The 56,866-nt window shown below is 71.3% G+C and carries 44 protein-coding genes, 1 tRNA gene and 2 pseudogenes (1 of these 47 running past the window's edge); 25 read left to right on the top strand and 22 right to left on the bottom strand.

The genetic code is table 11. The annotated features are described in order from the left end of the window. Positions 1-36: 36 nt before the first annotated feature. Positions 37-645: a lipoprotein gene (locus tag ACGFU6_RS18700; protein ID WP_393612055.1), complete on the bottom strand. Its 609-nt coding sequence runs from the start codon at positions 643-645 to the stop codon at positions 37-39. 147 nt (positions 646-792) lie between these two features. Here ACGFU6_RS18700 and ACGFU6_RS18695 point away from each other — a divergent pair, with 147 nt between their 5' ends. The 5 genes from ACGFU6_RS18695 to ACGFU6_RS18675 all read left to right on the top strand — a co-directional run bounded on the left by ACGFU6_RS18695 (position 793) and on the right by ACGFU6_RS18675 (position 9,646). Next, positions 793-2,616 carry an ABC-F family ATP-binding cassette domain-containing protein gene (locus tag ACGFU6_RS18695; RefSeq protein WP_393612054.1) on the top strand — a complete coding sequence of 608 codons (1,824 nt, stop codon included), beginning with the start codon at positions 793-795 and terminating at the stop codon, positions 2,614-2,616. Positions 2,617-2,787: 171 nt separating this feature from the next. Beyond that, positions 2,788-4,557 (top strand): PQQ-binding-like beta-propeller repeat protein, encoded by a 1,770-nt coding sequence (locus tag ACGFU6_RS18690; RefSeq protein ID WP_393612053.1) that lies wholly within the window; start codon positions 2,788-2,790, stop codon positions 4,555-4,557. A gap of 251 nt (positions 4,558-4,808) precedes the next feature. Continuing rightward, positions 4,809-6,692: a PQQ-binding-like beta-propeller repeat protein gene (locus ACGFU6_RS18685; protein WP_393612051.1), complete on the top strand. Its 1,884-nt coding sequence runs from the start codon at positions 4,809-4,811 to the stop codon at positions 6,690-6,692. A 112-nt stretch (positions 6,693-6,804) separates the two neighbouring features. After that, the gene (locus tag ACGFU6_RS18680; RefSeq protein WP_393612049.1) at positions 6,805-8,703 is read left to right on the top strand and encodes a PQQ-binding-like beta-propeller repeat protein; all 1,899 of its coding nucleotides are present in this window, start codon (positions 6,805-6,807) and stop codon (positions 8,701-8,703) included. A 250-nt stretch (positions 8,704-8,953) separates the two neighbouring features. Next, positions 8,954-9,646, top strand: coding sequence for a LuxR C-terminal-related transcriptional regulator (locus tag ACGFU6_RS18675; RefSeq protein WP_123525557.1), 693 nt, complete (start codon positions 8,954-8,956; stop codon positions 9,644-9,646). A 41-nt stretch (positions 9,647-9,687) separates the two neighbouring features. Here ACGFU6_RS18675 and ACGFU6_RS18670 read toward each other — a convergent pair whose 3' ends face one another. Then, entirely contained in the window at positions 9,688-9,996 is a 309-nt protein-coding gene (locus ACGFU6_RS18670; RefSeq protein ID WP_393612047.1) for a hypothetical protein, read from the bottom strand. Positions 9,997-10,011: 15 nt separating this feature from the next. Beyond that, positions 10,012-11,682, bottom strand: a complete 1,671-nt coding sequence (locus tag ACGFU6_RS18665) for a sodium:solute symporter family protein (protein ID WP_393612045.1) — start codon at positions 11,680-11,682, stop codon at positions 10,012-10,014. A gap of 298 nt (positions 11,683-11,980) precedes the next feature. Here ACGFU6_RS18665 and galT point away from each other — a divergent pair, with 298 nt between their 5' ends. Genes galT through galK form a run of 3 tightly spaced genes read left to right on the top strand, consistent with a single transcriptional unit; the run spans position 11,981 to position 15,203 of the window. After that, positions 11,981-13,024 carry a galactose-1-phosphate uridylyltransferase gene (galT, locus tag ACGFU6_RS18660; RefSeq protein ID WP_393612043.1) on the top strand — a complete coding sequence of 348 codons (1,044 nt, stop codon included), beginning with the start codon at positions 11,981-11,983 and terminating at the stop codon, positions 13,022-13,024. Further along, on the top strand, positions 13,021-14,001 hold the full coding sequence (gene galE, locus ACGFU6_RS18655) for a UDP-glucose 4-epimerase GalE (protein WP_393612042.1): 981 nt from the start codon (positions 13,021-13,023) through the stop codon (positions 13,999-14,001). Before galT ends, galE begins: the two co-directional genes overlap by 4 nt. Next, the gene (gene galK, locus ACGFU6_RS18650; protein WP_393612040.1) at positions 13,998-15,203 is read left to right on the top strand and encodes a galactokinase; all 1,206 of its coding nucleotides are present in this window, start codon (positions 13,998-14,000) and stop codon (positions 15,201-15,203) included. The genes galE and galK overlap by 4 nt, the downstream gene beginning before the upstream one ends. Positions 15,204-15,218: 15 nt before the next feature. Here galK and ACGFU6_RS18645 read toward each other — a convergent pair whose 3' ends face one another. After that, positions 15,219-15,662 carry a GNAT family N-acetyltransferase gene (locus ACGFU6_RS18645; RefSeq protein WP_393612038.1) on the bottom strand — a complete coding sequence of 148 codons (444 nt, stop codon included), beginning with the start codon at positions 15,660-15,662 and terminating at the stop codon, positions 15,219-15,221. Between the two features lie 283 nt (positions 15,663-15,945). Between ACGFU6_RS18645 and ACGFU6_RS18640 the strand changes: the two genes are divergently transcribed. Next, positions 15,946-16,740, top strand: a complete 795-nt coding sequence (locus ACGFU6_RS18640) for a LuxR C-terminal-related transcriptional regulator (protein WP_393612276.1) — start codon at positions 15,946-15,948, stop codon at positions 16,738-16,740. On the opposite strand, the gene ACGFU6_RS18635 is transcribed toward ACGFU6_RS18640, so the two are convergent. Together ACGFU6_RS18635 and ACGFU6_RS18630 are read right to left on the bottom strand one after the other, a co-directional pair. Beyond that, entirely contained in the window at positions 16,714-17,337 is a 624-nt protein-coding gene (locus tag ACGFU6_RS18635) for a sugar O-acetyltransferase (protein ID WP_393612036.1), read from the bottom strand. The genes ACGFU6_RS18640 and ACGFU6_RS18635 overlap by 27 nt on opposite strands. Continuing rightward, positions 17,330-17,653: a hypothetical protein gene (locus ACGFU6_RS18630; RefSeq protein ID WP_393612035.1), complete on the bottom strand. Its 324-nt coding sequence runs from the start codon at positions 17,651-17,653 to the stop codon at positions 17,330-17,332. Before ACGFU6_RS18630 ends, ACGFU6_RS18635 begins: the two co-directional genes overlap by 8 nt. A 255-nt stretch (positions 17,654-17,908) precedes the next feature. Here ACGFU6_RS18630 and ACGFU6_RS18625 point away from each other — a divergent pair, with 255 nt between their 5' ends. Further along, entirely contained in the window at positions 17,909-19,558 is a 1,650-nt protein-coding gene (locus tag ACGFU6_RS18625; protein WP_393612033.1) for a cellulase family glycosylhydrolase, read from the top strand. Between the two features lie 51 nt (positions 19,559-19,609). Here the strand turns inward: ACGFU6_RS18625 and ACGFU6_RS18620 are convergent, their stop codons facing one another. Then, on the bottom strand, positions 19,610-20,107 hold the full coding sequence (locus tag ACGFU6_RS18620; protein ID WP_393612032.1) for a MarR family winged helix-turn-helix transcriptional regulator: 498 nt from the start codon (positions 20,105-20,107) through the stop codon (positions 19,610-19,612). A gap of 104 nt (positions 20,108-20,211) precedes the next feature. On the opposite strand from ACGFU6_RS18620, the gene ACGFU6_RS18615 reads away from it, so the two are divergent. Continuing rightward, positions 20,212-21,012, top strand: a complete 801-nt coding sequence (locus tag ACGFU6_RS18615; protein WP_393612030.1) for a trans-aconitate 2-methyltransferase — start codon at positions 20,212-20,214, stop codon at positions 21,010-21,012. Next, positions 21,009-21,374, top strand: a pseudogene (locus ACGFU6_RS18610) (glyoxalase). Before ACGFU6_RS18615 ends, ACGFU6_RS18610 begins: the two are co-directional and overlap by 4 nt. Before the next feature lie 79 nt (positions 21,375-21,453). On the opposite strand, the gene ACGFU6_RS18605 reads toward ACGFU6_RS18610, so the two are convergent. Beyond that, the gene (locus ACGFU6_RS18605; RefSeq protein ID WP_393612028.1) at positions 21,454-22,140 is read right to left on the bottom strand and encodes a TetR family transcriptional regulator; all 687 of its coding nucleotides are present in this window, start codon (positions 22,138-22,140) and stop codon (positions 21,454-21,456) included. After that, a complete protein-coding gene (locus ACGFU6_RS18600) occupies positions 22,137-23,111 on the bottom strand; it encodes an acyl-CoA desaturase (protein ID WP_393612026.1) in 975 nt (324 codons plus the stop codon). The genes ACGFU6_RS18605 and ACGFU6_RS18600 overlap by 4 nt, the downstream gene beginning before the upstream one ends. Positions 23,112-23,454: 343 nt before the next feature. Here ACGFU6_RS18600 and ppc point away from each other — a divergent pair, with 343 nt between their 5' ends. Further along, the gene (ppc, locus tag ACGFU6_RS18595; RefSeq protein ID WP_393612025.1) at positions 23,455-26,184 is read left to right on the top strand and encodes a phosphoenolpyruvate carboxylase; all 2,730 of its coding nucleotides are present in this window, start codon (positions 23,455-23,457) and stop codon (positions 26,182-26,184) included. A gap of 26 nt (positions 26,185-26,210) precedes the next feature. On the opposite strand, the gene ACGFU6_RS18590 is transcribed toward ppc, so the two are convergent. From ACGFU6_RS18590 to ACGFU6_RS18565, 6 genes are all read right to left on the bottom strand, one after another. After that, a complete protein-coding gene (locus ACGFU6_RS18590) occupies positions 26,211-26,681 on the bottom strand; it encodes a hypothetical protein (protein WP_393612023.1) in 471 nt (156 codons plus the stop codon). A gap of 122 nt (positions 26,682-26,803) precedes the next feature. Beyond that, complete coding sequence (gene pth / locus ACGFU6_RS18585) at positions 26,804-27,397, bottom strand: aminoacyl-tRNA hydrolase (protein ID WP_393612022.1); 594 nt, start codon at positions 27,395-27,397, stop codon at positions 26,804-26,806. A 122-nt stretch (positions 27,398-27,519) separates the two neighbouring features. Further along, entirely contained in the window at positions 27,520-28,110 is a 591-nt protein-coding gene (locus tag ACGFU6_RS18580) for a 50S ribosomal protein L25/general stress protein Ctc (protein WP_393612020.1), read from the bottom strand. A 197-nt stretch (positions 28,111-28,307) separates the two neighbouring features. Beyond that, positions 28,308-29,282: a ribose-phosphate diphosphokinase gene (locus tag ACGFU6_RS18575; protein ID WP_024490433.1), complete on the bottom strand. Its 975-nt coding sequence runs from the start codon at positions 29,280-29,282 to the stop codon at positions 28,308-28,310. Between the two features lie 120 nt (positions 29,283-29,402). Continuing rightward, positions 29,403-30,851, bottom strand: a complete 1,449-nt coding sequence (gene glmU, locus ACGFU6_RS18570) for a bifunctional UDP-N-acetylglucosamine diphosphorylase/glucosamine-1-phosphate N-acetyltransferase GlmU (RefSeq protein ID WP_393612018.1) — start codon at positions 30,849-30,851, stop codon at positions 29,403-29,405. Positions 30,852-30,959: 108 nt separating this feature from the next. Then, positions 30,960-31,031: transfer RNA gene (locus ACGFU6_RS18565), tRNA-Gln, on the bottom strand. Positions 31,032-31,246: 215 nt separating this feature from the next. On the opposite strand from ACGFU6_RS18565, the gene ACGFU6_RS18560 reads away from it, so the two are divergent. Beyond that, complete coding sequence (locus tag ACGFU6_RS18560; protein WP_393612016.1) at positions 31,247-32,584, top strand: sensor histidine kinase; 1,338 nt, start codon at positions 31,247-31,249, stop codon at positions 32,582-32,584. A gap of 43 nt (positions 32,585-32,627) precedes the next feature. Here ACGFU6_RS18560 and ACGFU6_RS18555 read toward each other — a convergent pair whose 3' ends face one another. Together ACGFU6_RS18555 and ACGFU6_RS18550 are read right to left on the bottom strand one after the other, a co-directional pair. Then, positions 32,628-33,161 carry an SUKH-3 domain-containing protein gene (locus ACGFU6_RS18555; protein WP_393612014.1) on the bottom strand — a complete coding sequence of 178 codons (534 nt, stop codon included), beginning with the start codon at positions 33,159-33,161 and terminating at the stop codon, positions 32,628-32,630. A gap of 10 nt (positions 33,162-33,171) precedes the next feature. Next, a complete protein-coding gene (locus ACGFU6_RS18550) occupies positions 33,172-33,705 on the bottom strand; it encodes a YwqJ-related putative deaminase (RefSeq protein WP_393612013.1) in 534 nt (177 codons plus the stop codon). A gap of 304 nt (positions 33,706-34,009) precedes the next feature. Between ACGFU6_RS18550 and ACGFU6_RS18545 the strand changes: the two genes are divergently transcribed. The 3 genes from ACGFU6_RS18545 to ACGFU6_RS18535 all read left to right on the top strand — a co-directional run bounded on the left by ACGFU6_RS18545 (position 34,010) and on the right by ACGFU6_RS18535 (position 38,577). Further along, complete coding sequence (locus ACGFU6_RS18545; protein WP_393612011.1) at positions 34,010-34,987, top strand: SMI1/KNR4 family protein; 978 nt, start codon at positions 34,010-34,012, stop codon at positions 34,985-34,987. A gap of 5 nt (positions 34,988-34,992) precedes the next feature. After that, positions 34,993-37,473, top strand: coding sequence for an SUKH-4 family immunity protein (locus ACGFU6_RS18540; protein ID WP_393612009.1), 2,481 nt, complete (start codon positions 34,993-34,995; stop codon positions 37,471-37,473). A gap of 210 nt (positions 37,474-37,683) precedes the next feature. Further along, on the top strand, positions 37,684-38,577 hold the full coding sequence (locus tag ACGFU6_RS18535) for a cellulose-binding protein (RefSeq protein WP_393612007.1): 894 nt from the start codon (positions 37,684-37,686) through the stop codon (positions 38,575-38,577). Between the two features lie 39 nt (positions 38,578-38,616). On the opposite strand, the gene ACGFU6_RS18530 is transcribed toward ACGFU6_RS18535, so the two are convergent. Continuing rightward, positions 38,617-39,072 carry a MarR family winged helix-turn-helix transcriptional regulator gene (locus ACGFU6_RS18530; protein WP_393612005.1) on the bottom strand — a complete coding sequence of 152 codons (456 nt, stop codon included), beginning with the start codon at positions 39,070-39,072 and terminating at the stop codon, positions 38,617-38,619. Between the two features lie 296 nt (positions 39,073-39,368). On the opposite strand from ACGFU6_RS18530, the gene ACGFU6_RS18525 reads away from it, so the two are divergent. Then, the gene (locus tag ACGFU6_RS18525; protein WP_393612003.1) at positions 39,369-40,823 is read left to right on the top strand and encodes an MFS transporter; all 1,455 of its coding nucleotides are present in this window, start codon (positions 39,369-39,371) and stop codon (positions 40,821-40,823) included. 61 nt (positions 40,824-40,884) lie between these two features. Here ACGFU6_RS18525 and ACGFU6_RS18520 read toward each other — a convergent pair. Next, positions 40,885-42,363: pseudogene (locus ACGFU6_RS18520) on the bottom strand (MFS transporter). A gap of 509 nt (positions 42,364-42,872) precedes the next feature. Here ACGFU6_RS18520 and ACGFU6_RS18515 point away from each other — a divergent pair. From ACGFU6_RS18515 to mfd, 3 genes are all read left to right on the top strand, one after another. Beyond that, on the top strand, positions 42,873-43,661 hold the full coding sequence (locus tag ACGFU6_RS18515; protein WP_393612002.1) for an ABC transporter ATP-binding protein: 789 nt from the start codon (positions 42,873-42,875) through the stop codon (positions 43,659-43,661). Beyond that, positions 43,658-46,237: an ABC transporter permease gene (locus tag ACGFU6_RS18510; protein ID WP_393612000.1), complete on the top strand. Its 2,580-nt coding sequence runs from the start codon at positions 43,658-43,660 to the stop codon at positions 46,235-46,237. The genes ACGFU6_RS18515 and ACGFU6_RS18510 overlap by 4 nt, the downstream gene beginning before the upstream one ends. A gap of 329 nt (positions 46,238-46,566) precedes the next feature. Further along, positions 46,567-50,100 carry a transcription-repair coupling factor gene (mfd, locus tag ACGFU6_RS18505; RefSeq protein WP_393611999.1) on the top strand — a complete coding sequence of 1,178 codons (3,534 nt, stop codon included), beginning with the start codon at positions 46,567-46,569 and terminating at the stop codon, positions 50,098-50,100. Between the two features lie 39 nt (positions 50,101-50,139). Here mfd and ACGFU6_RS18500 read toward each other — a convergent pair whose 3' ends face one another. Next, positions 50,140-51,588 carry an ATP-binding protein gene (locus ACGFU6_RS18500; RefSeq protein ID WP_393611997.1) on the bottom strand — a complete coding sequence of 483 codons (1,449 nt, stop codon included), beginning with the start codon at positions 51,586-51,588 and terminating at the stop codon, positions 50,140-50,142. Between the two features lie 130 nt (positions 51,589-51,718). Between ACGFU6_RS18500 and ACGFU6_RS18495 the strand changes: the two genes are divergently transcribed. From ACGFU6_RS18495 to ACGFU6_RS18485, 3 genes are read left to right on the top strand one after another with little or no spacing between them, the layout of a single operon-like run. After that, a complete protein-coding gene (locus ACGFU6_RS18495) occupies positions 51,719-52,435 on the top strand; it encodes an ArsR/SmtB family transcription factor (protein ID WP_393611995.1) in 717 nt (238 codons plus the stop codon). Continuing rightward, positions 52,432-53,757 (top strand): MFS transporter, encoded by a 1,326-nt coding sequence (locus tag ACGFU6_RS18490; protein WP_393611993.1) that lies wholly within the window; start codon positions 52,432-52,434, stop codon positions 53,755-53,757. Before ACGFU6_RS18495 ends, ACGFU6_RS18490 begins: the two co-directional genes overlap by 4 nt. A 42-nt stretch (positions 53,758-53,799) precedes the next feature. Further along, positions 53,800-54,342, top strand: coding sequence for a GntR family transcriptional regulator (locus ACGFU6_RS18485; RefSeq protein WP_393611991.1), 543 nt, complete (start codon positions 53,800-53,802; stop codon positions 54,340-54,342). Between the two features lie 95 nt (positions 54,343-54,437). Here the strand turns inward: ACGFU6_RS18485 and ACGFU6_RS18480 are convergent, their stop codons facing one another. Both ACGFU6_RS18480 and ACGFU6_RS18475 read right to left on the bottom strand, forming a co-directional pair. Beyond that, positions 54,438-55,742 (bottom strand): SGNH/GDSL hydrolase family protein, encoded by a 1,305-nt coding sequence (locus ACGFU6_RS18480; RefSeq protein WP_393611989.1) that lies wholly within the window; start codon positions 55,740-55,742, stop codon positions 54,438-54,440. Positions 55,743-55,861: 119 nt separating this feature from the next. After that, complete coding sequence (locus tag ACGFU6_RS18475) at positions 55,862-56,437, bottom strand: TetR/AcrR family transcriptional regulator (RefSeq protein WP_393611988.1); 576 nt, start codon at positions 56,435-56,437, stop codon at positions 55,862-55,864. A gap of 101 nt (positions 56,438-56,538) precedes the next feature. Between ACGFU6_RS18475 and ACGFU6_RS18470 the strand changes: the two genes are divergently transcribed. Beyond that, a protein-coding gene (locus tag ACGFU6_RS18470; RefSeq protein WP_393611986.1) for a hypothetical protein crosses the window boundary here: on the top strand, positions 56,539-56,866 show its beginning. It continues 539 nt past the right edge of the window; the window shows 328 of its 867 coding nt (coding positions 1-328); its start codon is at positions 56,539-56,541; its stop codon lies beyond the right edge, outside the window.

The raw sequence follows: 56,866 nt of genomic DNA, 5'->3' as shown, positions 1-56,866 counted from the left end.
CGGGATGTCCGAGGGGCAACGACGATCCGGCCCCGTTCAGCCGAGCCGCACGCTCCGCTTCGCCAGTTCGAACGCCGGCAGCATCCCCGCGTGCTCCTGCGCGTCCAGCCCGCCCAGGTGCACCACCACCGGCCCGTCCGGGGTGGCGACGGCGAAGGCGCGGGCCGGGCGGGACTCGTCCATGACCTTGCTGTGGACGGTGTAGCCGGCCTCCGCCACGGACAGCTTCCCGGCGGTGGACGTGGAGTACGTGATCTTCGAGGCGTTCTCGTCGGCCTTCACGAAGCCTTCCAGCGCCTGGCGCGGGGTGCCGGACTTGCCGTCGCCCTGCCACACCCGCAGGAAGCCGATGTGCCCGGCCGGCTTCGCGTCGATCTCGCAGACCATGCTCACCGGGCCCTGGGTGGCCAGCCCGGCCAGCTCCGATTCCGGGTCGACGGGCTCGACGGCCTTCGCCTTCCAGCGCTCCGCCAGGTCGAAGGCCACGGGCAGCTCGCACCCCGACCCCGGACCGCCGACCGTGCCGCCCTTCGCGGCCGCCTTCGCCGCCCCAGTGGCGTCCCCGCCGGACTCCGACGAGCAGCCGGCCAGCGCGACCGCTGCCAGCAGGACGGGCGCCAGCCCGCGAACCGTACGACTTGTCATGACGTTCCCCACCCCAGTACCCATACAGCCCGCCCCCCGGGCCCTGATCATTGCGGGCAAGGTACCCCACGGGGGTGACCGTACGGAGGCCCGCACCGTGGCGACTACGCTGAAGGTTCAGTGTTCTCCCTTCGAGCTGGAGCGTTTGTGGCCGTCAACCTCGTCAATGTCGAGCAGGTCAGCAAGGTGTACGGCACCCGTGCGCTGCTCGACGGTGTGTCCCTCGGTGTGTCCGAGGGGGACCGGATCGGTGTCGTCGGTCGTAACGGAGACGGCAAGACGACTCTCATCCGGATGCTCGCCAAACTGGAGGACGCCGACACCGGACGCGTCACCCACAACGGCGGGCTGCGCCTCGGTGTCCTGACCCAGCACGACTCACTCGACCCGAAGGCGACGATCCGCCACGAGGTCATCGGCGATCTGGCCGACCACGAGTGGGCGGGCAGCGCCAAGATCCGCGACGTGCTCACCGGGCTGTTCGGCGGCCTGGACCTGCCGGGCTTCGAGCACGGCCTGGACACCGTCATCGCCCCGCTCTCCGGCGGTGAGCGCCGCCGCATCGCGCTCGCCAAGCTGCTCATCGCGGAACAGGACCTGATCGTCCTCGACGAGCCGACCAACCACCTCGACGTCGAGGGCATCTCCTGGCTGGCCGGCCATCTGCGCGCCCGCCGCTCCGCACTCGTCTGCGTCACCCACGACCGCTGGTTCCTCGACCAGGTCTGCACGCGCATGTGGGACGTCCAGCGCGGCAGCGTCCACGAGTACGAGGGCGGCTACAGCGACTACGTCTTCGCCCGTGCCGAACGGGAACGGATCGCCGCCACCGAGGAGGGCAAGCGGCAGAACCTGATGCGCAAGGAGCTGGCCTGGCTGCGCCGGGGCGCCCCCGCCCGTACCTCCAAGCCGCGCTACCGCATCGAGGCGGCCAACGAGCTGATCGCGGACGTGCCGCCGCCCCGTGACACCAGCGCGCTGATGAAGTTCGCCAACGCCAGGCTCGGCAAGACCGTCTTCGACCTGGAGGACGTGACCGTCCAGGCCGGGCCCAAGACACTGCTCACCCACCTCACCTGGCAGCTCGGCCCCGGCGACCGGATCGGCCTGGTCGGGGTCAACGGCGCGGGCAAGACCTCGCTGCTGCGGGCCCTGGCCGAGGCCGCCCGCACCCAGGGCGAGGAACAGCCCGCAGCCGGGAAGGTCATCGTCGGCAAGACCGTCAAGCTGGCCTACCTCTCCCAGGAGGTCGCCGAGCTGAACCCGAACCTGCGGGTGCTCGAAGCGGTGCAGCAGGTGCGCGACCGGGTCGACCTCGGCAAGGGCCGGGAGATGACCGCGGGGCAGCTCTGCGAGCAGTTCGGCTTCACGAAGGAGAAGCAGTGGACCCCGGTCGGCGACCTGTCGGGCGGTGAGCGGCGCCGGCTGCAGATCCTGCGGCTGCTGATGGACGAGCCCAACGTCCTCTTCCTCGACGAGCCCACCAACGACCTCGACATCGAGACCCTGACCCAGCTGGAGGACCTGCTCGACGGCTGGCCCGGGTCGATGATCGTGATCTCCCACGACCGGTTCTTCATCGAGCGCACCACGGACCGGGTGCTGGCGCTGCTCGGCGACCGCTCGCTGCGGATGCTGCCGCGCGGCATCGACGAGTACCTGGAGCGCAGGCGGCAGATGGCGGCGGCCGGCATCCCGGCCGCGGTGGCGCCCACGACGTCCTCGCAGCCCGCCGCCGCTCCGGCGCCGGGCGTTTCGCCGCAGGAGGCGCGTGCGGCGAAGAAGGAACTGCAGAAGGTGGAGCGGCAGCTCGACAAGATGTCGACCCGCGAGACGACGCTGCACGCGCAGATCGCCGACAACGCGACGGACTTCGAGAAGGTGGCGAAGCTGGACGCCGAGTTGCGTGAACTGGTCGCGGAGCGCGATGTGCTGGAGATGCGCTGGCTGGAACTGGCCGAGGACGCCTGACCGTTGAGCCGCACCGCCGCACCGCCGCACGACCCGTGCGGCTGGTGCGGCCGATGTGTCGATGGTGGCCTGTGGGGCGCGTGGGGCAGATGGTAGAAAGAGATCTTGCCCGCGCGCGGTAGCCGGACCGTGCCACACCGCAGGTGACACCAGGAACAGGGGGACGGGCCGATGAGCCAGCCGCCCGGACAGCAGCCGCCGCAGGGTGAGTTCGGGGCCCCTTACGGCCCGCCGCCCGAGTCGTTCCCGCCCCCGGGCCAAGGCACGGCGCAGCCGTCCGGCCCCTACACACCACCCGCGCAGCCCGGCCCGTACACACCACCCGCGCAGCCCGCGCCGGGTTACGGGTACCCGCCGCAGCCCGCGCCCGGATACGGGTACCCGACGCAGCCCGGCCCGCACGCGCAGCCCACCCAGCCCGGTTACGGCATCCCGGCGCAGCAGCCACCGCCGCAGCCGCCGCGGCCCGGCGGGTCCGGCGGCGGGCGTTTCCGCGGCGGGACCCGGACGATCGTCGGCGCCGTGCTCGCGGTGGCGCTGCTGGCCGGCGGCGGCATCTGGTTCGCGCTCGACGGGGACGCCGGGAGCGGGAAGCCCACGGCCGGACCGGCGCACAGCTCGGGGCAGCCGGACACCTCCCCGTCCCCCTCGCCGACCGTGAGCAAGGGCGGGGACGAGGACCTGATCAGCCCCGCCGAGGAGACGGCCGCCGTCAACGCGAAGCGCAAGCCGGGCGAGGCGAAGATGCTCTGGCTCCAGAAGGGCGGCGTCGATCTGCCCCAGGGCGGCGAGGACGTGTACGGCCCCTGGTTCTCCGGCGACACCGTCGTCACCGCGATGTACCGCACTGTCACCGGGTACGACATCAACGACGGCTCGCGCAAGTGGAGCCTGCGGCTCAGCACCACCGCGTGTGCCGCGCCCTCGCAGCCCACCGACGACGGCAGAATCGTCCTGGGCGTCAAGCGCACCACCGCCGGCGACTCGGAGTGCAACGGCCTCCAGATGGTCGACCTGGACACGGGGAAGGCCGGCTGGCACAAGACGTACGTCCGCCAGGGCATCTGGGACGGGCTCTCCGACCTCAGGATGTCCACCAACGGCGACACCGTGACCGTGGGGCGCACCTCCAGGAGCGACGCCTTCCGGGTCAGCGACGGGAAGGCGGTGTTCGGCAAACTGCCCGGCAACTGCCAGCCGTTCGGGTTCGCAAGCGGTGAGGTGGCCATCGCGGCGGCCAGTTGCCAGACCGCCGCCGACGACCACAAGGAACACCAGGTGCAGCGGATCGACCCCGCGACCGGCAAGCGGCTGTGGACGTACAAGGTCAAGAAGGGCTGGCAGGTCGAGCAGATCTACTCCGCCGACCCCATCGTCATCTCGCTCAAGCAGCCGGATAAGTGGGGCATCCTCGTCCTCAACGCCGACGGCACCTACCGCACCCAGCTCTCCGGCGGGCCGGGCGACTACCAGGTCGCGTGCGACAAGGCCCTGATCGTCAAGGGCCCCAACCTCGACAACTGCCTCGGGGTGGCCGCCGACGCGGACACCTTCTACATGGCGACCAAGGCCGTCGACCTCAAGGCCGGTGACGGCAACAAGGTCGCCGCCTTCGACCTGGCCACCGGCAAGCACAAGTGGTCGGTCCGGTCCCCGGCCCAGCAGCCCCTGACCCCGCTGCGGACGGAGGGCGGCAAGCTGCTGATGTACCTCGGCGCCGCCAGGAACAAGGGCGGCGGCATCGCCTCCGTGCCGAGTACCGGGGGCAGTTGGGGCATGGTGCTGCGGCACCCGGTGTCGGGCGCGCCCACCGAGCGCGGGTTCTCCCTCTCGCGCATCACCTACGTGGGCGGACGCTCCTACCTCACCCAGGCGAGGATCAGCGGCATCGAGGACGGGGACGAGATCGAGGAGCGGTCGATGGCCGCCTTCGGGAGCTGACGGGCCGTAGGCGTAACGGCAGCATCACGGCCCGGTTCTCCCTTGGGAACAGGGGTGGACCGAACCGGGGCCCGTGCCGGGGCGGGTGGTAGAAAGAAGCCCCGCTCGACTGTCGTAACACTGCGGGATCCATGCCCGATTCGCTCCATTTCGCTGGAGATTCAGGGGGTCTTGTCCGACTCCCCTGAGCCCAGGCGAAATCGCGGGGGAGTCCGGAACGGGCACCGGACCGCACGAAGGGGGACGCGCTGATGACCCAGCCGCCCAGCCAGCAACCGCCGCAGGGAGGCTTCGGCGCTCCGAAGGAGCCGCCGCACGGGGTCCCGCAGCCGCCCCAGGGCCCGCCGCAGACCCCGCCGCCCCCCGCGCAGCCGCCCCAGGCACCGGCCGCCCCGCCGGGCCCGCCGGCCGCGCAGCCGGGTTACGGCTACCCGCAGCAGCCGGGCCAGCCGCAGCAGCCCCCGTACGGTCAGCAGCCCGGTCCCTACGGTCAGCAGCCGCCGCAGCAGCCCGGCCCGTACGGCCAGCAGCAGCCGGGCCCCTACGCCCAGCAGCCCGGTCCCTACGGCCAGCCGCAGCAGCCCGGTCCCTACGGTCAGCAGCAGCCCGGGTACGGCTACCCGCAGCAGCAGTACCCCACCGCACCGCTTCCCGGGGGCCCGGGGGGTCCCGGCGGCCGCAGCCCCTTCAAGGGGAAGCCCGCGATGATCATCGGTGCCTCGGTCGCCGTGCTGCTGGTGGCCGTCGGCGGTGTCTACCTGGCCACGAGCGGCGGCGACGACGACAAGAAGCCCGTCGCGAAGGAGAGCACCAGCGACCCGAAGCCGTCCGTCTCGCCCTCCGTGGACGAGGGCGACGGCAACGGGACGGGCCGTGAGGGCAACGACGACCTGAACGCCGGGCGCAAGGCCGGCGAGGCCAAGGTCCTCTGGCTCCAGAAGAACGACGTCGACCTCCCGCGCAACGGCGCCGACGTGTACGGCCCCTGGATAGTCGGCGACACCATCGTCAAGGGCATGTACCGCACCGTCTCCGGCTACTCGGTGGCCGACGGCAAGGAGAAGTGGTCGCTGAAGCTGGGCACGGACATCTGCTCCGCACCGGCGCAGACCACCACCGACGGCAAGATCGTCATCGGGGTGAAGGACGGCACCACCAGCAAGGCGAACTGCGCGGACCTCCAGCTGATCGACCTCAACACCGGCAAGGCCGGCTGGAAGAAGTCGATCAAGAGCAGTGGACTGTTCGACATGTTGTCGGACATCTCCCTCGCGATCAGCGGCGACACCGTGACGGTCGGCCGCACCGGCGCCTCCAACGCCTTCCGGGTGAGCGACGGCAAGGCGCTGTTCGGCAAGCGCTCCGGCAACTGCCAGCCGTTCTCCTTCGCGGGCGGCGCCAAGCTGATCGCCGCGACCAACTGCCGCACCGAGGACGTCGAGAACCCGCAGCAGGAGGTCGAGGAGATCGACCCGGTCACCGGGAAGCCCAAGTGGACGTACAAGCCCGCGCGCGGCTGGGAGATCGACCGGTTCTACTCGGTGAGCCCGCTCATCGTCTCGCTGACCAAGGGCAGCGGCGACGCCAAGAAGTGGAGTGTCCTCGCGCTCAAGGAGAACGGCTCGCTCCGCTCCCAGGTCATCAGTGACAAGGGCGACTCGTTCGCGACCAACTGCGGCGGCACCTTCGCCATCTTCGGCAAGTCCGTCGACGGCTGCGCGGGCGTCGCCACCGACCCCAACACGCTCTACATGGCGACGCAGGACGACACCAGCGGCACCGCCCGGACCAACAAGGTCGTCGCGTTCAACCTGAACACCGGCAAGACCAAGTGGAAGGCGAACGCCCCGGCCGAGCAGACGATGCAGCCGATGCGCATGGAGGGTGGCAACCTGCTGCTCTACGTCGACGCCGGCTACGGCAAGGGCGGCGGGATCGCCAGCCTGGCACCGGCCGGCGGCACCCCGCAGATGGTGCTGCAGCACCCGGACTCCACCTCGGAGATCGAGAGCTCCTTCTACAACGAGAAGGTCCTCTACGCGGGCGGCCGTTCGTTCGTCACGAGCGGGCGGGTCAGCGCCAGCAACGACAAGGAAGAGCTGGAGACGAAGACCATGATGGCCTTCGGCAAGTAGCGGCTCACCGCGGCACCCGCAGGAACCCGCCGGCCGAGGACGGCAGCAGAACCGTCCTCGGCCGGCTCAGGCCCCCCGACTGACTCTCCTTCTCCCAGAGGTACCCAACGCCATGACACAGCCGCCCCAGCCGCCGCCCAACGAACCGCCGCAGGGCGGGTTCGGCGCACCGCAGGACCCGCCGCCCGGCGGTTTCGGCGCACCGACGCCGCCGCCCGCCGACCCGTTCGGCAAGCCGCCGGCCGCCCCGCCGGCCACCCCGCCCCCGGGCGGGTACGGCACCCCGCCGCCCGCCGGCCCGCCCCAGCAGCAGCCGGGCTACGGCTACCCGCAGACGCCCCCGCCCGGCCAGCCGCAGCAGCAGCCCGGCTACGGCTTCCCGCAGGGCCAGCCGCAGCAGCCCGGTTACGGGTTTCCGCCCGGCCAGCCCCAGCAGCAGCCCGGCTACGGCTACCCGCAGCAGGGCCGGCCCCCGCAGGGCTACGGGTACCCGACCGCCCCGATGCAGCAGCCGGGTCAGCCGCCGCAGAACGGGAACGGGCCGAAGAAGTTCTCCACCCAGGCACAGATCATCGTCGCCGCGGTGGTCGCCGTGGTGCTGATCGTCGGCGGCGGCGTCTGGTACGCCTCCAGCGGTGGCGACGGCGACGGCAAGAAGGACGAGGCGTCCACCTCCGCCGGCACCGACGGCGAGAACAAGGGCGGCGACGGCAAGGACCTCGGCGGCGGCAGCGGCCAGGAGAAGGTCCCGGCGAACACCAGGAGCACGGTCGCCTTCCAGCTGCCGCAGCCCAAGGTCACCGACGTCACCACGGTCGACGGGTCCTGGCTGACGGACAAGGCGTACGTGAAGACGGGCGTCAACGAGATCATCGGCTACGACCCGGCCAAGGGCACCAAGCTCTGGTCGATCCCGCTGCCCGGCCAGCTCTGCGCCGCCTCCCGGCACATGAGCAAGGACTTCAAGACGGCCGTCGCCTTCGAGGGGGCCAAGCGCACCGCCGCGAAGAAGTACCAGAGCTGCGACCACGTGGGCGCCCTGGACCTCAGCACCGGCAAGCTCATGTGGAGCAAGTCGGTCACCGCCGCCACCGGCGGTGACGAACCCGTCCGCTTCGCCGAGATCACCCTCAGCGGCACCACGGTCGCCGCGGCCGGCACCGACGGCGGCGCCGCCTTCGACCTGAACACCGGCGCCGAGCGCTGGAAGCCCAAGGTGAGCACCGACCGCTGCTACGACAGCGGGTACGGCGGCGGCGACGCGCTCGCCGTGGTCCGCAGGTGCGGCGCGTACGACGACCCCCAGCTCACCATCCAGGCGCTGAACCCGACCTCGGGCGCCCCGCTCTCCTCGTACAAGATGCCGCCCGGTGTCGAGTACGCGAGCATCGTCTCCACCAAGCCCCTGGTGGTCGCGGCCGACGTCGGCGACACCGCGGGTGACGGCAGCGGGATCTCCGACTTCTTCTCGATCGACGCCGCCACCGGCAAGCTGCTGGCCCGGATTCCGGCCGACGGGGAGAAGTACGCGGCCAGCTGCCGCTCCACCGAGGTCGAGAGCTGCCAGCAGGTCGCGGTCGGCAACAACCGCGTCTACGTGCCCACCGAGGAGCACGACGGCAGCAACGACTCCGCCGGCGACACCAACGAGATCGTCTCCTTCGACCTGGCCACCGGCAAGCAGACCGGCGACCGCGCCGACGCGGGCGACGACTACACGCTGTTCCCGGTCCGCATGGACGGCGGCAACATCATCGCCTACAAGGAGCCCCCCTACGACAAGGGTGGCCAGATCGTCTCCATCGACGGCAGCACCTTCAAGCAGACCGTGCTGATGGAGAACCCGAGCGACGAGACGATCCGGGACGCGGAGACCAGCTTCTCCCCGGAGTACGCCGAATACCGTTACAGCGGTGGGCGGTTGTTCATCTCCGAGACGATGATCAGCAAGCCGCGAGAGAGCTCGCTGGACGACAAGGAGTACCTCGTCGTCGCGTTCGGCGCGAACTGACCTGACGTCAGCAGGAACCCCCGGCCCTGCCGGTCGCTCAGTCGACCGGCAGGGCCGGCCGCTTTTGCGCAGTCAGGTTATGACCCTCAAGTGGGCCGGAACGGAACACGATTGGGCAATCCATGGCCATTCCACGGGCCTTCTGCGGCTAAGACGCACGCGGCGTCGAACATCCGTGTAACTTGCCGGGTCTAGTGCGCGGCACTAGAAGGCCAGGGGGCCCGGCGCCAGTGCTACGGGGGTTTGCTCGATGAGCGTGCGGCTGATGGTGGTCGATGACCACCGACTGCTCGCCGAGGCGCTCGCCTCGGCGCTCAAACTACGCGGTCACCGGGTGCTCGCCGCCGCCGCGCCCACCTCGGGAGCGGCGGACCTGGTGGTCGGCCGGGCTCCGGAGGTCTGCCTGTACGGCACCGCGGCACCCGCCGCACCGGGCGCCTTCGACCCGATCGTGCGGATCAGGCGCGAGCGCCCGCAGATCGCCGTGGTGGTGCTCGGTCCGGTGCCCAGCCCGCTGGGCATCGCGGCCGCCTTCGCGGCGGGCGCCGCCGGCTACGTCCGCCACGACGAGCGCATCGAGGGCGTCGAGCGGGCCATCGTCAAGGCGCGGGCCGGCGAGGCGGCGGTCGCGCCGCAACTGCTCCAGGGCGCCTTCGCGGAGCTGCTCAACCCGGCGGTCCAGCCGGACGACGAGGGGCAGCGGCTCCTCCAGCTGCTCACCCCGCGCGAGGTCGAGGTCCTGGTCCGGGTCGCGGAGGGCGAGGGCACCCGGCTGATCGCGGCCGGGATGCGGATCGCGCCGAGCACCGCCCGTACCCATGTGCAGCGGGTCCTGATGAAGCTGGGTGTCGGCTCCCGGCTGGAGGCGGCCGCGCTGGCCGCCCGTACCGGGCTGCTGGACCGGGCCGCCGGTACGCGGGAGGGGCCGGACCCCGTCGGCTGACGGTGTCCGGCCCCTCCCGGCGGTGACTGCGCGGCGGCGGATCAGCTGCCGGGCGTGCCCGTGGTGTCCTGGGCCGCGTCCGACGGCGGGACGGGTGCCTGGACCGGCCGCAGCTTCAGCCAGACCAGGAAGAACAGCCCGAGCGCCAGCATGGCCAGGCCGGTCCACAGGTTGATGTGGACGCCCTCGGCCTTCTTCAGGTCAGCGTCGGACGGGCTGATTCCCGCGATGGTGACGATGACTCCGTAGACCACGAAGAGACCGCCGATGATCGTCCGGATGTCGAAGAGGCGGGCCGCCGTGGCCGACTTCTTCTCCAGCTCGGAGACTTCCTTGTGCATTTCGGACATGGTGAGTTACTCCGATCAGAACGAGTAGGGGACGTAGCACAGGGCGGCGAGCACGATCGCGCCCCAGCCCAGCAGGGCCGGCTTGCGGTACCAGGCGTCGTCGCCCTCCGCGGGCGCCTCCTGGAGGCCGGGCGACTCGGTTCCGTATACGAGACCGGCCAGTTCGGCCTCCGGCTTGGGGGCGGTGAACAGCGTGACGACGATCATCACGACCGCACCGGCGACGAACCCGACGATCGCGGAGACGAAGTTGGCGCCCTGGTCGCTCGGGATGTCGATGATGCCCTGCTTGTAGATGACGAAGTAGTTGACCATCGCGGCCGTGGTGCCCGCCAGCAGGCCCCAGACACCGGACTTCATCGAGGCGCGCTTCCAGAACATCCCGATGATGAAGACCACGAAGAGCGGGACGTTGAAGAAGGAGAACAGCGTCTGGAGGTAGCTCATGATGTTGGAGAAGCTGGCGGCGATGAACGCGGTGCCGATGGAGGCCAGCACCCCGACGACCGTGATCCCCCGGCCGAAGCGCAGGTAGTACGCGTCCGACTGGTCCTTCTTCACGTACCGCGCCCAGATGTCCGTGGTGAACACGGTGTTGAACGAGGAGACGTTGGCGGCCATGCCCGCCATGAACGCGGCCAGCAGGCCGGTCACCGCGATGCCGAGGACACCGTTGGGCAGCAGCTCCCGCATCAGCAGCGGGATCGCGTCGTTGTACGTGGTGCCTGAGCCCGCGGTGCCGATGTTCGGCACGATCACGGCGGCGACCAGACCGGGGATCATCACGAGGAAGACGATGAACATCTTCGGGAACGCGGCGATCAGCGGGGTGCGCTGAGCGGCCGAGAGGTTCTTCGCGGACAGCGCGCGCTGCACCTCGGCGAAGTTCGTCGTCCAGTAGCCGAACGAGAGCACGAAGCCCAGGCCGAGGACGATCGTCAGCCAGTTGGCACCGAGCGGGTTGGCGTCACCGATGCCGGTGCCGCCCCAGGCGCTCATGAAGTTCGAGCCGTGACTGGAGGTCAGCGAGTCGCTCAGCCCGTCCCAGCCGCCGACGCGCTTGAGACCCAGGATGGTCAGCGGGATCAGCGCGGCGAGGATGACGAAGAACTGCAGTACCTCGTTGTAGATGGCGGAGGAGAGCCCGCCGATGGTGATGTAGATCAGGACGAAGAGGCCCGCGACGACGATCGCGACCCACTGCGGCCAGCCCAGGAGGGCCTCCACCACGATCGACAGGGCGTACAGGTTGACGCCCGCGATCAGGACCGCCGAGAAGGCGAAGAGTATGGAGCTCAGCAGGTGTGCCGACTTGTCGAAGCGGTGGAGCAGGAACTCCGGTACGGAGCGGACCTTGGACTTGTAGTAGAAGGGCATCATCACGAGGCCCAGGAAGACCATGGCCGGGATGGCGCCGATCCAGTACCAGTGGACGACCGCGACGCCGTACTGAGCGCCGGTCGCCGCCATGCCGAGGATCTCGGTGGCGCCGAGGTTGGCCGCCACGAAGGCCAGACCGGTCACCCATGCGGGCAGTGACCGTCCGGAGAGGAAGAAGTCGAGGCTCGTCTTCACGCTCGCGCGAGCGGCGAAGCCGATGCCGAGAACGACGACGAAGTAGATCGCCAGGATCGTGTAATCGAGCCCGTTCGTGGGGAGCCGGAGCCCGGATGCCAGAGAGTGCATGGGGGGAACTCGCTTCGTTGCGTGTACTGAACCCGAAGGAAACTACGCCCTTGTGTTCAGAAAATGAACAGTTCCATTGAGGTTCTTTGTTTGATTGTGATCGTATGGCCCGGAAACCTGGCCTTAATCCACGGGAACCCCACAGGAACGGGGCGGAACCCGGCGGGAATCGCGCGTAAGCCGCGCGAAGGCCGCGCGAGACCCAGATCACATCCGGCCGCACTCGGCGGGTGCCGACTCATTGACGTGTCTGTTGATTTGTGGTTCATTGTGTTGGGTTATGTTTGGGAGGAGTCTGGTGAAGAAGACGGTTACGACGCTCGCCGACGGCCGGGAGCTGCTCTATTTCGACAGCCGCGACGACGTGGTCCGGGACGCCGTCGACCGGCGGCCGCTCGACGCCGTCGCGACTTCCTCCGAGATCCGCCGGGACCCCCTGCTGGGGGACAGCGTCGCCGTCGCCTCGCACCGTCAGGGCCGCCCGTACCACCCGCCGGCCGACGAGTGCCCGCTCTGCCCCTCCCAGGAGGGACGGCTCAGCGAGATCCCCGACGACCACTACGACGTCGTCGTCTTCGAGAACCGCTTCCCCTCGCTCGCCGGTGACTCCGGCCGCTGCGAGGTCGTCTGCTTCACCTCCGACCACGATTCGTCGTTCGCCGGTCTCAGCGAGGAACAGGCCGGACTGGTGCTGGAGGCCTGGACCGACCGCACCGCCGAGTTCGCCGGGCTCGACCAGGTCGAGCAGGTGTTCTGCTTCGAGAACCGGGGCGCCGAGATCGGCGTCACGCTCGGCCACCCGCACGGGCAGATCTACGGCTACCCGTTCGTCACCCCGCGCACCGAGCTGATGCTCCGCTCGATGGAGAAGCACCGCGCGGAGACCGGCGGCAACCTCTTCGACGACCTCGTCGCCCGGGAGCTGGCCGACGGCGACCGGATCGTGATCTCCGGCGAGCACTGGGTCGCCTTCGTGCCGTACGCGGCCCACTGGCCCTACGAGGTCCACCTCTACCCGCTGCGCCGCGTCCCCGACCTGCGGGAGCTCGATGACGCCGAGCGCACAGAGTTCGCACAGATCTATCTGGAACTCTTGAGGCGGTTCGACCGGATATTCGGCCCCGGCCGGCCTCCGACGCCCTACATCTCGGCCTGGCACCAGGCACCTTTCGGCATCCCCGACCGGGAGGAGTTCGCGCTCCACCTCGAGCTCTTCACCGTGCGACGGACCACCAGCAAGCTGAAGTTCCTCGCGGGTTCCGAATCCGGCATGAGTGTGTTCATCAACGATGTGCCGCCGGAGGCCGCGGCCGCGCGACTGCGAGAGGTAGCGAGCGAGTGAGCAAGACCCCCAAGAAGTACCTGGTGACCGGCGGCGCGGGATACGTGGGCAGCGTGGTCGCCCAGCACCTGCTGGAGGCCGGGCACACGGTCACCGTCCTCGACGACCTCTCCACCGGATTCCGCGCGGGCGTCCCGGCCGGCGCCGAGTTCGTCGAGGGCCGCGTCCAGGACGCCGCGAAGTGGCTTGACCCCTCCTACGACGGGGTGCTGCACTTCGCCGCGTACTCCCAGGTCGGCGAGTCCGTCACCGACCCGGAGAAGTACTGGGTCAACAACGTCGGCGGCTCCACCGCCCTGCTCGCCGCCATGCGCGGGGCCGGGGTGCGCACCCTGGTCTTCTCCTCCACCGCCGCCACCTACGGCGAGCCGGTCTCCAGCCCCATCACGGAGGCCGACCCCACGGCCCCGACCAGCCCCTACGGCGCCACCAAGCTCGCCGTCGACCACATGATCACCGGCGAGGCGGCCGCCCACGGGCTCGCCGCCGTCTCGCTGCGCTACTTCAACGTGGCCGGGGCGTACGGCAGCTGCGGCGAACGGCACAGCCCCGAGTCCCACCTGATCCCGCTGGTCCTCCAGGTCGCCCTCGGGCAGCGCGAGTCGATCTCCGTGTACGGCGACGACTACCCCACCCCCGACGGCACCTGCGTCCGCGACTACATCCACGTCGCCGACCTGGCCGACGCGCACCTGCTCGCCCTCGACGCCGCCACCGCGGGCGAGCACCTGATCTGCAACCTCGGCAACGGCAACGGCTTCTCGGTCCGCGAGGTCATCGAGACGGTCCGCGAGGTCACCGGCCACCCGGTCCCCGAGACCGCGGCCCCGCGCCGCGGCGGCGACCCGGCCGTCCTCGTCGCCTCCGCCGCCACCGCCAGGGAGCGCCTCGGCTGGCAGCCGGCCCGCGCCGACCTGGCCGGAATCGTCTCCGACGCCTGGACGTTCGCCCGCCGAGAGGAGCCCACCGCACCATGACCGACACCGCTGAGCCCACCGTCGCCACCGAGCCGGCCGAGTCATCCGCCGAGCTCACCGCCTCCTTCACCGAGCTGTACGGGACCGCCCCCGAGGGGATCTGGGCCGCCCCCGGCCGGGTCAACCTGATCGGTGAGTACACCGACTTCAACGACGGCTTCGTGATGCCGCTCGCCCTGCCGCACGCCGCGCGGGCCGCCGTCGCCCGGCGCACCGACGGTGTGCTGCGGCTGCACTCCACCGATGTGCCGGGCGGCGTCGTCCAGCTCCGCGTCGACGAGCTGGCCCCGCATTCCGGCCACGGCTGGGCCGCCTACCCGGCCGGCGTGCTCTGGGCGCTGCGCGAGGCCGGCCACCCGGTCACCGGCGCCGACATCCAGCTGACCTCCACCGTCCCCACCGGCGCCGGGCTCTCCTCGTCCGCCGCCCTCGAAGTGGTCACCGCCCTCGCCCTGAACGACCTCTTCGGGCTCGGGCTCAGCCACGCCGAGCTGGCGGTGCTGGCCCAGCGCGCGGAGAACGCCTTCGTCGGCGTCCCCTGCGGCGTCATGGACCAGATGGCCTCGGCCTGCTGCACCGAGGGCCACGCCCTGCACCTGGACGCCCGCGACCTCACCCAGCGCCAGGTCCCCTTCGACCTGGCCGCCCACGGCCTCCAGCTCCTCGTCGTCGACACCCGCGTCAAGCACGCGCTCGGCGACGGCGCCTACGCGGAACGCCGCGCGGCCTGCGAGGAGGGCGCCCGGCTGCTCGGGATCAGCACGCTGCGCGAGCTCCCCTACGAGGGGCTGGGCGCCGGGCTCGGCACACTGGCCGCCGCCGGCGCGGACGAGGCCGTCGTGCGCTGCGTGCGCCACGTGGTCAGCGACAACCAGCGCGTCGAGCAGGTCATCGCACTGCTCGACGCGGGCGACGTCCGCGCCGCCGGTCCGGTCCTCACACAGGGCCACGTCTCGCTCCGGGACGATCTGCGGGTCTCCTGCGTGGAGCTGGACCTGGTGGTCGAGGCGGCGAACGCGGCCGGGGCGCTCGGTGCGCGGATGACCGGCGGCGGCTTCGGCGGCTCGGCGATCGTGCTCCTGGAGGAGGCGCAGGCGGACACCGTCACCAAGTCGGTTCAGGAGGCGTTCACTTCGGCCGGCTACGCGGTCCCTCGGGTCTTCCCCGCCGTCCCTTCGGCGGGCGCCCACCGGATCCTCTGATCCGAACGAAGGGCCCTAGCCGAGCCGCTTGGTGAGGGTGAACTCCGTGATGCCCGGCGGATAGTCCTCGACCCGCCCGGTCACTTCGTAACCCCGCTCCCGGTAGAAGTCCGGGGCCTGGAAGTCCCAGGTCTCCAGCCGGGAGCGGGTGCAGTCCCGGTCGGTGCGGGCCACCCGTTCCGCCTCGGCGAGCAGCCGTGAGCCGAGACCGAGACCCCGGTGCGCCGCGTCGACCCAGAGCAGGTCCACATGGAGCCAGTGCGCCCAGGTCCGCCCGGTCAGCCCGGCCGCGACCTCCCCCCGCTCGTCCAGCGCCCATACCTCCAGTGGGAGTTCGCGCCCTGCGGGACCGCTGCGCAGCGCGCGGATCTCCGCGGAACCGGCCGTGTTGTCCTCACGGAGCCGCCTGCTCAGCAACTGACGACGTTCCCTGTCCACTTCTGTCTCAAAACGGAACATGCACAACACCCTAGGACTGCCTGAGCCCTCACTTCCGCGAATCGCCTCCCGCTCGGGTCGGCCGCCCGTACGCTGAGGCACAGCACCGGTGGGGGCCGGTGCTGATTCAGGGGTACGAGACAGCCGGGTGCGACACCCGGGTGGGGGGTGGCAGTCGGTGCACGGCGGCGGCCGTGGCACCGCGGTCCGGTTCCCCGTTCCGGGTGTCGTACCCGTGCCTGTCCGTCGCTGACGGGGGGCGCACGCTACGGGGTGCCCCAGAACACACAGCATGGGGGTGCCTGTGGTCCGTATCCGGGTTCTCGTGGTCGACGACCACCGCATTTTCGCCGAATCGCTCGCCGCGGCGCTCGCGGCCGAACCCGACGTCGACGTCGCGGCGGCGGGCAGCGGCCCGGCCGCCCTGCGCTGCCTGGAGCGCGCGGCCGCCGAGGGGCGCGGTTACGACGTGATGCTGGTCGACGCCGAGCTCGGCATCCTGGCCCCGGCGGGCGGCCGCAGGGCCACCGGCCCGGTGGCGGTGCCCGCCCAGGCCGCCGGGGGAGACGGGCAGACCGACGGCATCTCGCTGGTCGCCGGGGTCCGCGCGAACCGGCCCTCGGTGCGCACGGTGGTGCTCGCGGAGAAGGACGACCCGCGCCGGGCCGCGCTCGCGCTGCAGGCCGGGGCCTGCGGCTGGGTCGCCAAGGACTGTTCGCTGCAGCGGCTGCTGGCGGTTGTCCGGGGGGTGCTGCGCGACGAGACGCATCTGCCTCCCGCGCTGCTCACCGGGGTGCTGCGGGAGCTGCTTGCGGACCGCAAGCACCGCAGCGAGAGCGAGGAGCTCGTCGAGTCGCTGACCCCGCGCGAGCGCGAGGTGCTGCGTTGCATGGTGGCCGGGCTCGGCCGCAAGGCGGTGGCGGAGCGGCTGTTCCTCTCCCCGCACACGGTGCGTACCCACATGCAGAACGTGCTGGGCAAGCTGGGGGTGCACTCGACGCTGGCCGCGGTCGCGCTGGCGAGACGGGCGGGCGTCGGCCCGGCCGATCCGACGGCGCCCCAGGAGCCCGGTCTAGGACCTGTCCAGCAGATCATGTGACGTTCCGGCCGGTTGCGCATCGGTGGCGAGGTCCGCGTCCGTGATGGGCCGGACCACCCGGCACGGCGTACCGAGCGCGACGCTCATCGCGGGGATGCTGCGGCTGACCACGCTGCCCGCGCCGATGACCGAGCCGTAGCCGATCCGGACACCGGGCAGGGCCACGACGTTGCTGCCGATCCACACCTTGTCCTCGATCACGATCGGCTCGGAGAACCGGCCGAAGTCCGCCCGGCGCGCGGGGTGCAGTGGGTGTCCGGTCGTCGTCAGGGTGACGCTCGGAGCGATCATGACGTCGTTGCCGATACGGATGTCGACGAACGTCAGGTTCACGTTGCCGAAGAAGTTGTCGCCGATGTGTACGTTGCTGCCGAACGCGGCGTGGAACGGGGCCTGAAGGATGGCACGTTCGCCGACGGAGCCGAGGATCTCGCCGAGGAGCCTTCGGCGCCGCTCCTGCTGGCCGGGGGGCGTGTGGTTGTACGCGAAGATCTCGTCCTCGCGGCGGCGGGGGGCCAGGAACGCCGCCTCGGACTCGGTGTAGACGAGCCCCTTGGCGATCCGGGCGCGTATCTCGTCGTGGTCGGCGTCAGTCATGGTGCGGTGTTCCCTTCGTCCGGTGTCCCAGCTCGGTGAGCCGGAGCGCGTACTCCTGGGCGATCGCCCCGTTCGGGGCCGCCGTCCTCGCTTCCTCGTACATCGCCGCCGCCTCCCGCGTACGGCCGAGGCGGCGCAGCGCGTCCGCGCGGACCGCGGCCAGGGCGTGGTAGCCGGCCAGTTCCCTCGGCGTACCGAGCGCGTCGACGGCGTCGAGCTGGGCCTGCGGGCCGTCGCGCCTGCCGAGGGCGACGGCGCGGTTGAGGGCGACGACCGGGTTCGTACGCAGGGCGAGGAGGCGGTCGTACAGGGCCACGATCGCCGCCCAGTCGGTCGCGGCGGCGTCCGGGACCGCTCTCCTTGCTGCCGTTCCGAACGTTTCATGAAGACGACGAACGGCGTCCGCCGAATCCGACAGCCCGACGGGAAGAGTTCTGACGACAGCCCCCGCCAACGCGAGTCGCCCGATCTCTTGACGTGCCCCTGACCGAATGGCTTCATGGATGCGCACCGGTATGGGAGCGCTCCCATACCGGTGGTCCGCTCTCCTCCTCCCTCATCTGGAGCCGCAGTGAGTACAGCGAGACATCCGGCGAAGAGTCCCGCCACCGTCATCCTCACCGTCCTGGCCACCCTGCTCGGTCTCCTCGCGCTCGGCGGCCTCGCCCCGGCGCGGGCCGCCGCCGCGGGTACCGGCCTGCACATCAGCGACGGCCGCCTGGTCGAGGGCAACGGCGACGACTTCATCATGCGCGGGGTCAATCACGCGCACACCTGGTACCCGGGCGAGACCGAGTCGACGGCCGACATCAAGGCGACCGGCGCCAACACCGTCCGGGTCGTGCTCTCCGACGGCTACCGGTGGAGCAAGAACGGGCCCGACGACGTCGCCGCCGTCATCGCCCGGTGCAAGGCGAACCGGCTCATCTGCGTCCTGGAGGTGCACGACACCACCGGGTACGGGGAGGACTCCGCCGCCGGCACGCTGGACCACGCGGCCGACTACTGGATCGGGCTGAAGGACGTCCTGGCCGGCCAGGAGGACTACGTCGTCATCAACATCGGCAACGAGCCCTGGGGCAACACCGATCCCGCCGGCTGGACCGCCCCCACCACCGCCGCGGTCAAGAAACTGCGCGCCGCCGGGTTCGCGCACACGATCATGGTGGACGCGCCGAACTGGGGCCAGGACTGGCAGAACGTCATGCGGGACAACGCACGGGCGGTGTACGACGCCGACCCGACCGGGAATCTGCTCTTCTCGATCCACATGTACAGCGTCTACAACACCGCCCAGAAGGTCACCGACTACCTGAACGCCTTCGTGGACGCCGGACTGCCCCTGGTCATCGGCGAGTTCGGCGGACCGGCCGACCAGTACGGCGACCCGGACGAGGACACCATGATGTCGGAGGCCCAGCGGCTCGGGCTCGGCTGGATCGCCTGGTCGTGGAGCGGCAACACCGACCCGGTCCTCGACCTGGCCATCGGCTTCGACCCGGCGCGGCTCAGCTCCTGGGGCGAGCGCGTCTTCCACGGCGCCGACGGCATCGCGCAGACCTCCCGCGAGGCCGCGGTCTACGGCGGCGCCCCGTCGGACACCGAGGCCCCGACGGCTCCGGGCGTCCCGGCCGCCTCCGCCGTGACCGACACCTCCGCGACCCTGACCTGGGCCGCGTCCTCGGACAACGTCGCCGTCGCCGGCTACGACGTCGTCCGCGTCAACGGCGCCACGGAGACCGCGGCCGCCTCGTCGGCCACCCGGAGCGTCACCCTCACGGGTCTGAGCGCCGACACCGCGTACTCCTTCGCGGTCTACGCGCGGGACGCGGCCGGCAACCGTTCGGCGCGGTCGGCCGCCGTGAGCGTCACCACGGACGTGGGCTCCACCACGCCGGCCGGCACGTGCTCGGTCGGTTACAAGGTGGTCGGCGAGTGGCAGGGCGGCTTCCAGGGCGAGATCACCATCCGCAACACCGGCACCGCCGCCATCGACGGCTGGACGCTCGGCTTCGCCTTCGCCGACGGCCAGACGATCAGCAACATGTGGGGCGGTACGCCCCGGCAGACGGGCGGCTCGGTGAGCGTCACACCGGCCTCGTACACCTCCGGGATCGCCCCGAACGGCACGGTGACCGTGGGCTTCACCGGCAACCGGAGCGGTACGAACGCGGCCCCGGACGGGTTCACCCTCAGCGGCGCGGCCTGCGCGGTCGCGTGACACGGCGCCGGCCGGCGGGGGCTCCCGCCCCGGCCGGCCGGTGCGCGGTTCTCAGCCGGGGATGTTGTCGAAAGGTGCGGTCAACTGGCGTAGCAGACCGGCTAGTTCGCCGCGCTGCTGGCGGGAGAGCTCGCCGAGGATGGCGCGCTCCTGGGCGAGCAGGCCGGCCAGCGACTGGTCGGCCTTGTCGCGGCCCTCGGCGGTGAGCCGGACCAGTACCCCGCGGCGGTCGCTGGGGTCGGGGAGCCGCTCGACGAGGTTCTTCTTGGTCAGCCGGTCGATGCGGTTGGTCATCGTGCCCGAGGTGACCAGGGTCTGGGTGAGCAGCTGGCCGGGGGAGAGCTGGTACGGATCGCCGGCGCGCCGCAGCGACGTGAGGACGTCGAACTCCCACGGCTCCAGGCTGTGCTCGGAGAAGGCGATCCTGCGGGCCCGGTCGAGGTGGCGGGCCAGCCGGGAGACGCGACTGAGGACCTCGAGTGGTTCCACGTCGAGGTCGGGGCGCTCTCGGCGCCATGCAGCGACCAGCCGGTCGACCTCGTCCTCCATGTGGATCAGTGTAGAGGGTCTGTCGACATGAAGTCTCTTGAATTCGAGTCTCTTGAGTACGAGTGTCTTGACATCAAGATACTTTCGGGATGATCCTGGTCCCCATGACCGCACCGATCTGGGATCCGCAGCAGTATCTGCGCCACGCGGACCACCGCACCCGACCCTTCCACGATCTGCTGGCCCGCGTCCCCCCGCTCCCGGGCGCACCCGCCCACCGGATCGCCGACCTCGGCTGCGGAGCCGGCAACGTCACCGCCCTGCTGGCCGAACGCTGGCCCGGGGCCCGGATCACCGGCTACGACAACTCCCCGCAGATGCTGGAGCGGGCCCGCGCCCACGCCACCGGACTGCTGGACTTCGCCGAGGCCGACGCCTCGGTCTGGACCCCCGCCGAGCCGTACGACCTCATCGTCTCCAACGCGCTGCTCCAGTGGGTGCCCCGGCACGCCGACCGCTTCCCGGTCTGGCTGGACGGCCTCGCCCCCGGCGGCACCCTCGCCCTCCAGGTCCCCGGCAACTTCGAACAGCCCAGCCACGTCCTGATGCGCGAACTGGCCGGCTCCCCGCGCTGGCGCTCCCGGCTGGGCGGCCTGCTGCGCCACGCCGACGCCGTGCTGAGCCCGGCCGGCTATCTGGACCGGCTCACCGGCCCCGGCCGCACCGCCGACGTCTGGGAGACCACCTATCTGCACCTGCTGCCCGGCGAGGACGCCGTCCTGGACTGGGTGAAGGGCACCGGCCTGCGCCCCGTCCTCACCGCCCTCGCCGACGACGAGGAGGCGCAGGGGGTCTTCCTCGCCGAGTACCGCGACCTGCTGCGCACCGCGTACCCGGCTGGCCCGCATGGCACCGTCTTCCCGTTCCGCCGCATCTTCGCCGTCACCCACCGGGAGAACCGATGACCGCCGCCCTCGACCACGTCCAGCTCGCCGCCCCGGCCGGCTCGGAGGACCAGCTGCGCGGCTAATACGTGGGTGTCCTCGGGATGACCGAGATCGCCAAGCCCCCGGTGCTGGCCGCCCGCGGCGGCTGCTGGTTCCAGGCGGGCCCGGTCCAGCTCCACCTGGGCATCGAGGCGGACTTCCGCCCGGCCCGCAAGGCCCACCCGGGGCTGCGGGTGACGGGCATCGGGTCGTACGCGGCCCGGCTGGCGGAGCACGGCGCCGAGGTGCGGTGGGACGAGGACCTGCCCGGCCACCGGCGCTTCTTCAGCCACGACCCGGTGGGCAACCGGCTGGAGTTCCTGGAGCCGGTGACCGGCTGAGAGCCCGGGAACGGGCGCGGGGGACGCGGAAGCGCCCCGCCCCCGGGAGGCCGGTGACGGGGGTCCACAGCGTCCGGCGTCAGTTCTTGCGGTGGCCAATCAGCCGAGGCTTCGACTCCAGGTTCTCCAGCCCGTGCCAGGCCAGATTCACCAGATGCGCCGCCACCTCGGCCTTCTTCGGCTTGCGGGCGTTCACCCACCACTGGCCCGTCAGCGCCACCATGCCGACCAGCGCCTGCGCGTACAGCGGAGCCAGCTTCGGATCGAAGCCCCGGGCCTTGAACTCCAGCCCCAGGATGTCCTCCACCTGGGTGGCGATATCGCTGATGAGCGAGGCGAACGTGCCGGTCGACTGGGCGACCGGCGAATCGCGCACCAGGATCCGGAACCCGTCCGTGTAGGTCTCGATGTAGTCCAGCAGCGCGAACGCCGCCTGCTCCAGCAGCTCACGCGGGTGCCCGGCCGTCAGCGCACTGGTCACCATGTCCAGGAGCTGGCGCATCTCCCGGTCCACCACCACCGCGTACAGCCCCTCCTTGCCGCCGAAGTGCTCGTAGACCACCGGCTTGGAGACCCCGGCACGCGCCGCGATCTCCTCCACCGAAGTGCCCTCAAAACCCTTGTCGGCGAAGAGGGTGCGACCGATGTCCAGCAGTTGCTCGCGGCGTTCCTTGCCCGTCATCCGCACCCGGCGGGCCCGCCGGGCGGAGGGTGCGCGGGATTTCTCGCTGCCTGTGCTTCCGTCGGTCGCCACATCGTCAATCATGCCGCGTCGGCCTCCGCCGGGTGGCGCCGGGACTCGATACGGGCGGAGTCGGGCCAGCGCACATCCGTCGCCCAGCCCAGCTTCTCGAACCAGCGGATCAGCCGCGCACTCGAATCGACCTGACCCCTCATCACGCCGTGGCGGGCGCTCGTCGGGTCCGCGTGGTGCAGGTTGTGCCAGGACTCGCCGCAGGAGAGGACCGCCAGCCACCACACGTTGCCGGACTTGTCACGGGACTTGAACGGACGCTTGCCGACCGCGTGGCAGATCGAGTTGATCGACCACGTCACGTGGTGCAGCAGGGCGACACGGACCAGGGAGCCCCAGAAGAACGCCGTCGCCGCCCCCCACCACGACATCGTGACCAGCCCGCCGACCAGCGGCGGGATCGCCAGCGAGGCGATCGTGAAGGACAGGAAGTGCCGGGAGATCCCGCGGATCGCGGGGTCCCTGATCAGGTCGGGGGCGTACTTCTGCTGCGGCGTCCGCTCCTCGTCGAACATCCAGGCGATGTGCGCCCACCACAGCCCCTTCATCAGGGCCGGCAGCGTTTCGCCGAAACGCCACGGGGAGTGCGGATCGCCCTCGGCGTCCGAGTAGCGGTGGTGCTTGCGGTGGTCGGCCACCCAGCGCACCAGGGGACCCTCCACGGCGAGGGAACCGGCCACGGCCAGGGCGATACGGAGCGGACGCTTCGCCTTGAACGAGCCATGGGTGAAATAGCGGTGGAAGCCGATCGTGATGCCGTGGCAGCCGATGAAGTACATCGCCACCAGCAGACCCAGATCGAGCCAGCTGACACCGCGGCCCCAGGCCAGCGGCACCGCCGCGACCACGGCCACGAACGGCACCACGATGAAGAACAGGAGAGCGATCTGCTCGATGGAACGCTTGTTGTCCCCGCCGAGCGTGGCGGAGGAAGGACCGTCGGCCGCCGGAGCGGCCTCGATCACGTCGGGGCTGGTCTTCATGGGGAGTCCCCTGTGGGGTGAGACGCAACGGACAGACTGGGCTACGCATGCGTAACCTACGGCGTCGTAAGTATGGCAGTGCGGAGCCCCGCCACAAGAGGGAGCGGCCGACCCGGCACGGTGTGGCGTCATACGGGGTAGGGGACACACCGCGTACCCCGGAGGCACCCGCCGCCCGCAGCGGACACCTTTCGGGGCGCGAACAGCGCCGAAAGCACGGACACCTATCCTGGAGGGGTCGGACAGCGCGGTCCGCACTCTGCTTTCCCGGGGGTGGCGTGGCACCCGCTGCCAGCCGTGGGCCCCGGATCCCGTGCTCAACCACTGCAAGGAGCCGCACACTGTGAGCAGTGCCGACCAGACCCCTGCCGCCAGCCCCGAGCTGCGCGCCGACGTCCGCCGCCTCGGCGACCTGCTGGGCGAGACCCTCGTACGACAAGAGGGCCAGGAGCTCCTCGACCTCGTCGAACGGGTCCGCGCCCTGACCCGCACCGACGGCGAAGCCGCGGCCGAACTCCTCGGTGACACGGACCTGGAGACCGCCGCGCAGCTCGTGCGCGCCTTCTCCACCTACTTCCACCTCGCCAACGTGACCGAGCAGGTCCACCGCGCCCACGAGATGCGCGACCGGCGCGCCGCCGAGGGCGGGCTCCTCGCCCGCACCGCCGACCGGCTCAAGGACGCCGACCCGGAGCACCTGCGGGCCACCGTCAAGAACCTGAACGTACGGCCCGTCTTCACCGCGCACCCCACCGAGGCCGCGCGGCGCTCCGTGCTCAACAAGCTCCGCCGCATCGCCGCACTGCTGGAGACCCCGGTCATCGAGGCCGACCGGCGCCGCCAGGACATCCGGCTCGCCGAGAACATCGACCTCATCTGGCAGACCGACGAGCTGCGCGTCGTGCGCCCCGAGCCCGCCGACGAAGCCCGCAACGCCATCTACTACCTCGACGAACTCCACGCCAACGCCGTGGGCGACGTCCTGGAGGACCTGGCCGCCGAACTGGAGCGCGTCGGCGTCGAACTGCCCGCCGGCACCCGCCCCCTCACCTTCGGCACCTGGATCGGCGGCGACCGCGACGGCAACCCCAACGTGACGCCCGCCGTCACCTGGGACGTACTGATCCTCCAGCACGAGCACGGCATCACCGACGCCCTCGAACTGGTCGACCAGCTGCGCGGACTGCTCTCCAACTCGATCCGCTACACCGGAGCCACCGACGAGCTCCTCACCTCCCTCCAGTCCGACCTGGAACGCCTCCCCGAGATCAGCCCCCGCTACAAGCGGCTGAACGCCGAGGAGCCCTACCGCCTCAAGGCCACCTGCATCCGGCAGAAGCTCGTCAACACCCGCGAGCGCCTCGCCTCCGGCACCCCGCACCGCCCCGGCTGCGACTACCTCGGCACCGCCGAGCTCATCGCCGACCTGGCCCTGATCCAGACCTCGCTGCGCGAGCACCGCGGCGGCATCGTGGCCGACGGGCGGATGGACCGCACCATCCGCACGCTGTCCGCCTTCGGCCTCCAGCTCGCCACCATGGACGTACGCGAGCACGCCGACGCCCACCACCACGCGCTCGGACAGTTGTTCGACCGCCTGGGGGAGGAGTCCTGGCGCTACGCCGACATGCCGCGCGACTACCGGCAGAAGCTCCTCGCCAGGGAACTCCGCTCCCGCCGGCCGCTCGCCCCGACCCCGGCCCCGCTCGACGCCGCCGGCGAGAAGACCCTCGGCGTCTTCCACACCATCAGCCAGGCCTTCGAGCGCTTCGGCCCCGAAGTCATCGAGTCCTACATCATCTCGATGTGCCAGGGCGCCGACGACGTCTTCGCAGCCGCCGTCCTCGCCCGTGAGGCAGGCCTCCTCGACCTGCACAGCGGCTGGGCCAAGATCGGCATCGTCCCCCTCCTGGAGACCACCGACGAGCTCAAGGCCGCCGACGTCATCCTCGACGAGATGCTCGCCGACCCCTCCTACCGCCGCCTCGTCTCACTGCGCGGCGACGTCCAGGAGGTCATGCTCGGCTACTCCGACTCCTCCAAGTTCGGCGGCATCACCACCTCGCAGTGGGAGATCCACCGCGCCCAGCGCCGCCTGCGCGACGTCGCCCACCGCTACGGCGTACGGCTGCGCCTCTTCCACGGCCGGGGCGGCACCGTCGGCCGAGGCGGCGGCCCCTCGCACGACGCGATCCTCGCGCAGCCCTGGGGCACGCTGGAGGGCGAGATCAAGGTGACCGAGCAGGGCGAGGTCATCTCCGACAAGTACCTCATCCCCGCGCTCGCCCGCGAGAACCTGGAACTGACCGTCGCGGCCACCCTCCAGGCCTCCGCCCTGCACACCGCGCCCCGCCAGTCCGACGAGGCCCTGGCCCGCTGGGACGCGGCCATGGACACCGTCTCCGACGCGGCGCACAACGCCTACCGCAAGCTCGTCGAGGACCCCGACCTGCCCGCGTACTTCCTGGCCTCCACCCCCGTCGACCAGCTCGCCGACCTGCACCTGGGCTCGCGGCCCTCGCGCCGCCCCGGCTCGGGCGTCTCGCTCGACGGCCTGCGCGCCATCCCGTGGGTCTTCGGCTGGACCCAGTCCCGCCAGATCGTCCCCGGCTGGTACGGCGTCGGCTCCGGCCTCAAGGCGCTGCGCGAGGCGGGCCTGGACACCGTCCTGGACGAGATGCACGAACAGTGGCACTTCTTCCAGAACTTCCTCTCCAACGTCGAGATGACCCTGGCCAAGACCGACCTGCGCATCGCCCGCCACTACGTCGACACGCTCGTCCCCGACGAGCTCAAGCACGTGTTCGCCGAGATCGAGGCCGAACACGCGCTCACCGTCAGCGAAGTCCTCAAGATCACCGGCAACACGGAACTGCTCGGCACCAGCCCGGTGCTCCAGCAGACCTTCGCCATCCGTGACGCCTACCTGGACCCGATCTCCTACCTCCAGGTGTCCCTGCTGGCCCGCCAGCGCCAGGCCGTCGAACGCGGCGAGGAGCCCGACCCGCTGCTCGCCCGCGCCCTGCTGCTCACCGTCAACGGGGTGGCCGCCGGACTGCGCAACACCGGCTGATCACAGCCGCCGCGGGTGCGGTCCCGTCAGAGGGCGAAGAACGTCGCCACCAGCAGGACCGCACCCGCGATCCCGGCACCCCACGCGATCCGGGGCAGCCGCATTCCGCCGCCGATCACCAGCGCCGCGAGCACCAGGGCGCCGCCCAGCGGTACCCACGCGTGCAGGAAACCCGGCGTGCCGGTCCGCACGACCTCGAAGGTGCCCGGCTTCACGACGACGGGGAAGTGGTCACCCTTCTTCGCCGCCACGGACTTGTCGACCGACACCCGGGAACGCCCGGACCCGCCGTCGGTGGGCACATACGGCCCCGTGCAGACCTCGCTGCCGCACCCGGTGACCGTCATCGTGCCGTGCTCACGTCCCTTGGCCAGCACGATGTGCTGCGCCGAGTCCCACGAGGACAGCACACCCGCCACCAGCAGCAGCAGGACGACACAGCCGAGCGCGGCGGTGCGGCCGTGGTGCAGGGCACGTTGGGAGGAGCTGCGCTTCATGGGGGCCGATCCTTGGCCAGCGCCCCACGCCCGGTCAAGCCGTGGCTGAAAACAGCATGGTTACCGGCAGGTATGTCGGGATTCGCGGCCGCCGGAACCCAGCGCCTGACCCAGCGGACGGCTCAGGAGTTGTACGTGCTCTGCGCGCGCTCCAGGCCCTCCGCCAGCAGACACTCCACCGAATCCGCCGCCCGGTCCACCAGGAAACCCAGCTCCTTGCGCTCCGTGGACGAGAAGTCCTTCAGCACGAAGTCGGCGACCTGCATCCGGCCCGGCGGGCGCCCGATTCCGAACCGGATCCGGTGGTAGTCGGGGCCCATCGACTTCGTCATCGACTTCAGCCCGTTGTGGCCGTTGTCGCCACCGCCCAGCTTCAGCCGCAGCGATCCGTAGTCGATGTCCAGCTCGTCATGGACCGCCACGACATGGTCGAGCGGCACCTTGTAGAAGTCGCGCAGCGCCGTCACCGGACCACCGGACAGGTTCATGTACGACATCGGCTTCGCCAGCACCACCCGGCGGCTCAGCGGTCCCGGCGGACCCATCCGGCCCTCCAGCACCTGCGCCTGGGCCTTCGGCGCCCGCTTGAACTTCCCGCCGATCCGCTCCGCGAGCAGCTCCGCGACCATGAAGCCCACGTTGTGCCGGTTCGCCGCGTACTCGGGACCGGGATTGCCCAGGCCCACGATCAGCCAGGGGTCGGTGGCGTCGGACATCGCGCTGGGTCTCCTCGCGTACGGGCGGAACACAGGGGTACGGACAAGCGAAAACGGGGCAGCGGTCCCCTCCCGGAAACCGCCACCCCGTCAGTCAAGCAGGTGGGACGAGGCTCAGAGGCTCAGGCCTCGGAACCCTCGGCCTCGGCGGCGTCCGAGGACGGCTCCTCGGCCTGGGCGGCGACGACCGCGAGGACGACCGCTTCCGGGTCGGCCTCGGCCAGCACGGAGCCCTTGGGCAGCGGGATGTCCTTGGCGAGGATGGAGGCACCGGCGTCCAGGCCCGCGATGGAGACCGTGACGGAGTTCGGGATGTGGGTGGCCTCGGCCTCGACGAGCAGGGTGTTCTGGACGTACTCCAGCAGGTTGCCGCCCGGGGCCAGCTCGCCCTCGACGTGCACCGCGACCTCGACCTCGACCTTCTCGCCGCGCTTCACGGTCAGCAGGTCGACGTGCTCGATGTTGCCCTTGATGGCGTTGCGCTGCACGGCCTTCGGGATGACCAGCGCGTCCTTGCCGTCGATCTCCAGACCGATCAGCACGTTGGCGGTACGGAGCGCGAGCTGCAGCTCGTGGGCCGGCAGCGTGATGTGGACCGCGTCGGCGCCGTGGCCGTAGACAACGGCGGGAACGAGGTTCGCGCGACGGGTACGGCGGGCGGCGCCCTTGCCGAACTCGGAACGGACCTCGGCGGCGAGCTTGATCTCGGCCATGACTGCACTCCTCGTAAGGTGACAAAACTGCGGATGGTCACCCGGCCCACGACAGGCCTGCTACGAAGAGCGCGTCGATAACGGACCGCCGTACCTATGAGTACGGCCTCCCTCGCCGAGCAACTCGCTGAGTCTACCCGGCGCGGAGGCCGCACCCAAAAGGATCTTCTGTGACGTCTTCCCCGGAGGGCAGGCGCCTACTGCTCCTCGAAGAGGCTCGTGACCGAACCGTCCTCGAAGACCTCGCGCACCGCGCGCGCGATGGTCGGCGCGATCGACAGCACCGTGATCTTGTCGAGCTCCAGCTCACCCGGGGTCGGCAGGGTGTCCGTGAACACGAACTCGCTGACCTTCGAGTTCTTCAGCCGGTCGGCGGCCGGGCCCGAGAGCACACCGTGGGTGGCCGTCACTATGACGTCCTCGGCACCGTGCGCGAACAGGGCGTCCGCTGCGGCACAGATCGTGCCGCCCGTGTCGATCATGTCGTCGACCAGGACACAGACCCGGCCCTCGACGTTGCCCACGACCTCGTGGACGCTGACCTGGTTCGGCACGTCCTTGTCGCGGCGCTTGTGCACGATCGCCAGCGGCGCGTCCAGACGGTCGCACCAGCGGTCGGCGACCCGGACCCGGCCGGCGTCCGGCGACACGATCGTCAGCTTCGAGCGGTCGACCTTCGCGCCGACGTAGTCGGCCAGGATCGGCAGCGCGAACAGGTGGTCGACCGGGCCGTCGAAGAAGCCCTGGATCTGGTCGGTGTGCAGGTCGACGGTGAGGATGCGGTCCGCACCCGCCGTCTTCATCAGGTCCGCGATCAGACGGGCCGAGATCGGCTCGCGGCCGCGGTGCTTCTTGTCCTGGCGGGCGTACCCGTAGAACGGCACGATCACCGTGATCGAACGGGCCGACGCGCGCTTCAGCGCGTCCAGCATGATCAGCTGCTCCATGATCCACTTGTTGATCGGAGCCGTGTGGCTCTGGATCAGGAAGCAGTCGGCGCCGCGAGCGGACTCCTGGAAGCGGACGTAGATCTCACCGTTGGCGAAATCGAAGGCCTTCGTCGGCACGAGGCCGACACCCAACTGGTGCGCAACCTCCTCGGCCAGCTCGGGGTGGGCGCGGCCGGAGAAGAACATCAGTTTCTTCTCGCCGGTCGTCTTGATCCCGGTCACAGCACAGTCTCCTCAGACGTGTTCCTGGCGCTGCACGCAGATGTCCCGATGTGCAACGAGCCAGCCGAAATGGGGTGAGCATCTATCACGGTACGCCGTGCGCGACGCACCTGATTCCGGTCAGCTTTCGCCGCCGGCCTCCTCCGATGCGGCCTGAGCCGCCTGCGCGGCCGCGCTGCCCGGACGCTTCCGGGCCACCCAGCCCTCGATATTCCTTTGCTGGCCACGGGCCACGGCCAGCGAACCGGACGGCACGTCCTTCGTGATGACCGACCCGGCCGCGGTGTAGACACCGTCCCCGACCGTGACGGGAGCCACAAACATATTGTCCGATCCGGTACGGCAGTGAGAGCCGATCGTCGTGTGGTGCTTGGCCACACCGTCGTAGTTCACGAACACGCTCGCGGCACCGATGTTGGTGTGGTCGCCGATCGTCGCGTCGCCGACGTACGACAGGTGCGGGACCTTCGTCCCCTCGCCGATCGTGGCGTTCTTCATCTCCACGTACGTACCGGCCTTGGCCTTCGCGCCCAGCTTCGTGCCCGGCCGCAGATAGGCGTACGGACCCACCAGCGCGCCCGCGCCCACCTGTGCCCCGTCCGCCACGGTGTTGTCCACCCGCGCGCCCGCGTGCACGACCGTGTCCGTCAGCCGCGAGTTGGGGCCGACCTCGGCGTCCTCGCCGAGATGCGTCGCACCCAGCAGCTGCGTACCCGGGTGCACGATCGCGTCCCGCTCGTACGTCACGGTCACGTCGATCAGCGTCGATGCGGGGTCCACCACGGTCACCCCGGCCGTCATCGCCCGCTCCAGCAGCCGCTGGTTCAGCAGCCGGCGGGCCTCCGCCAGCTGCACCCGGTTGTTGATCCCGAGGATCTCCCGGTGGTCGGCGGCGACGGAGGCGCCCACGCGGTGCCCCGCCTCGCGCAGGATCGACAGCACGTCGGTGAGGTACTCCTCGCCCTGGCTGTTGTCGGTGCGGACCTTGCCGAGCGCGTCCGTCAGCAGCTGCCCGTCGAACGCGAACACCCCGGAGTTGATCTCCCGGATCGCCCGCTGTGCCTCGGTGGCGTCCTTGTGCTCGACGATCTCGGTGACCGAGCCCGTCGCCGCGTCGCGCACGATCCGGCCGTAGCCGGTCGAGTCGGGGACCTCGGCGCTCAGCACGGTGACGGCGTTGCCGTCGGCGCTGTGGGTGGCGGCGAGCGCGGCGAGCGTCCCGCCGGACAGCAGCGGGGTGTCCCCGCAGACCACGATGACGGTGCCCTCGACGCTGCCGCCCAGCTCGTCGAGCCCGACGCGCACCGCGTTCCCGGTGCCCTTCTGCTCGGCCTGGAAGGCGGTGCGCACCTGGGCGTCCGCGGCGGTGAGGTGAGCGGTGACCTGCTCGCTCGCGTGGCCGACGACCACGACGAGGTGCTGGGGCTCCAGCTCACGGGAGGCGGCGACGACATGTCCGACGAGCGAGCGCCCGGAGATCTCGTGCAGGACCTTGGGGGTCTTCGACTTCATGCGGGTGCCCTCACCCGCTGCGAGGACGACGACGGCTGCCGGGCGTTCGGAGCTCACGGATATGCCCTTCGGCTTCGGGTGGTGGACATCCGCAGGATACCGGGGGGCGTTGGAGCGGGCATGAGTGCGGGCCCCGACCGGTTGGGTCGGGGCCCGTGACGTGAGCTCCCCCACCAGGACTCGAACCCGGACAAATAGCACCAAAAGCTACTGTGCTGCCAATTACACCATGGGGGATCAATCCCGACTGAACCGGACGTTGGGCCGGGTCGCCGGATCGGCACCCAACACTATGCCGTACCAAGCCCCTTCCACGCGACGGCTGTTTCGCCCGCACCCGCTCACGCGGGCGGTGCGGCGGGTGACACGGGCGTCGCCGCGGGCGGACCTCCGCGCGACGTGCTGTTCAGGTCACCCGAAAATGAGGTGCGCCCGCCCGTACGCTGGATGCCATGACCGCAACGGGGGCAGACCGGGAAGCGGCGGGACCGACCACCCGCGGCTACTGGTGGTGGGAACGGCGACGGAGTGTCGCACTGGATGTGGGACTGGCGCTGTTCTCGGCGCTGGAATGCGCGTTGGAAGGGGTGGAATTCGCGGGGGACACCGGGCTGCCGGTGGCCCTGGGGGTGGTTTTCGGGTTCTTCGCGGGGGCCGTGCTGCTGGTGCGCCGGCGGTGGCCGATCGCCGTGGTGCTGGTGTCCGTCGCGACGACACCGGCCGAGATGGGCTTCCTGATGGGCCTGGTCGGCCTGTACACGCTGGCCGCGTCCGACGTGCCGCGGCGGATCACCGTGGTGCTCATGAGCATGTCGCTGGTCGGCACGTTCATCGTCACCTACGTACGGCTGCGGCAGGGCGTTTCGGCCAGCGCCGACTTCGGGCCGGGCGACTGGTACGTCCCGATGCTCTCCCTCTTCATGGCGGTGGGGCTCACCGCGCCGCCTGTGCTGTTCGGCCTCTACATAGGGGCCCGGCGCCGGCTGATGGAGAGCCTGCGGGAGCGGGCGGACTCGCTGGAGCGGGAACTGTCGCTGCTCGCGGACCGGGCCGAGGAGCGGGCCGAGTGGGCGCGTACGGAGGAGCGGACCCGGATCGCCCGCGAGATGCACGACGTGGTCGCCCACCGGGTGAGCCTGATGGTGGTCCACGCCGCGGCGCTCCAGGCCGTCGCGCCCAAGGACCCCGCGAAGGCGGTACGCAACGCGGCGCTGGTCGGCGACATGGGACGCCAGGCGCTGACCGAACTGCGCGAGATGCTCGGGGTGCTGCGCACCGGGGAGCCGATGGTGGCGCGGGTGACGAAGGTGCCGCTCGCCTCGGTCGGCCGGGTGGCCGTGGTCGCCACGGAGGACGGGCCCCGGCTGCACGAGGTGGAGACGCTGGTGGGGGAGTCGCGGGCGGCCGGGATGACGGTCGAGCTCTCGGTGGAGGGTGAGACGCGTCCCTACCCGCCCGAGGTCGAGCAGACGGCGTACCGGGTCGTGCAGGAGGCCCTGACGAACGTGCACAAGCACGCGGCCGGGGCGAAGACGTGGGTGCGGCTGGCGCACCGGGGCGCGGAGGTCGCCATGCAGGTGGAGAACGGCCCCTCGGACTCGGCCATGGCGGACGCCGGGCTGCCCAGCGGCGGCAACGGGCTGGTGGGCATGCGCGAGCGGGTGCTCGGTCTGGGCGGGGTCTTCGTCTCCGGGCCGACGGACGCGGGCGGCTTCCGGGTGTCGGCGGTGCTGCCGCACGCGGGGGCTCCGGCGGCTGACTCCGGCCCATCCGGGGTCCGAGGAGTCTGAGGGCGGGCCCGCCGGGACCGGGCCCGGCGGGCCCGCGCCCGGGTCAGGCCGAGGTGAGGCGTTCCGGCTGGGCGCCCGTGACCAGGGTGGACAGGGCCTGGTCGATGTCCGGTCCGAGGTACCAGTCGCCGGTGTGGTCGATGCTGTAGACCCGTCCCTCGGTGTCGATCGCGAGCACCGCCTGCCCGTCCCCCTCCTCGCCGAGCGGGGCCACCTCGGTCTCCAGGGCGCGTCCCAGGTCCGCCAGCGTCCTGGCCAGGTGCAGTCCGCGCAGGGGGTCGATGCGTACCGTCGCCGGTGCGATCTGGCGGCCGGGCGCGGCGGGGGCGAGGTGCAGCCCGCCGAACTCGGCCCAGGCCTCCACGGCCGCCGGGAAGACGGCGTGCAGGTGGCCGGCCGGTGAGGCGTGCGAGCGCAGCGCGTCGGCCCACTCCTCGGCCTGCCGGATGTCCCAGCGGCCGGGCTGCCAGCCGGCGTTGCGCAGGGCGGCGTCGACGGCGACGGGGAAGCGGGTGGACGTCTGGCGGTCGTGGTTCGCCGGGCCCGTCTGTTCGGGGAGGTCGTGTCGGTCGGCCATGGGGGCGCGGTCAGCCCTTCTCGGCGGTGGTCGCCGCTCCGGTCGTGGTGAGGTCGACGGGTCGTACGCCGAAGTGGGCGAGCATCACCGAACAGGAGCGGCAGGGCGGTGCGTAGCTGCCGTGCATGGGGTCGCCGTCCTCGCGGATGCGGCGTGCGGTGATGCGGGCGTGCTTGAGCGCGCGGCGGGCCTCGCCGTTGGTGAGGGGCTTGCGCTGGGCGCGCTTGGAGCGGCCGGTCTCGGCGGCGGCCAGATGCCGGGAGAGCAGTATGGCTTCGGGGCAGCGGCCGGTGAAGCGTTCCCGCTGGCCGCTGGTGAGGGTGTCGAGGAAGTCCTGGACGAGGTGGTGCAGTACGGGGGGCTGGTCGCCCTTGCCCGCGGTGCAGGTGAGGGTCTCACCGCGGACGGACAGGGCTGCCGCCACGGCGGGCAGGATGCCGTCGCGGCGGTGGGTGAGGCGAGGTGCGTGGCTGGTTTCGGTGCTGCTCCAGCTGAGTCGTGGGTCCCCGGATGTGACGGTGTGTGCAGAGTGTGCGGTGTGCATGGTGCGTTGTCCCTCCCGTGCCCGCAGCGGCCGCTGCCGAATGTGCACGCCCCCGTGTATGCGGGTGACAGCCTGCCAAATGTGTCGGGTCGTGTGAAAGCTGGGTCGGGAAAAGGTGTGCGCGTGTCGCCCGATGGTGGCGTGACCGTCGCTCATCCGGCACTGCGTTGTGACGGTTCGTGACGGAAGTGGCCGGGGGCCGGTGGGGCGGGACCCGGCCTTGCGGCACCGCATAGGCTGTGGCTGGACCGCCCCCATGGGCAGGTCGGTCCTCATCAGCCAGACGCAGCAGGGGGCAACCGCCATGACGACAGGTCGGCTCGGGCAGCAAGCCGCGCCACCGAACGGGGCCTACGCAGGGCAGCTCGTGCACTTCCCGGATCCGGTCCGGGCGTCCCGCCACCCCAGAGGTGTGCGCATGGACGGGAACGGCTGTCCGGAGTTCGGGCCGTATGCGCGCGCCGCCGCGGAGATCGCCGAGCCCCCGCAGGGTTTCGGCGTCGACGAACTGCGGCTCACGGACTACGTGTCGGCGAACGCTGCGCTGGCGGCCACCGGCCATGAGCTGTGGGACACGATTCCGGCGGTGGCAACGCCGCACGGCTGGACCTGGCACCACGTGCCGGGTGGCCGGCGGATGGAGCTGGTCCCGGTCGAGGTGAAGGCGCTGCTGCGGCATCACGGTGGGCTGGCGACGACCGCGGTGGACCAGAACAAGCGGGGCACGCGGCCGCTGCAGGAGACCCGGCCCGCGCACTTCCGGCTCCCGAAGGGGGCCGTGGCGGTGGGCGAGCAGCAGATTCAGGGCGTCGAGGAGGATCTCGGCTACCGGCTGCCGGGCGCCTACCGGTCGTTCCTGAAGGCGGCCGGTGGCTCGGCCCCGGTGGGTGCGGCGCTCGACGCGGAGCTGGGGCTGCTGGTCGACCAGCCGTTCTTCACGGTGCGGGACGAGGCCGCCGTGAACGACCTGGTCTACGTGAACAAGTGCCTGCGGGACCATCTGACCAAGGACTACCTGGGCGTCGGTTTCGTCCAGGGCGGCATTCTCGCGGTGAAGGTCCGTGGCCAGGGCATCGGTTCGGTCTGGTTCTGCGCGTACGACGACGCGCGGGACCAGGACGGCTGGAGCGTCCAGGAGCGGGTGGACCGGCTGCTGCTGCCGTGCGGTGCGGACTTCGATGCCTTTCTGCAGCGTCTCGCGGGCAATCCGCCGGAGCTGGAGACGGTGGCGAACCTGATGGTGGACGGCGGCTTCGCGCGCGCCGTCCCGGTGGAGGGGTGAGCGCGATGGTGACCTTTGCGCAGGCGCAGGAGCGCGCGGACGAGTGGGTCAACGGCGACGTTCCGGGCTATCAGCACCGTGAGGTGCGGGTGCGTGAGTTCGAGCTGGGTTTCGTGGTCTGGGCCGAGGACCGGGAGAACGGTCCCGTCTCGGACGGGGGCCGGCAGCGGCTGGTGATCGCCCGGGACAGCGGTGAGGCGACGCTGTGGCCCGGTCTGCCGGTCGGTGAGGTGATCCGGCGGTACGAGGAGGAGTACGGCGTCACGGATGTGGCGCAGGCCGCCCCGGAGCCGCCGCAGCGCATCGATCTGAATCAGACGTCGTTCCTGTTGAGCCCGCCGGAGTGGCTCCAGGACGCGGCGGACAAGCTCGGCATTCCGGACCGGCGCGCGGAGGGTGCCGGGGACCGGGTGGAGCCGCAGGCGGCCGCCCCCGCGGCTCCTTCCCCTTCTGCTCCGACTCCCTCTCCTTCTCCTTCTCCTCCGTCGGACGGGCGGGGTGCGTACGAGCCCACCGCGTATTCGGGGGTTCCGGCGTCCTCGCCGCAGCCGCCCGTGGGGGCCACCCCGTGGGCCGGGACCGATACCAACGCCGGTTCCGACGAGGGGCAGGTGGCGCTGCCCGCCACGGTGTTCGCGCCGCCGCTCTCGGGTGCGGACGACGAGGAGGAGCCGCCCAGGGTGGTGTCGGCCGAGGCGCCGACCGCGCTGATGTCCGGGGGCAGCCAGCTGCCCCGGACAGCGATCGTGCCCGGTCTCGACCCGCAGAGCTCCGCACCTCAGGGGCCGGCTGCTCCGGGCGCTCCTCGTGCTCCGGGTGCGCCTGGTGTTCCCGGTGCCGCGGACATCTCGCAGGAGGCGACCAGCAAGGCGGCCGTTTCGCCGCGTGGTGCGCGCGGTGGGGGTTCGACGACCCCGCCGCCGCCCGGTGCCCCCGGTGTTCCGGGTGCGCTGCCGGGTGCGCGGGTTCCGCCGCCCTCGGGACCGGGTGCGCCCGGCGCCCCGGCGGGCGGGTACATGCCGACGCAGCTCGCGCCGCAGCAGGGCCCGCCCGGTGCGCCGCAGCCTCCCGGCCCGCCCGGCCCGCCCGCTCCGCGCGGTGCGACGCCGCCGCCCGGCGGTGACGTGCATCAGGCGGCCACCATGTTCGCGTCCCCGGGCCAGGTGGGTCCGCCGGCTCCGCAGCCGCCGGGTCCGCCCGGCGTTCCTGGCGCGCCGCAGACGCCGAGTCCGCCCGGTCCGCCCGGCGTTCCTGGCGCGCCGCAGCCTCCCGGTCCGCCCGGTCCGCCCGGCCCTCCTGGTGCGACCCCGCCGCCCGGTGCCGGTGTGCACCACGCGGCGACGATGCTCGCGGGTCCGGCGCAGATGGGCCCGTCCGCTCCTCGGCCGCCGGGTCCGCCGGGTCCGCCGGGTCCGCCGGGCGGTTCGATGGGGGGCGCCCCCGGTCAGCTCCCGCCACCCGGTCACACCCCGCCGCCAGCGGCGTACGGGTATCCGCAGGCGCCCGCCGGGCAGCCGACCGTAGGCCCCGGCTACCAGGCCGTGCTGCGCTACCGGGGTCCGGACGGCAGCGAGCAGCAGCTGATCCGCCGGTCGGCGCCCGGCACCCCGCACCCCGAGTGGCAGATGCTGCACGAGCTGCGGGCGATGAACGTACCGCCGCAGCAGGTCATCGAGCTGCACACGGAGCTGGAGTCCTGTGAGCTGCCCGGTGGTTACTGTGCCCGGATGATCCGGGAGACCTGGCCGCAGGTGCGGATCACGAGCGTCGCCCCGTACGGCACCGATCACGCCAGCCGGCAGCAGGGCATGCAGCATCTGCTCACCCATCAGGGCGAGCTGCACCAGGTCGCGGACGGACCGGCGCGGCCGGCGCCGGTCCGGGCGCCGTTGCCGCAGCTGCCGCCGGCGATGCCGGTGCCGCCGGAGGCGGTCGCGGAGGAGCTGCTGCAGACCTTCGGTCCGCAGGGGGTGCTGCGCTTCGATCAGCGTGCGGTGTCCCGGCAGGGGGTGCCCGAGGTCGTGGCGCGGACCCTGGTCTGGGCGGGGCTGCCCGCCGACTTCGGGCCGTTCTTCTGGGCGCAGCCGGGCCAGCCCGTGGTGCCGACGCTGGCCGAGCTGGCCGCGCAGCGGCAGGTGCAGCCGGCGCCCGACGCGGGCTCGTATCTGGTGATGGGTTCGGACTTCGGCCGGGCGATCTGTGTGCAGTACGGGACGGCGAACATCGTGGCCGTGCCGGTGGAGGCGGGGCCCGGCGGGCAGTCGGTCGCGCCGCAGTTCGTGAACACCGGGCTGCCGGAGTTCACCCGGTCGCTGGCCCTGCTGGGCCGGATGTGGCGGCTGCGGTACGGGCTCAATCCGGAGCAGGCCGGCCGGTGGACGGTCGACTTCCAGGCGCAGCTCGTCGCGCTGGACCCGGCGGCGCTCGCGTCGCCGGAGAGCTGGTGGTCGGTGCTGCTGGAGCAGATGTGGGACGGCTTGATCTGATCGTCGAACATCCGTAGTACGTCATGGGGCGTGGTGCCCCGTTCCCGGCAGGGTCCCTGCTGGGGGCGGGGCACCACGCCTTCGTCGTCTGTGATGCCCGTCGCTTCCGTCCGGAAAGCATCGAATGGATTCCGACTTCTCAGCCAATTGCCGCATCCTTGACGTATTGCTCGATGGTCGGGCCCGGAGAGTCGGAAAGAGGCGTCAAGGATGAGTTCTGCACCGGTGTCCGCGCACGGCTTCGATGGTGTGCGGGGACGTGGCTACCGTCCGGAGCAGGTGGACCGCATGGTGGCGGAGCTGTCCGCCGAGCGGGACGGGGCCCAGGAGCAGGTGGCGCGGCTGACGGCGCTGGCGGAGACGCTCATCGCGGAGTCGGCCCGGCTGGACGAGGCCGTCGCCGTGCTGGCGCCGCAGGACTACGCGTCGCTGGGCGAGCGGGCGCAGCAGATCCTGGCGCTCGCCGAGGGCGAGGCGGAGACGGTGCGGGGCGCCGCGCTGGAGGAATCGCACTCCTCGCGGGACGCGGCGGACGCGGCGGCGCGGGCCCTGCGCGAGTCGGCCCGTGCGGACGCCGAGGCGATGTGGACGGCCGCGGTGGAGCACGCGGAGCGGGTGTCGACGGAGGCGGAGGGCGTGGCCGGTGAGGCGCTCACGGCGGCCCGGCTGGAGGCGGCAGGGGTGCGCGAGGAGGCGGATGCCGCGATGGAGGCGACCCGCAGCCGGACGGCGAGTGTGCTGGCGCATCAGGAGCAGGAGCACGCGGAGCGGTGGAAGGCGGCCGGGCAGGAGCTCGCGGACGCCGAGGCGGAGCAGTCGGCGCGGCACGCGGAGCTGACCGGGCGGGCGGACGCCGTACTGGCCGAGGCGCGGCGGGCGCTGGCCGAGGAGGAGGAGGCCGCGCGGCACGGTCAGGAGGACGCCGAGGCGCGGGGTGCCGAACTGGTCGGGGCCGCCCGGGTCCGCGCGGAGCGGGTGGCGCGGGAGACGGAGCGGGTGCTGCGCGAGCACGAGGAGGGTCGCGAGGAGGTGCAGGCGCACATGGCGCACGTACGCAATTCGCTGGCGGCGCTCACCGGGCGGGTGACCCCGGCGGGGGACTGAGGGGGCTGAGGGGCTGGGGGCTGCTCGGGCCGTGCCGGGTCAGGGGCGCGGCCAGGGCTGTTTGGAGAGGTTCTCGATGCCGCTGTTGAAGCGTTTGAGGTAGTCGGCGAAGGCCGCGATGTCCTCGTCCGGCCAGTCGTCCATGATCTGGTCCAGGGCGCGTACGACCCGTTCGCGCTCCTGGTCGAGCAGGGCTGCGCCCTTGTCGGTGATCCGGAATTTGCGGGCCATGCCGCCGCCGGGATCGGCGATGCGTTCGGCCAGCCCGGCGCGGGTGGCCGCCGCGGTCTGGCGGTTGAGAGTCGATGCGTCGAGGCCGAACGCCTCGCTCAGTTCGCCGTTGGACATGGGGCCCTGGATCCGGATGCGGCTCAGCAGGATGTAGGCGCTGCGCTCCATGAGGGCGTATTTGTGCCGTCCGCCCCGGTGGTGGGCGAGGTCGTGCCGCGCGAGCAGCATCTGCTCGTACTCCACTTCGTCCGTGGGCCTGGCCATGTCTGCGCGGCCTCCTGTTCTCCTGTGCCGGGGTCAGTTCGCGGGCCGGATACAGCTCGCGCTCAAGCGGCGTGCGCTCGGATGTCGTACGCACGAACGGTGGGCGCCGGCTCATGTTCTCATGCGGCATGCATCTAACACGTAGTGTGTATGACACATTAGGCATGTACGATGCACATCGATATCAGGCGGACTGTCCGGCGAACTGTCCAGCGGGCCGTCCTGCGCACAGTCCAGTGAACTGCCGGGCGGACAGTCCGGCGGACCGGACGACGACCCCCTAGGAGTTCCTCCTCATGGATGCCCCCCAGCCGACAGCCAGAACGGGCGGTGTGGTCGCGACGCTCGCGTTCGCCGGCACCGTGGCGGCGGTCATGCAGACCCTGGTCACGCCGCTCATCGCGGAGCTGCCGCAGCTCCTCAACACGTCTTCCTCCAACGCCACTTGGGTGATCACCGTCACCCTGCTGGTCTCGGCGGTGTGCGTGCCGGTCTCCGGACGGCTGGGTGACCTGCTGGGCAAGCGCCGGATGCTGCTGGTGTGCGCGGTGCCGCTGTTCGTCGGCTCCGTGGTGTGCGCCCTCGCGTCCTCCGTCGTACCGATGATCATCGGACGCGGTCTGCAGGGGATGGGCATGGGCATGGTGCCGCTCGGTATCGCCCTGCTGCGTGACGTGGTGCCGAAGGAGAAGCTGAGCTCCTCCATCGCCCTGGTGAGCGCATCGCTCGGCATCGGCGGCGCCCTCGGCCTGCCGATCGCCTCGGCGGTCGCCCAGTACGCGAGCTGGCGGGTGCTGTTCTGGGGTTCCGCGGCGCTGGCCCTCGCCATCTCCGCACTGATCTGGTTCCTGATCCCGGACGTCCCGGCCGGCGCCAAGGGCCAGCGTTTCGACGTGCCCGGCGCCCTCGGCCTGGCGGTCGGCCTGGTCTGCCTGCTCCTCGCCGTCTCCAAGGGCGCCGAGTGGGGCTGGACCTCCACGACGACGGTCGGTCTCTTCGCCGCTGCCGTCGTCGTTCTCATCGGCTGGGGCTTCTGGGAACTGCGGACCAAGGACCCGCTGGTCGATCTGCGCACCACGGCCCGCCCCCGGGTGCTCATCACCAACCTCGCCTCGCTCTTCGTCGGTTTCGGCATGTACGCGGGCATGCTGATCGCGCCCCAGCTGCTTCAGTTCCCCGAGGCCACCGGCTACGGACTCGGGCAGTCGATGCTCGCGGCGGGCCTGTGGATGGCGCCCGGCGGCGTCATGATGATGATCGTGTCCCCGTTCGGCGGGAAGCTCACCGACGCGCGCGGCCCCAAGTTCACCCTGATCTCCGGGGTGGTGGTCATCGCCGCGGCCTACGGCCTGGGCATCCTCCTGATGGGCTCCGCCTGGGGTCTGATGCTCTTCCTGATGGTCAGCAGCAGTGGTGTCGGCCTCGCCTACGGCGCGATGCCCGCGCTGATCATGAGCGCCGTCCCGGCTTCCGAGACCGCCGCCGCCAACGGGTTCAACACCCTCATGCGCGCGCTCGGCACCTCGATCGGCGCCGCGGTGATCGGCGCGGTCCTCTCGCAGATGACGACGGAGGCGGGCGGCTTCAGCTTCACCTCCGAGGCCGGGTTCCGTACCGGCCTGATGTTCGGCTGCGGTGTCGCCGTCGTCGCCGCGGTGATCTCGGCGTTCATCCCGGCCGTTCGCGGCCCGGCCGCCGACGAGAAGGCCGACGCGATCGCCGCGCCCGAGGTGGCGCCGGCCAGGGGCTGACCCCGGCACAGCCGTCCGGGAGCCCGCCGCCCGCCCGGCTCACGCCCGCCCCACGCCCGGCTCACCGAGGAGCGCCGTCCGGCTCCTCGGTGAGGACCGGGAAGCGGCGCGGGGCCACGAACACCAGGACCAGCAGGGCGACGACGGCGGCCGCCGCGGCACCGAGGTAGACCCGGTCCACGGCGGCGTCGACGGCCCGCCGCAGGTAGTCCGTCGCCGCCGCGCCCATCGCTCCCGGGTTGTCCAGGGCGTGCGAGACGGAGTCCAGGTCGCCGGGCAGTCCGGGGACGGGCGCCGCGGCGAGCCGGGCGGCCAGGACGCCGTTGGCCACCGCCCCGAAGAGCGCGGCGCCGATGCTCTGGCCCAGCTGCCGGCAGAAGAGTACGGAAGCCGTCGTCGTACCGCGTTCGGACCAGCCGACGGTCGACTGGACGCCGACGATCAGCGGGAGCTGGAAGAGCCCGAGCGCGGCGCCGAGCAGCAGCATGCTCAGCGCGGGCTGCCAGGCCCGCCCCGGGTAGGGCAGCAACGGGAAGGCGAGCAGGACCAGCAGGGCGCCGGACATGCCGGTGATCGCGGTGCGGCGGAAGCCGATGCGGTTGTAGACCCGGTTCGAGAGCGCCGCCGACACCGGCCAGCTCAGTGTCATCACCGAGAGCACGAAACCGGCGGCGATCGGCCCGAGACCGAGCACCGACTGCGCGTACGTGGGCAGGAACACGGCCGGCGCGACCATCAGCAGACCCATCGCGCCCAGCGCGAGGTTGACGGCGACGATGGTGCGCCGCCGCCACACCCAGCCGGGGATGACCGGTTCGGCCGCCCGCCGCTCGATGAACACGGTCAGCGCGGCGAGCACGGCGGTCGCCCCCAGCAGGCCGAGGGACGGCGCCGACAGCCAGGGCCGGGCGACCCCGCCCTGGACGAGCGCCGTCAGCAGCAGGGCGCCCGTCGCGAAGACCGCGAGGGAGCCCGCCCAGTCGATCCGGGGACGGGCGGCGCCGGCCGCGCGGCGGACCCGGGACGGCTCGTGGAGGTGCCGGGCCACGAGCCACAGGGCCACCGCCCCGATCGGCAGGTTGATCAGGAAGATTCAGCGCCAGTCCGCGTACACCGCGAACAGCCCGCCGAGCACCGGTCCGGTGACCGCCGAAGTGGCCCAGACCGTGGACAGTTTCGCCTGGATCCTCGGACGTTCCCTGAGCGGGTAGAGGTCCGCCGCGACGGTCTGCACGGTGCCCTGGAGGGCGCCGCCGCCGATGCCCTGCACGACCCGGAAGGCGATCAGCGCGGCCATGTTCCAGGCGGCGGCGCAGAGCACCGAGCCGAACAGGAAGAGGATCACGCCGGCGATCAGGACCGGCTTGCGGCCGAAGGTGTCGGACAGCTTCCCGTACACCGGCAGGGTGACGGTCACGGCCAGCAGATAGCCGGAGAAGAGCCAGGAGAAGACGGAGAACCCGCCGAGGTCCCCGACGATCTGCGGGACCGCGGTGGAGACGATGGTGCCGTCGATGGCGGACAGCGCCATGCACAGCATCAGGGCCGCGACGACGGGGCCGCGTCCGCGCGGTCCTGCGGGGGAGGGCCCGGAGCCGCCCCGCCCCGACCCCGATATCGCTTCCGTGCCGCCGCCCGCGCCGCTCACCGGCTTCCCTTCCCCATGCACGTAATTTCCGACACTGTCTCACCTGCGGCTCTCCCGGAGCAGACGGCAACAGCCGCGCATGCGCGGCCCGGTGGCCTCCACCCGGAGGCGTGGACCCGTGGGCGGAGCCCCTGAGAGACCTCTCCACCCGGGGGCCGAGACCCCTAGGGGGAGCTCCCTACTTCTGTGCAGGGACCGTTCCTCCCGGCGGACGACGTGCCCGGCCGGGCCCTCTCCGTAGCGTGTTTCACACACCACAGGGGCGGTTGACCGCAGGGGGCGGGGTGGGGAAAACCCCACCCGAAGACTGCGCTGGGCACCAGCGCGCCGGACCCCCTCGTGCCGACAGACTTCAGGGCAGACAGCGACCATTCGGCGCTGACCGACATAGGAGAGAAACCGTGACAACGGCTGTGACCATTCCCAGGCACGAAGGCACTGGAGGGCGTACGGCTGTTGCTGCGCGGGCGCGGCAGGTCGTCAAGGCGTACGGGGTCGGAGAGACCCGGGTCGTCGCCCTCGACCATGTCGATGTGGACATCGCACGCGGCCGGTTCACCGCGATCATGGGCCCGTCCGGCTCCGGCAAGTCGACGCTGATGCACTGCCTGGCCGGTCTGGACACCGTGACCTCCGGCCAGATCCACCTCTCGGAGACCGAGATCACCGGCCTCAAGGACAAGAAGCTGACCCAGCTCCGGCGTGACCGGATCGGGTTCATCTTCCAGGCCTTCAACCTCCTGCCGACGCTGAACGCGCTGGAGAACATCACGCTGCCGATGGACATCGCCGGCCGCAAGCCGGACGCCGCCTGGCTGCGCCAGGTCGTGGAGACCGTTGGCCTCTCCGAGCGCCTCAAGCACCGGCCGACCGAGCTCTCCGGCGGCCAGCAGCAGCGCGTCGCGGTGGCGCGGGCACTCGCCGCCCAGCCGGAGATCATCTTCGGTGACGAGCCGACCGGGAACCTGGACTCGCGGGCCGGCGCCGAGGTGCTCGACTTCCTGCGCAAGTCCGTGGACGAGCTCGGCCAGACCATCGTCATGGTCACCCACGACCCGGTCGCCGCCTCCTACGCGGACCGGGTGCTGTACCTCGCCGACGGACGCATCGTCGACGAGATGCTCAACCCCACCGCCGACCAGGTGCTGGACCGGATGAAGGACTTCGACGCGCGCGGGCGGACCTCATGACCGTCTGGAAGACCTCCATGCGCAACTTCTTCGCGCACAAGGGGCGGATGGCGCTCTCCGCCGTAGCCGTCCTGCTGTCGGTGGCGTTCGTGTGCGGCACGCTCGTCTTCACCGACACGATGAACACCACGTTCGACAAGCTCTTCGCCGCGACGTCGGCCGACGTCACCGTCAGTCCGAAGTCCGCCAAGGTCGACGACACCCCGGAGAACGGCAAGCCCGAGTCGCTGCCCGCCTCCGTCGTCGCGCGGGTCGAGAAGGCCGACGGGGTGAAGGAGGCCGAGGGCGCCGTCTCCAGCATGGCCGTCACGGTCGTCGACAGCCACAACAAGAACATGGGCTCCGAGGGCGGCGCCCCCACGATCGCCGGCAACTGGACGCGCAACGACCTGCGTTCCATGGAGATCACCTCGGGCCACGCACCGCGCGGCCCGACCGAGGTCATGGTCGACGCCGACACCGCCGACAAGCACCACCTGAAGCTCGGTGACGAACTGCGCACCATCGCCGTCACCGGCGACGTCCGGGCGAAGATCAGCGGCATCGCCGCCTTCAAGGTCACCAACCCGGGCGCGGCGATCGTCTACCTCGACACCGCCACCGCCCAGCAGAAGCTGCTCGGCGCCCGCGACGCCTTCACCCAGATCTCCGTCACCGCCGAACCAGGCGTCAACGACGTCCAGTTGAAGCGGAATGTCGCCACCGCGCTGGACGGCTCGGCCGCGTACAAGCTCCAGACCCAGAAGGAGGCCGCGGACTCCAACAAGGACTCCATGGGCTCGTTCCTCGACGTCATGAAGTACGCGATGCTCGGCTTCGCCGGGATCGCCTTCCTCGTCGGCATCTTCCTGATCGTCAACACCTTCTCGATGCTGGTCGCCCAGCGCACCCGCGAGATCGGCCTGATGCGGGCCATCGGCTCCAGCCGCAAGCAGGTCAACCGGTCCGTGCTCCTGGAGGCGGTGCTGCTCGGCATCGTCGGATCGCTCCTCGGCGTCGCCGCCGGGGTCGGCCTCGCCGTCGGCCTGATGAAGGTCATGGGCGCGGTGGGCATGGAGCTGTCCACCCAGGACCTCACCATCGCCTGGACGACCCCGGTGGTCGGCCTCGCCCTCGGCATCATCGTCACCGTGTTCGCCGCGTACATCCCTGCCCGCCGGGCCGGCAAGGTCTCCCCGATGGCCGCCCTGCGCGACTCCGGGACCCCGGCCGACGCCAAGTCGGGCTGGATCAGGGCCGGCATCGGCCTGGTCCTCACCGGCGGGGGCGCGGCGGCGCTGTGGGCGACCACCCAGGCGGACAAGTCGAGCGACGGCTCGCTCTTCCTCGGCCTGGGCGTGGTCCTCACCCTCATCGGGTTCATCGTGATCGGCCCGCTGCTCGCCGGTGTCGTGGTGCGCGCGCTCGGCGTCGTCGTCCTGCGGCTGTTCGGACCGGTCGGCCGGCTGGCGGAGCGCAACGCGCTGCGCAACCCGCGCCGCACCGGAGCCACCGGCGCCGCCCTGATGATCGGCCTCGCGCTGGTGGCCTGCCTTTCGGTGGTGGGCTCCTCCATGGTCGCCTCGGCCACCGACGAGCTGGACAAGTCCGTGGGCGCCGACTTCATCGTGCAGTCCGCCACCGGCCAGCTGATCGTTCCGCAGGCCGCGAAGGCGCTGACGACCGCACCCGGCATCGAACACGTCACCAACTACAAGGTCCTCGGCGCGAAGCTCACCAACCCCGACGGCTCGACGACGGACGAGCACGTCACCGCCGCCGACCCCACATACCCGCAGGACCTGCGGCGCGAGACCGTCGCCGGTGACCTCAACGCGGCCTACGGCAAGAACGCGATGTCGGTCGGGGACGAGTACGCCACCGCCCACGGGATCAAGGTCGGCGACACGGTCACCGTCGCGTTCAAGGCGGGCGAACCGGCGAAGCTGAAGGTCGCCGCGATCACCTCGGACGACACGAGCGTCGACCAGGGCGCCATGTACCTGAACACCGCGACCGCCGAGCGATACGTCCCCGCCGACAAGATGCCCAAGAACGTGATCATGTTCGCCAAGGCGCAGGACGGCAAGGAGAAGGAGGCCTACGCCGCCCTCAAGAGCTCGCTCGCCCAGTACCCGCAGTACAAGGTGCAGAACCAGGCCGACTTCAAGCAGGACCTGAAGGACCAGATCGGCCAGCTCCTGAACATCGTGTACGGCCTGCTCGCCCTGGCGATCATCGTCGCGGTCCTCGGCGTCGTGAACACCCTGGCCCTCTCGGTCGTCGAGCGGACCCGGGAGATCGGCCTGATGCGCGCCATCGGCCTCTCCCGCCGCCAGCTGCGCCGGATGATCAGGCTGGAATCCGTGGTCATCGCCCTGTTCGGCGCCCTGCTCGGCCTCGGGCTGGGGATGGGCTGGGGCACCTCGGCCCAGAAGCTGCTGGCACTGGAGGGGCTCGGCGTCCTGGAGATCCCGTGGCCGACCATCATCACGGTCTTCGTCGCCTCGGCCTTCGTCGGACTGTTCGCCGCTCTGGTCCCCGCGTTCCGGGCCGGCCGGATGAACGTCCTGAACGCCATCGCCACGGACGGGTGAGGAGGAGCTCACCCCGCAGACACCCCAGAGCGAAAAACCCCCGGCCCCGGGACGTCCCTCCGACGTCCCGGGGCCGGACCCGTGTCCCCGGCCGCCGCACGCGGCCCGTACCGGGGCACGGAATCAGGCCGTACGGGGCGCTCCCGCACCGATCGCGGGAGCGGCTGTCCGAGCGGAGTCGTACGCTGGACAGCACCCCGGCCCGCCCGGGGGGCGGTTCCTGGATCATGCCGGAAACCGCCCTCCGCACGTGTCGGGCCCTTCGCGTTGCCCCCTGGCAGCAGCCGGCTGCCGGACCCTCGCCCTCGTTACCCGGACGGAAGCCCTTCATGAGCCTGCACGGTCTGCTGGATGTCGTCGTACGTGACCCGGCACTGTCCGAAGCGGTGCAGGCCGCCGGGGACGGCCACCGGATGCACATCGACCTGGTGGGACCGCCCGCCGCCAGGCCCTTCGCGGTCGCCGCGCTGGCCAGGGACGCCGGACGGACCGTGCTCGCCGTCACCGCCACCGGACGCGAGGCCGAGGACCTCGCGGCGGCGCTGCGCACGCTGCTGCCGCCGGACACGGTCGCGGAGTACCCGTCCTGGGAGACGCTGCCGCACGAGCGGCTCTCGCCCCGCTCCGACACCGTGGGGCGCCGCCTCGCCGTGCTGCGGCGCCTGGCGCACCCCAGGCAGGACGACCCGGAGACCGGGCCGGTCTCCGTCGTCGTCGCGCCGGTGCGCTCCGTGCTCCAGCCGCAGGTCAAGGGGCTCGGCGACCTGGAGCCCGTGGCGCTGCGGATCGGCCAGAGCGCCGACCTGGGGGAGACGGTCGAGGCGCTCGCCGCCGCCGCGTACTCCCGGGTCGAGCTGGTCGAGAAGCGCGGCGAGTTCGCGGTGCGCGGCGGCATTCTGGACGTCTTCCCGCCGACCGAGGAACACCCGCTCCGGGTGGAGTTCTGGGGCGACGACGTCGAGGAGATCCGCTACTTCAAGATCGCCGACCAGCGGTCCCTGGAGATCGCCGACCACGGGCTGTGGGCGCCGCCCTGCCGCGAGCTGCTGCTGACCGACCAGGTCCGCGAACGGGCCGCCGCACTCGCGGAACAACACCCCGAGCTGGGCGAACTCCTCAACAAGATCGCCGAGGGCATCGCGGTGGAGGGCATGGAGTCGCTCGCCCCGGTCCTCGTGGATGACATGGAGCTGCTGATCGACGTGCTGCCCGAGGGCTCGATGGCCGTCGTGTGCGACCCCGAGCGGGTCCGCACCCGGGCCGCGGACCTGGTCGCCACCAGCCAGGAGTTCCTGGAGGCCTCCTGGGCGGCCACCGCGGGCGGCGGCGAGGCCCCGATCGACGTCGGCGCGGCCTCGCTGCGCGGCATCGCGGACGTCCGCGACCGGGCCCGCGAGCTGGAGATGATGTGGTGGTCGATCTCCCCGTTCGCCGCCGGCGAGGACCTGGACGAGGACACCCTCAAGCTCCGGATGCACGCCCCGGAGGCGTACCGCGGCGACACCGCCCGCGCGCTCGCGGACACCAAGGGGTGGCTGGCCGACGGCTGGCGCACGGTGTACGTCACCGAGGGCCAGGGCCTCGCCTCGCGCACCGTCGAGGTGCTGGGCGGCGAGGGCATCCCGGCCCGGCTGGACGCGGACCTGGGCGAGATCTCGCCGTCCCTGGTGCACGTCTCCTGCGGCGCCATCGACTACGGCTTCGTCGACCCGGAGCTCAAGATCGCCGTCCTGACCGAGACCGACCTGACCGGCCAGCGCACCGCCATCAAGGACCTGGGCCGGATGCCGGCCCGCCGCCGCAAGAGCATCGACCCACTGACGCTGGAGACGGGCGACTACATCGTCCACGAGCAGCACGGCGTGGGCCGCTACATCGAGATGGTGCAGCGCACGGTGCAGGGCGCCACCCGCGAGTACCTGCTCGTCGAGTACGCCCCCGCCAAGCGCGGTCAGCCCGGCGACCGGCTCTACATCCCGACCGACCAGCTGGAGCAGGTCACCAAGTACGTCGGCGGCGAGGCGCCCACCCTGCACCGGCTCGGCGGCGCCGACTGGACCAAGACGAAGGCCCGCGCCAAGAAGGCCGTCAAGGAGATCGCCGGCGACCTGATCAAGCTCTACGCGGCCCGGATGGCGGCCCCCGGCCACGTCTTCGGCCCGGACACCCCCTGGCAGCGCGAACTGGAGGACGCCTTCCCGCACGCGGAGACGCCCGACCAGCTCTCCACCATCGCCGAGGTCAAGGAGGACATGGAGAAGTCCGTCCCCATGGACCGGCTGATCTGCGGCGACGTCGGCTACGGCAAGACGGAGATCGCGGTGCGCGCGGCCTTCAAGGCGGTCCAGGACGGCAAGCAGGTCGCCGTCCTCGTCCCCACGACCCTCCTGGTCCAGCAGCACTTCGGCACGTTCACCGAGCGGTACGCCCAGTTCCCCGTCAACGTACGGGCGCTGAGCCGCTTCCAGTCCGAGGCCCAGTCCAAGTCGACGCTCGAAGGGCTGCGCGAGGGCTCCGTCGACCTGGTCATCGGCACCCACCGGCTCTTCTCGTCCGAGACGAAGTTCAAGGACCTCGGCCTGGTCATCGTCGACGAGGAACAGCGCTTCGGCGTCGAGCACAAGGAGCAGCTGAAGAAGCTCCGCGCCAACGTGGACGTCCTCACCATGTCCGCGACGCCCATCCCCCGTACGCTCGAAATGGCGGTGACCGGCATCCGCGAGATGTCGACGATCACCACCCCGCCCGAGGAGCGCCACCCCGTCCTCACCTTCGTCGGCCCGTACGAGGAGAAGCAGATCGGCGCGGCCATCCGCCGCGAACTGCTCCGCGAGGGCCAGGCGTTCTACATCCACAACCGAGTCGAGTCGATCGACCGGGCCGCCGCCCGGCTGCGCGAGATCGTCCCCGAGGCGCGGATCGCCACGGCACACGGCCAGATGTCCGAACAGGCCCTGGAGCAGGTGGTGGTGGACTTCTGGGAGAAGAAGTTCGACGTCCTGGTCTCCACCACGATCGTCGAGTCCGGCATCGACATCTCCAACGCCAACACCCTGATCGTGGAGCGCGGCGACAACTTCGGCCTCTCCCAGCTCCACCAGCTGCGCGGCCGGGTCGGCCGGGGCCGGGACCGGGGCTACGCCTACTTCCTCTACCCGCCGGAGAAGCCGCTCACCGAGACGGCCCACGAGCGCCTCGCCACGATCGCCCAGCACACCGAGATGGGCGCGGGCATGTACGTGGCCATGAAGGACCTGGAGATCCGCGGCGCCGGAAACCTGCTGGGCGGCGAGCAGTCGGGCCACATCGCGGGCGTCGGCTTCGACCTGTACATCCGCATGGTCGGCGAGGCGGTCGCCGGCTACCGGGCCGCGCTGGAGGGCGGCGGCGAGGAGGAGGAAGCGCCGCTGGAGGTCAAGATCGAGCTCCCGGTCGACGCGCACATCCCGCACGACTACGCCCCCGGCGAGCGGCTCCGCCTGCAGGCCTACCGCTCGATCGCCTCGGCCACCTCGGAGGAGGACATCCGGGCGGTCCGCGAGGAGCTCACCGACCGCTACGGCAAGCTCCCGGAGCCGGTCGAGAACCTCCTCCTGGTGGCCGGCCTGCGCATGCTGGCCCGCGCCTGCGGCGTCAGCGACATCGTGCTCCAGGGCCAGAACATCCGCTTCGCCCCGGTGGAACTGCGCGAGTCGCAGGAGCTCCGCCTCAAGCGCCTCCACCCCAAGACGATCATCAAGCCGGCCCTCCACCAGATCCTGGTCCCGCGCCCGACGGCCGGCCGGATCGGCGGCAAGCCGGTGGTGGGCCGCGAACTCCTGGCGTGGACGGGGGAGTTCCTCACGACGATCCTGGGGTCGTGAGGGGGCGGGCCGCGGGGCGGGAGCCCCGGAGGGGATCCCTCAGGTGCGCCAGGCGGCCAGCAGATCCGCAGGACTGAGCGTCAGGTCCGGGCGGACGCCCTCTTCGACCCCCGCCGGGCACACGGCCAGCAGAGGGGCCGCCGACGCACCCGGCACGGCTGTCCGGGCCTCGGCGAGCCCGGACAGCTCACGGTCGCTGAAGCGCTTGGCCTCACGCCACTTGACCGAGCCGAGAAGGAGTACGCGCTTCCCCGATGCGGCGGGGACGACGATGTCGTACTCCCGGCTGTTGCCGCGGTTCCACCAGCTTCCGACCGGCCCGCCGCCCTCCAGCCCCGGCAAATCCGGGCTGAGCCGGTACACCGCCTCCTGTACGAGCGGTTCGACGGCCCGGCCCCGCCAGCTCGGCCAGCCCCGGTCGAAGGAGGCGCGGGCGATGTCCGCCCTGCCGCGCGCGATGTGGGCCCGCTGTTCCTCAATGAAGCGGAACCAGAAGCGCAGGTACGGGTCGTCGATGCGGTAGCGCCGCAGCTTGCTCCTCGCGGGCGCACCCACAGGAACGTCCACGCTGACCACTCTTTTGTCGGCGAGCACCTTTATGGCCCTGGTGACCGCCGTGTGCGCACTCACCCCCTCCTCCGGAATCCTTCCGGCGACCTGAGTGAAGGTGCTGAGCCCGACCTCGGTTCCTCCGATCGCGGACAGGACGCGCCGGGCCTGCTGGACATCGGGAAATTCCGCGTCGAGCGACCGCTGCCCCATGACCGCCAGGTCACTGTTCTCGTCGCCGAGCTGTTCGTGCACGAACGCCCGGGTGCTGCGCGCGCGTGCGCGGTCCAGGACGAGGCGCGGATAGCCGCCGGTGATGAGCGCGGTATCGAAAGCGTCCAGCGCGTTCCTGCCGTTCGTGCCGTCCCCCAGGGCCTCGGCGCACTCGGCGGGGTCGAAGGGCGCCACGGTGACGCTCCTGGCCCGGCCGTAGAGCGGCCTGTCGTGCTCGGTCAGCCGTTCCATCATCGCGACATCGGAGCCGATCAGTACGAAGAGAACGGGAGTGTTCTCCAGGTGCCGGTCCCACGCGTTCTGGAGCTGCCCCTCCAGGGCCGGATCGGCTTCGGCGGCCCAGGGGAACTCGTCGATGACGACGACGGAGGGGGTGTCGCGACAGGCGACGGCGATCCTGCCCAGTGCGTCCCGCCAGTCGGTGGGAGGAGCGGAGAAGAGCGAATCGGCGTCGGTGAGCGGAGTGGTCGAGGTGTGCAGTTCGGCGGTGAACGTCCGGAGCTGAAGGGCCGCCGGTGCGTTCTTCACGGCGGAGAAGTAGAGGTAAGGCAGCCCCGACTGCTCGACGAAGCGCGTGAAGAGCCGGGACTTCCCCACCTGGCGGCGTCCGCGCACGGCGAGCAATTGCCCGGTTCCGGTTTCGCGGATGCGTAGTGTGCGCTGCGCCAGCTCGGTGAGCGTGCGTCGGCGGCCGTAGAAACCCATGGGTCTGCCTCCTTTACAGCTAAACATACATGGATGAATCATACGCAGATGAAACATGCACGCATGAATGTTAGTGAGGTAGTGATGTGAGAGTTGACTCTCACGCATTGTGAGAGGATGCTCTCGCGTCATGCACTCCAGTAATCGCATGGGCGATATCGAGATCACTGATCCGCAGGCGATGCGGGCCCTGGCGCATCCGGTACGGCTGGCGATCCTCGATCACCTGCGCCGGGACGGGCCGGCCACCGCCACCGAACTCTCACCGGGCGTGGGGGCGACCCCGTCGGTGACCAGCTGGCACCTGCGCCACCTCGCGAGCTTCGGGCTGGTCCGCGACGCCGAACCCGGCCCGGACCGCCGGCAGCGGCGGTGGGAGGCGGTGGCGCGGGGCTTCCGCTTCGCGGAGCCGCAGGACCCGGCGGACGTCGAGGGCCGGTCGGCGGCGCGCGAACTGTCGCGGCAGATGTTTCTGCGTCACGCGGACGCCCCGGCCCGCTGGGCCGATGAGGTCGAGCCCGTACTCGATCCGGCATGGCGCGGCCCGGCCGGGCTGGCCGACACCCGTGTCACGGTCTCGGCCGAGGAACTCGCGGCCATCCAGGACGGGATCGAGCGGATTCTCGCGCCGTACGTCACGCGCGACCCGGCCGACCGGCCCGCCGGAAGCCGTGGCGTACGGCTGATGCGCTACGTCCTGCCGGAAACAGCCGGAGAACAGGGCCGGGCTGGGGCGGGCCGGCAGGCGGACCAACAGGAGGAACGGCAGGCGGGCCGCAGGACACAGGAAGCAGACCGCCGGGAAGAGCGGCAGGCAGGCCGCCGGGCAGGGCGGCGGAAGCCGTGAGCGGCGCAGACCTGCCACCCGCGATATCCCTGTGGCGCGATCGTCGGTTCACCCGCTTCTGGGCCGGTAACTCGGTCTCGCAGTTCGGCGACCGGATCACCGAGCTGGCCCTGCCCTTGATAGCGATCGGCGCGCTGGACGCCTCGGCCAACCAGGTGGCGTGGCTGACCGCGCTCATCTGGACCCCCAACCTGCTCGCGATCCTCCTGGGCGCCTGGGTGGACCACCAGGCGCGCAAACGCCGTCTGATGATCCTCGCCGACCTCGTGCGCGCCGCGGTGCTGCTGAGCCTGCCCGCGGCCCAGCTGCTGGGGGCGGTGACGCTCACGCACCTGTATGCCGCGGCCCTGCTGACGGGCGCCGCCGGGGTGCTGTTCAACACGGCCTATCCGCCGTTCTTCGTACGGCTGGTACCGCGTGCCTCCTACGTCGACGCGAACAGCAAGCTCAGCGCCAGCCGTTCGGCGTCCTATGTCGCCGGCCCGGCGATTGGCGGCGCGCTGGTCCAGGCGCTCACCGCGCCCGTCGCCCTGGTGGTGGACGCCCTGAGCTTCCTGGTGTCGGCGGTCCTGATCGGCCGGGTCCGGGTCGGGGAACCGCCGGCGGCCGCCCCCGGCGCCGCAGCGTCCTCACTGCTGCGGCGGTCCAGAGAGGGCTTGGCGTTCGTCGTCCGTCACCCGGTGCTGCGGGCGAGCCTCGGCTGCGCGGCCACCGTCAACTTCTTCACCTTCGTCGGAGGCAGCGGCCTGCTCGTGCTGTTCGCCAGCCGGAGCCTCGGACTGTCGGCAGGCGTGATCGGCCTCGCCCTCGGGGCCGGCGCGACCGGTGGCCTGCTCGGCGCGGTGTGTGCTCCCGCGATCTCACGACGGCTCGGCATGGGGCGCAGCATCGCCGTGGGCGCCGTGCTCTTCCCCGCACCGATCGCCATCGCCGCCGCGGCGGACGGCCCGCTCTGGCTCCGCGCGGGGGCGCTCGCCGCGTCGCAGTTCCTCGCCGGCTTCGGCGTCATGCTGTTCGACGTCAACCTCAACTCCCTCCAGGCCGCGGTGATCCCCGATCACATGCGCAGCCGGGTCGCGGGTGCGTACAGCACGGTCAATTACGGGACGCGCCCCGTCGGCGCCATCGTCGGCGGCCTGCTCGCCACGCTCGTCGGGTTGCGACCGACACTCCTGGTGGCCGCCGTCGGGGGAGCCCTGTCGCTGCTCTGGCTGCTGCCTTCCCCGATTCCCCGGATCCGCTCACTGGACCCGGAGACGCTTGCGGGCGTCATCGGGGACGGGATCGCGAACGGGGGCAGCGGGAGTCGGCAGGCCGTGTGATGCGGCAGGCTGGTGTCGGTGTCGGTTACGGAGGAGAACGGTATGGGCGGCAGTGAGTGGATCAGCTCTTCGGTGCCCTATCTCGCCGCGACTTCCGGAGCTCCAGGTGACACGTGGGGTGCGGAGGCCGCCGCCGAGGGGCGTCGGGGCAGTCAGCGCATCGTTCAGGCGGGTGAGGTCGAGGCACCGGATGAGGTCGCTGAGCTGCTGAGGCTGTCTGCCGGGCAGCGCGTCATCGCCCGGCGCAGGGTCATGTATCTCGACGGTGAGCCGTGCGAGTTGACGGACACGTACTATCCCGTGGACATCGCGGGCGGCACCGGACTTGCCGGTACCAGCAAGATCGCGGGCGGGGCGGTCAGGCTCCTCGCGGAGCTCGGGCATGTGGGCGTCTGCGTACGGGAAGAAGTGACCGCGCGGCCGGCCACCGGGCACGAGCGGGAACAACTGCGCCTGGCGGAAGGGGAACCCGTGCTGCAACTCACCCGGCTCACTCTGGACGACTCTGGCAGGGCCATTCAGGCAGACGTCATGGCGATGCCGCCGCGACGCCAGAAGCTGCGGTACGAGATCAGGATCGGATGACTGCGCCCCGACCCGACCGGCCCGCCAGACGAGGCCCGGCCCGCCCCGACCAGGCCCCGCCGCCGGCAGCGGGGCCCGAGTGCGGTGGCGAGGCGTCAGAAGCCGGTCAGGTCCAGGGACCGGGCCATCGCGTGGTAGCCCGCATCGTTCGGGTGGAGGTGGTCGCCCGAGTCGTAGGTGGGGGTCATCCTGGCCGGGTCCGTGGGGTCGGCCACGGCCAGGTCCAGGTCGACCACCGCGTCGTACGCGCCGGAGGTCCGGATCCAGTCGTTGACCGCCTGCCGCTTGGCCTCGTTGGCGGTGCTGTCGTAGGACGAGCCGCCGATGGGGGTGAGGGTCGCGCCGATCGCCCTGATGCCCTTGGCGTGGGCCTGGCGGATCAGTGAGCGGTGTCCGGCGATCAGCTGGGCGACGGAGACCTCGGGGCTCGGGGTGCCCACGGCGCCCGTGCCGCTCGCCCCGATGTCGTTGATGCCCTCCAGCACGATAACCGTGCCCACGCCCGGTTCGCCGAGCGCGTCCTTGCGGAAGCGGGCCACGCCCTTCTCCCCGGCCCAGTCCATGTCGTTGGTGACCTGGTTCCCGGCGATGCCCTGATTGACGACGCTGCGCGGCTTCCCGGTGGCCGCGAAGCGCTCCGCCAGCTCGTCGGGGTAGCGGTTGTCCGCGTTCGGGGTGGACCCGACGCCGTCGGTGATGGAGTCGCCGAAAGCCACGACCCCGTTCCTGCGCGGGGCTCCGCCGCCGCTGACCTCGACGCCGGTCAGGTAGTACCAGGATTCGCTGGTCTCCGTGAACGCCGCTCCGCCGCGGTCGGCACGGTGATCGCCCTGCGCCCGGTAACTCGTCGCCGACGACATCAGGTGGAAGGTGGCCGGCCCGGTCGGCCCGGCCAGGTGCAGGGTGACGGTCAGCGATTCGAGCGCCCGGGTCCTGAACGGCAGCGCGTCACTGGTCAGTTCGGACCCGGCCGCGATGGTCGCCGAGCGGTGCCGCCCGAAGGAGAGCTGCTGGAGCGAGCCCGGCCTGACCGAGGCCCCGTCGTCCGTACGGGCCACGGTCGCGCCGGTGATCCGCAGCGGGATGCTGCCGTAGCGGTTGGACAGTTCGACGCGGGCCCGGGTTCCGCCGGTGCTGACGCGGACCACCTGGCGTACGGTCTGGTCCGCGAAGCCCTGCTGCGACCAGTTCGGCCCGAAGGGCGCGGCCGGTGCCTGCGGCGAGGTCGCCCAGCCCCCCTGCCACTGCCCGTGGTCCTGCTGCGCAGGGGCGCCGGTGCGGGCCGGCGCGGCGTGTGCCGGCGCGACGAGCCCTTCCCCGCCGGTGAGTGGCAGTACCGCCAGTGCGGCTGTGGTCAGCGCCGTGACAGCCGTGCGCCGTGCTGCGTGCGTGGTTCTCATGTTCCCCACCCTGTCGTCTTTTGAAGCCCATGTCGCCGATCACGTGCGCACGACACGGTCAAGCGTCGACCGGCTCCAGCTATTCCCCCTGGATGGCGGGTAGTTGGTCGGGGCGGTGGTCAGTCGGCCCCGTCCGCCTCGAACATCGACGCGGCCAGCGACCGGAACACCTCCTCCGGGTCCCGGTCGCCCACCGCGCCGCTCAGGTTGCCGCTCAGCAGCAGGGTGGCGAAGCCGTGGGCCAGGGACCAGGCGGCGGTGCCCGTGAGCCGGGGGTCCTCACCGCGGCGGGCGGCGGGGAGTGTGCTGACGCCCGTTCGCAGTTCGACCGAGGCCCGGAGCTTCGCGGCCACCAGGTCCGGGTCGTCCCCGCGGCAGAGCTCCGGCTGGAACATGACCTGGAAGTGGGCCGGGTGCCCGGTTGCGAACCGCACGTACCGCACGCCGCGCTCGCGCAGGTCCGGGGCGTCGGCCAGGGCGTCGGCGAAGAGCTCGTAGCCCTCGGTGGCGATGGCGGTGAGCAGGCCTGTGCGGTCCTTGAAGTGGTGGGCGGGGGCGGCGTGGGAGACGCCGGCCCGGCGGGCCAGGTCGCGCAGGCTCAGCGCGCCGGGGCCCTCGGTGCGGATGACGTCGAGCGCGGCGGTGAGGACGGCCTGCCGCAGATCGCCGTGGTGGTAGGTGCCGGTGCTCGTCATGACAGCAGATTACGCGGAATCTAGGCATTGACAAGTTAGAGGGCGAGGCGCACTGTGGGAATCTAGTCACTGGCAAGATTCGTGTCACGGAAGGCGGAGACATGTCCGACGAGCTGGGTCGCGCACGGCAGATGTGGCACCTCCTGGAGCCCCTGCACGCTGTTCTCTACTACGCGCCGGAGGCCTTCGAGGAGGCCGCCGCGCTCGGCTACCGGACGGATGAGCGCTGGCCGAGCTACTTCGCCTGGCGGGCCGCGCCGCTCGGGGACGCGGACGCGGCCCGGGTCGCCGGGACCTTCTACAGCTTCAGCCCGGCCATGGTGGACGAGTACGTGCCCGCCGTCTGGTCCGTCGCCCCGTCCGCCGCCGTGCTCGCGGCCCGCACCAGGGCCGTCGACCGCACGTACCGGACCCTGCTGGGGGAGGCCT

The sequence above is a fragment of the Streptomyces sp. NPDC048462 genome (assembly GCF_043200175.1).
GTDB lineage: Bacteria > Actinomycetota > Actinomycetes > Streptomycetales > Streptomycetaceae > Streptomyces.
This window is presented reverse-complemented; position numbering and strand designations above follow the sequence as displayed.

Excerpts from the sequence above, each read along its gene's own strand:
- ACGFU6_RS18685 (WP_393612051.1), top strand. The coding sequence starts at position 4,809 with ATGACCCAGCCGCCCAGCCAGCAACCGCCGCAGGGAGGCTTCGGCGCT.
- ACGFU6_RS18645 (WP_393612038.1), bottom strand. The coding sequence starts at position 15,662 with ATGTTCCGTTTTGAGACAGAAGTGGACAGGGAACGTCGTCAGTTGCTG.
- ACGFU6_RS18605 (WP_393612028.1), bottom strand. The coding sequence starts at position 22,140 with ATGATTGACGATGTGGCGACCGACGGAAGCACAGGCAGCGAGAAATCC.
- galK (WP_393612040.1), top strand. The coding sequence starts at position 13,998 with ATGACCGACACCGCTGAGCCCACCGTCGCCACCGAGCCGGCCGAGTCA.
- ACGFU6_RS18615 (WP_393612030.1), top strand. The coding sequence starts at position 20,212 with ATGACCGCACCGATCTGGGATCCGCAGCAGTATCTGCGCCACGCGGAC.
- ACGFU6_RS18495 (WP_393611995.1), top strand. The coding sequence starts at position 51,719 with ATGCACTCCAGTAATCGCATGGGCGATATCGAGATCACTGATCCGCAG.
- ACGFU6_RS18620 (WP_393612032.1), bottom strand. The coding sequence starts at position 20,107 with ATGGAGGACGAGGTCGACCGGCTGGTCGCTGCATGGCGCCGAGAGCGC.
- pth (WP_393612022.1), bottom strand. The coding sequence starts at position 27,397 with ATGTCCGACGCCACCGACCCCTGGCTGATCGTGGGCCTGGGCAATCCC.
- ACGFU6_RS18665 (WP_393612045.1), bottom strand. The coding sequence starts at position 11,682 with ATGCACTCTCTGGCATCCGGGCTCCGGCTCCCCACGAACGGGCTCGAT.
- ACGFU6_RS18540 (WP_393612009.1), top strand. The coding sequence starts at position 34,993 with ATGGTGACCTTTGCGCAGGCGCAGGAGCGCGCGGACGAGTGGGTCAAC.
- ACGFU6_RS18580 (WP_393612020.1), bottom strand. The coding sequence starts at position 28,110 with ATGGCCGAGATCAAGCTCGCCGCCGAGGTCCGTTCCGAGTTCGGCAAG.
- ACGFU6_RS18690 (WP_393612053.1), top strand. The coding sequence starts at position 2,788 with ATGAGCCAGCCGCCCGGACAGCAGCCGCCGCAGGGTGAGTTCGGGGCC.
- ACGFU6_RS18675 (WP_123525557.1), top strand. The coding sequence starts at position 8,954 with ATGAGCGTGCGGCTGATGGTGGTCGATGACCACCGACTGCTCGCCGAG.
- mfd (WP_393611999.1), top strand. The coding sequence starts at position 46,567 with ATGAGCCTGCACGGTCTGCTGGATGTCGTCGTACGTGACCCGGCACTG.
- ACGFU6_RS18545 (WP_393612011.1), top strand. The coding sequence starts at position 34,010 with ATGACGACAGGTCGGCTCGGGCAGCAAGCCGCGCCACCGAACGGGGCC.
- ACGFU6_RS18700 (WP_393612055.1), bottom strand. The coding sequence starts at position 645 with ATGACAAGTCGTACGGTTCGCGGGCTGGCGCCCGTCCTGCTGGCAGCG.
- ACGFU6_RS18485 (WP_393611991.1), top strand. The coding sequence starts at position 53,800 with ATGGGCGGCAGTGAGTGGATCAGCTCTTCGGTGCCCTATCTCGCCGCG.
- ACGFU6_RS18525 (WP_393612003.1), top strand. The coding sequence starts at position 39,369 with ATGGATGCCCCCCAGCCGACAGCCAGAACGGGCGGTGTGGTCGCGACG.
- ACGFU6_RS18635 (WP_393612036.1), bottom strand. The coding sequence starts at position 17,337 with ATGACTGACGCCGACCACGACGAGATACGCGCCCGGATCGCCAAGGGG.
- ACGFU6_RS18555 (WP_393612014.1), bottom strand. The coding sequence starts at position 33,161 with ATGGCCGACCGACACGACCTCCCCGAACAGACGGGCCCGGCGAACCAC.
- ACGFU6_RS18500 (WP_393611997.1), bottom strand. The coding sequence starts at position 51,588 with ATGGGTTTCTACGGCCGCCGACGCACGCTCACCGAGCTGGCGCAGCGC.
- ACGFU6_RS18560 (WP_393612016.1), top strand. The coding sequence starts at position 31,247 with ATGACCGCAACGGGGGCAGACCGGGAAGCGGCGGGACCGACCACCCGC.
- ACGFU6_RS18550 (WP_393612013.1), bottom strand. The coding sequence starts at position 33,705 with ATGCACACCGCACACTCTGCACACACCGTCACATCCGGGGACCCACGA.
- ACGFU6_RS18535 (WP_393612007.1), top strand. The coding sequence starts at position 37,684 with ATGAGTTCTGCACCGGTGTCCGCGCACGGCTTCGATGGTGTGCGGGGA.
- ACGFU6_RS18680 (WP_393612049.1), top strand. The coding sequence starts at position 6,805 with ATGACACAGCCGCCCCAGCCGCCGCCCAACGAACCGCCGCAGGGCGGG.
- ACGFU6_RS18590 (WP_393612023.1), bottom strand. The coding sequence starts at position 26,681 with ATGAAGCGCAGCTCCTCCCAACGTGCCCTGCACCACGGCCGCACCGCC.
- ACGFU6_RS18475 (WP_393611988.1), bottom strand. The coding sequence starts at position 56,437 with ATGACGAGCACCGGCACCTACCACCACGGCGATCTGCGGCAGGCCGTC.
- ACGFU6_RS18530 (WP_393612005.1), bottom strand. The coding sequence starts at position 39,072 with ATGGCCAGGCCCACGGACGAAGTGGAGTACGAGCAGATGCTGCTCGCG.
- ACGFU6_RS18670 (WP_393612047.1), bottom strand. The coding sequence starts at position 9,996 with ATGTCCGAAATGCACAAGGAAGTCTCCGAGCTGGAGAAGAAGTCGGCC.
- ACGFU6_RS18480 (WP_393611989.1), bottom strand. The coding sequence starts at position 55,742 with ATGAGAACCACGCACGCAGCACGGCGCACGGCTGTCACGGCGCTGACC.
- ACGFU6_RS18510 (WP_393612000.1), top strand. The coding sequence starts at position 43,658 with ATGACCGTCTGGAAGACCTCCATGCGCAACTTCTTCGCGCACAAGGGG.
- ACGFU6_RS18600 (WP_393612026.1), bottom strand. The coding sequence starts at position 23,111 with ATGAAGACCAGCCCCGACGTGATCGAGGCCGCTCCGGCGGCCGACGGT.